General features: G+C 40.5%; 50 protein-coding genes (1 of these 50 cut by a window edge). 31 read left to right on the forward strand and 19 right to left on the reverse strand.

The features are described from left to right. From N523_RS19735 to adk, 21 genes are all read left to right on the forward strand, one after another. Positions 1-141: HvfA family oxazolone/thioamide-modified RiPP metallophore (locus N523_RS19735; RefSeq protein ID WP_442960092.1), on the forward strand; the 141-nt coding region annotated here is incomplete at its 5' end. A gap of 68 nt (positions 142-209) precedes the next feature. Further along, positions 210-1,067, forward strand: a complete 858-nt coding sequence (locus N523_RS0111105; RefSeq protein ID WP_028835058.1) for an HvfB family MNIO-type RiPP peptide maturase — start codon at positions 210-212, stop codon at positions 1,065-1,067. Positions 1,068-1,121: 54 nt separating this feature from the next. Beyond that, positions 1,122-1,874 carry an HvfC family RiPP maturation protein gene (locus tag N523_RS0111110; RefSeq protein ID WP_028835059.1) on the forward strand — a complete coding sequence of 251 codons (753 nt, stop codon included), beginning with the start codon at positions 1,122-1,124 and terminating at the stop codon, positions 1,872-1,874. Positions 1,875-1,946: 72 nt separating this feature from the next. Further along, entirely contained in the window at positions 1,947-2,069 is a 123-nt protein-coding gene (locus tag N523_RS19700) for a hypothetical protein (protein ID WP_255314607.1), read from the forward strand. Between the two features lie 161 nt (positions 2,070-2,230). Next, positions 2,231-2,776, forward strand: coding sequence for an adenine phosphoribosyltransferase (gene apt / locus N523_RS0111120; protein WP_013465193.1), 546 nt, complete (start codon positions 2,231-2,233; stop codon positions 2,774-2,776). A gap of 3 nt (positions 2,777-2,779) precedes the next feature. Continuing rightward, a complete protein-coding gene (gene dnaX, locus N523_RS0111125) occupies positions 2,780-5,113 on the forward strand; it encodes a DNA polymerase III subunit gamma/tau (protein ID WP_028835060.1) in 2,334 nt (777 codons plus the stop codon). A 60-nt stretch (positions 5,114-5,173) separates the two neighbouring features. After that, entirely contained in the window at positions 5,174-5,500 is a 327-nt protein-coding gene (locus N523_RS0111130) for a YbaB/EbfC family nucleoid-associated protein (protein WP_010388590.1), read from the forward strand. A 6-nt stretch (positions 5,501-5,506) separates the two neighbouring features. Next, positions 5,507-6,115 (forward strand): recombination mediator RecR, encoded by a 609-nt coding sequence (recR, locus tag N523_RS0111135; protein ID WP_028835061.1) that lies wholly within the window; start codon positions 5,507-5,509, stop codon positions 6,113-6,115. A gap of 290 nt (positions 6,116-6,405) precedes the next feature. Then, positions 6,406-6,540 (forward strand): hypothetical protein, encoded by a 135-nt coding sequence (locus N523_RS19705; RefSeq protein WP_268746942.1) that lies wholly within the window; start codon positions 6,406-6,408, stop codon positions 6,538-6,540. A gap of 355 nt (positions 6,541-6,895) precedes the next feature. Further along, complete coding sequence (hflK, locus tag N523_RS0111145; RefSeq protein WP_442960090.1) at positions 6,896-7,834, forward strand: FtsH protease activity modulator HflK; 939 nt, start codon at positions 6,896-6,898, stop codon at positions 7,832-7,834. Continuing rightward, positions 7,831-8,814 (forward strand): protease modulator HflC, encoded by a 984-nt coding sequence (hflC, locus tag N523_RS0111150; protein ID WP_028835063.1) that lies wholly within the window; start codon positions 7,831-7,833, stop codon positions 8,812-8,814. Before hflK ends, hflC begins: the two co-directional genes overlap by 4 nt. Positions 8,815-8,930: 116 nt before the next feature. Continuing rightward, positions 8,931-11,579 carry a cation-translocating P-type ATPase gene (locus N523_RS0111155; protein WP_081745124.1) on the forward strand — a complete coding sequence of 883 codons (2,649 nt, stop codon included), beginning with the start codon at positions 8,931-8,933 and terminating at the stop codon, positions 11,577-11,579. 102 nt (positions 11,580-11,681) lie between these two features. Continuing rightward, positions 11,682-11,885: a YgaP family membrane protein gene (locus N523_RS0111160; protein WP_028835065.1), complete on the forward strand. Its 204-nt coding sequence runs from the start codon at positions 11,682-11,684 to the stop codon at positions 11,883-11,885. A gap of 182 nt (positions 11,886-12,067) precedes the next feature. Continuing rightward, positions 12,068-14,506, forward strand: a complete 2,439-nt coding sequence (gene ppsA, locus N523_RS0111165) for a phosphoenolpyruvate synthase (protein WP_028835066.1) — start codon at positions 12,068-12,070, stop codon at positions 14,504-14,506. 248 nt (positions 14,507-14,754) lie between these two features. Next, entirely contained in the window at positions 14,755-15,150 is a 396-nt protein-coding gene (locus N523_RS19035; RefSeq protein WP_028835067.1) for a hypothetical protein, read from the forward strand. Between the two features lie 271 nt (positions 15,151-15,421). Next, positions 15,422-15,637, forward strand: coding sequence for a hypothetical protein (locus N523_RS19040; protein WP_051440323.1), 216 nt, complete (start codon positions 15,422-15,424; stop codon positions 15,635-15,637). A 66-nt stretch (positions 15,638-15,703) separates the two neighbouring features. Continuing rightward, positions 15,704-16,924: a magnesium/cobalt transporter CorA gene (gene corA / locus N523_RS0111180; RefSeq protein WP_231485819.1), complete on the forward strand. Its 1,221-nt coding sequence runs from the start codon at positions 15,704-15,706 to the stop codon at positions 16,922-16,924. A 91-nt stretch (positions 16,925-17,015) separates the two neighbouring features. Further along, the gene (locus tag N523_RS0111185; RefSeq protein WP_028835069.1) at positions 17,016-17,450 is read left to right on the forward strand and encodes a hypothetical protein; all 435 of its coding nucleotides are present in this window, start codon (positions 17,016-17,018) and stop codon (positions 17,448-17,450) included. 180 nt (positions 17,451-17,630) lie between these two features. Beyond that, positions 17,631-18,344: an RluA family pseudouridine synthase gene (locus tag N523_RS0111190; RefSeq protein WP_028835070.1), complete on the forward strand. Its 714-nt coding sequence runs from the start codon at positions 17,631-17,633 to the stop codon at positions 18,342-18,344. A gap of 130 nt (positions 18,345-18,474) precedes the next feature. After that, complete coding sequence (gene htpG / locus N523_RS0111195) at positions 18,475-20,388, forward strand: molecular chaperone HtpG (protein ID WP_028835071.1); 1,914 nt, start codon at positions 18,475-18,477, stop codon at positions 20,386-20,388. Between the two features lie 362 nt (positions 20,389-20,750). Further along, on the forward strand, positions 20,751-21,395 hold the full coding sequence (adk, locus tag N523_RS0111200) for an adenylate kinase (protein ID WP_013465187.1): 645 nt from the start codon (positions 20,751-20,753) through the stop codon (positions 21,393-21,395). A 72-nt stretch (positions 21,396-21,467) separates the two neighbouring features. Here adk and tpx read toward each other — a convergent pair whose 3' ends face one another. Continuing rightward, entirely contained in the window at positions 21,468-22,049 is a 582-nt protein-coding gene (gene tpx / locus N523_RS0111210) for a thiol peroxidase (protein ID WP_028835072.1), read from the reverse strand. 221 nt (positions 22,050-22,270) lie between these two features. Here tpx and N523_RS0111215 point away from each other — a divergent pair, with 221 nt between their 5' ends. Both N523_RS0111215 and N523_RS0111220 read left to right on the forward strand, forming a co-directional pair. Then, positions 22,271-23,275 carry a response regulator gene (locus N523_RS0111215; RefSeq protein WP_013465185.1) on the forward strand — a complete coding sequence of 335 codons (1,005 nt, stop codon included), beginning with the start codon at positions 22,271-22,273 and terminating at the stop codon, positions 23,273-23,275. A 6-nt stretch (positions 23,276-23,281) separates the two neighbouring features. Further along, the gene (locus tag N523_RS0111220; protein ID WP_013465184.1) at positions 23,282-24,253 is read left to right on the forward strand and encodes a sensor domain-containing diguanylate cyclase; all 972 of its coding nucleotides are present in this window, start codon (positions 23,282-23,284) and stop codon (positions 24,251-24,253) included. Positions 24,254-24,263: 10 nt separating this feature from the next. Here the strand turns inward: N523_RS0111220 and N523_RS0111225 are convergent, their stop codons facing one another. The 5 genes from N523_RS0111225 to N523_RS0111245 form a co-directional block, all read right to left on the reverse strand. After that, positions 24,264-25,145 carry a universal stress protein gene (locus N523_RS0111225; protein WP_028835073.1) on the reverse strand — a complete coding sequence of 294 codons (882 nt, stop codon included), beginning with the start codon at positions 25,143-25,145 and terminating at the stop codon, positions 24,264-24,266. Positions 25,146-25,150: 5 nt separating this feature from the next. Continuing rightward, complete coding sequence (locus tag N523_RS0111230) at positions 25,151-26,665, reverse strand: SpoVR family protein (RefSeq protein WP_028835074.1); 1,515 nt, start codon at positions 26,663-26,665, stop codon at positions 25,151-25,153. Positions 26,666-26,683: 18 nt separating this feature from the next. Next, entirely contained in the window at positions 26,684-27,967 is a 1,284-nt protein-coding gene (locus N523_RS0111235; protein WP_028835075.1) for a YeaH/YhbH family protein, read from the reverse strand. 31 nt (positions 27,968-27,998) lie between these two features. Further along, positions 27,999-29,921 carry a PrkA family serine protein kinase gene (locus N523_RS0111240; protein ID WP_013465180.1) on the reverse strand — a complete coding sequence of 641 codons (1,923 nt, stop codon included), beginning with the start codon at positions 29,919-29,921 and terminating at the stop codon, positions 27,999-28,001. Between the two features lie 209 nt (positions 29,922-30,130). Beyond that, entirely contained in the window at positions 30,131-30,712 is a 582-nt protein-coding gene (locus tag N523_RS0111245) for a superoxide dismutase (RefSeq protein WP_010388603.1), read from the reverse strand. A 264-nt stretch (positions 30,713-30,976) separates the two neighbouring features. On the opposite strand from N523_RS0111245, the gene N523_RS0111250 reads away from it, so the two are divergent. Beyond that, complete coding sequence (locus N523_RS0111250; protein WP_008113155.1) at positions 30,977-31,315, forward strand: Grx4 family monothiol glutaredoxin; 339 nt, start codon at positions 30,977-30,979, stop codon at positions 31,313-31,315. 202 nt (positions 31,316-31,517) lie between these two features. Here N523_RS0111250 and N523_RS0111255 read toward each other — a convergent pair whose 3' ends face one another. From N523_RS0111255 to N523_RS0111280, 6 genes are all read right to left on the reverse strand, one after another. Then, positions 31,518-32,822 (reverse strand): sensor histidine kinase, encoded by a 1,305-nt coding sequence (locus N523_RS0111255; RefSeq protein ID WP_028835076.1) that lies wholly within the window; start codon positions 32,820-32,822, stop codon positions 31,518-31,520. Next, on the reverse strand, positions 32,822-34,150 hold the full coding sequence (locus tag N523_RS0111260) for a sigma-54-dependent transcriptional regulator (protein ID WP_028835077.1): 1,329 nt from the start codon (positions 34,148-34,150) through the stop codon (positions 32,822-32,824). The genes N523_RS0111255 and N523_RS0111260 overlap by 1 nt, the downstream gene beginning before the upstream one ends. 85 nt (positions 34,151-34,235) lie before the next feature. Further along, a complete protein-coding gene (locus tag N523_RS0111265; RefSeq protein ID WP_028835078.1) occupies positions 34,236-35,441 on the reverse strand; it encodes an ABC transporter permease in 1,206 nt (401 codons plus the stop codon). Positions 35,442-35,455: 14 nt separating this feature from the next. Continuing rightward, positions 35,456-36,769 (reverse strand): ABC transporter permease, encoded by a 1,314-nt coding sequence (locus tag N523_RS0111270; protein WP_028835079.1) that lies wholly within the window; start codon positions 36,767-36,769, stop codon positions 35,456-35,458. A 3-nt stretch (positions 36,770-36,772) separates the two neighbouring features. Further along, a complete protein-coding gene (locus N523_RS0111275) occupies positions 36,773-37,483 on the reverse strand; it encodes an ABC transporter ATP-binding protein (protein WP_013465175.1) in 711 nt (236 codons plus the stop codon). A 35-nt stretch (positions 37,484-37,518) separates the two neighbouring features. After that, positions 37,519-38,775 carry an efflux RND transporter periplasmic adaptor subunit gene (locus tag N523_RS0111280; RefSeq protein WP_028835080.1) on the reverse strand — a complete coding sequence of 419 codons (1,257 nt, stop codon included), beginning with the start codon at positions 38,773-38,775 and terminating at the stop codon, positions 37,519-37,521. 726 nt (positions 38,776-39,501) lie between these two features. Between N523_RS0111280 and gltB the strand changes: the two genes are divergently transcribed. Both gltB and N523_RS0111295 read left to right on the forward strand, forming a co-directional pair. Continuing rightward, on the forward strand, positions 39,502-43,959 hold the full coding sequence (gene gltB, locus N523_RS0111290) for a glutamate synthase large subunit (protein ID WP_024602949.1): 4,458 nt from the start codon (positions 39,502-39,504) through the stop codon (positions 43,957-43,959). 9 nt (positions 43,960-43,968) lie between these two features. Continuing rightward, positions 43,969-45,384 carry an FAD-dependent oxidoreductase gene (locus N523_RS0111295; protein WP_013465171.1) on the forward strand — a complete coding sequence of 472 codons (1,416 nt, stop codon included), beginning with the start codon at positions 43,969-43,971 and terminating at the stop codon, positions 45,382-45,384. 222 nt (positions 45,385-45,606) lie between these two features. Here the strand turns inward: N523_RS0111295 and N523_RS0111300 are convergent, their stop codons facing one another. From N523_RS0111300 to nadK, 4 genes are all read right to left on the reverse strand, one after another. Then, the gene (locus N523_RS0111300; protein ID WP_013465170.1) at positions 45,607-45,924 is read right to left on the reverse strand and encodes a hypothetical protein; all 318 of its coding nucleotides are present in this window, start codon (positions 45,922-45,924) and stop codon (positions 45,607-45,609) included. 48 nt (positions 45,925-45,972) lie between these two features. Further along, on the reverse strand, positions 45,973-47,646 hold the full coding sequence (gene recN / locus N523_RS0111305; protein WP_028835081.1) for a DNA repair protein RecN: 1,674 nt from the start codon (positions 47,644-47,646) through the stop codon (positions 45,973-45,975). A gap of 75 nt (positions 47,647-47,721) precedes the next feature. Beyond that, complete coding sequence (locus N523_RS0111310; protein WP_013465168.1) at positions 47,722-48,279, reverse strand: hypothetical protein; 558 nt, start codon at positions 48,277-48,279, stop codon at positions 47,722-47,724. 279 nt (positions 48,280-48,558) lie between these two features. After that, positions 48,559-49,443: an NAD(+) kinase gene (gene nadK, locus N523_RS0111315; RefSeq protein ID WP_024602951.1), complete on the reverse strand. Its 885-nt coding sequence runs from the start codon at positions 49,441-49,443 to the stop codon at positions 48,559-48,561. A 338-nt stretch (positions 49,444-49,781) separates the two neighbouring features. On the opposite strand from nadK, the gene N523_RS0111320 reads away from it, so the two are divergent. Together N523_RS0111320 and grpE are read left to right on the forward strand one after the other, a co-directional pair. Continuing rightward, positions 49,782-50,747 (forward strand): HrcA family transcriptional regulator, encoded by a 966-nt coding sequence (locus N523_RS0111320; protein WP_028835082.1) that lies wholly within the window; start codon positions 49,782-49,784, stop codon positions 50,745-50,747. A gap of 58 nt (positions 50,748-50,805) precedes the next feature. After that, positions 50,806-51,417 carry a nucleotide exchange factor GrpE gene (gene grpE / locus N523_RS0111325; protein ID WP_013465165.1) on the forward strand — a complete coding sequence of 204 codons (612 nt, stop codon included), beginning with the start codon at positions 50,806-50,808 and terminating at the stop codon, positions 51,415-51,417. A 27-nt stretch (positions 51,418-51,444) separates the two neighbouring features. Here the strand turns inward: grpE and N523_RS0111330 are convergent, their stop codons facing one another. After that, a complete protein-coding gene (locus N523_RS0111330; protein ID WP_013465163.1) occupies positions 51,445-52,644 on the reverse strand; it encodes a Bcr/CflA family efflux MFS transporter in 1,200 nt (399 codons plus the stop codon). A gap of 170 nt (positions 52,645-52,814) precedes the next feature. Between N523_RS0111330 and N523_RS0111335 the strand changes: the two genes are divergently transcribed. Continuing rightward, complete coding sequence (locus N523_RS0111335; protein WP_028835083.1) at positions 52,815-53,612, forward strand: M48 family metallopeptidase; 798 nt, start codon at positions 52,815-52,817, stop codon at positions 53,610-53,612. 62 nt (positions 53,613-53,674) lie between these two features. On the opposite strand, the gene N523_RS0111340 is transcribed toward N523_RS0111335, so the two are convergent. Beyond that, positions 53,675-54,463 (reverse strand): nucleoside-binding outer membrane protein, encoded by a 789-nt coding sequence (locus tag N523_RS0111340; protein ID WP_024602952.1) that lies wholly within the window; start codon positions 54,461-54,463, stop codon positions 53,675-53,677. Between the two features lie 118 nt (positions 54,464-54,581). Next, complete coding sequence (locus N523_RS0111345) at positions 54,582-55,895, reverse strand: Na+/H+ antiporter NhaC family protein (RefSeq protein WP_013465160.1); 1,314 nt, start codon at positions 55,893-55,895, stop codon at positions 54,582-54,584. A gap of 571 nt (positions 55,896-56,466) precedes the next feature. Between N523_RS0111345 and dapB the strand changes: the two genes are divergently transcribed. Together dapB and carA are read left to right on the forward strand one after the other, a co-directional pair. Further along, complete coding sequence (gene dapB / locus N523_RS0111350) at positions 56,467-57,264, forward strand: 4-hydroxy-tetrahydrodipicolinate reductase (protein WP_008463955.1); 798 nt, start codon at positions 56,467-56,469, stop codon at positions 57,262-57,264. Positions 57,265-57,626: 362 nt separating this feature from the next. Further along, positions 57,627-57,671 carry the beginning of a glutamine-hydrolyzing carbamoyl-phosphate synthase small subunit gene (gene carA / locus N523_RS0111355; RefSeq protein ID WP_016900401.1) on the forward strand. The gene runs 1,092 nt beyond the window's last position, so 45 of the gene's 1,137 nt are visible here — the first part of the coding sequence; it begins with the start codon at positions 57,627-57,629; its stop codon lies off the right edge, out of view.

Below are 57,671 nucleotides of genomic sequence, written 5' to 3' on the forward strand. Positions count from 1 at the left end.
AAAAAAGAAGGCAAGTGCGGCGAAGGTAAATGCGGTGAAGCTAAGGCCAAAAAAGAAGGCAAGTGTGGCGAAGGTAAATGCGGTGAAGCTAAAACCAAAAAAGAAGGTAAATGTGGCGAAGGTAAATGCGGTGGTCACTAAACTTTTCTTTTAAATACGTTAAGCTATAGGGCCTATTAGGCCCTTTTTATTTAATATGAGGTTTTATTATGGCTCACATTCAAACGCCTAACTTTGGCATGGTTGGCTTAGGCCTACGCAGGGAAATGCTAGATGAGCTAGACGGTGCTGTACCAAAACAAATTGAGTTTATGGAAGTGGCCCCAGAAAACTGGTTAAAGTTAGGTGGACGCTTTGAAAAGCAGTTCAAACAGTTAACCAATACTAATTATTTTGTTTGCCATGGTTTGTCACTTTCCATTGGCTCGCCTGAGCCATTAGACCTTGAATTTGTAAAGTCGTTAAAACCGTTTTTTGATACTCATAATATTAAAGTATACAGCGAGCATTTAAGTTATTGTTCAGGAAAAGGACACATGTATGACTTAATGCCGATCCCTTTCACTGAGGAGGCGGTTAACCATGTTGTTTCTCGGGTTAAACAGGTACAAGATATATTAGAGCGACCACTTGTGCTCGAAAATGTGTCTTATTATGGCGCGCCTGGACAACAGTTAACTGAGCTTGAATTTACAAACGCTATTTTAGAACAGGCTGATTGCCAGTTACTACTAGATGTAAATAATATTTATGTTAATTCAGTTAATCATGGCTACGATGCACATGCCTTTTTAGCTGCATTGCCAACTAACCGAATTGCTTATGCCCATGTTGCAGGGCATTACAACGAAGCCGAGGACTTGATTATAGATACTCATGGCGCCGATGTTATTGATCCGGTATGGCAGTTGCTCGATAGCGCTTATGAAACACATGGTGTATTTCCGACGCTGTTAGAGCGGGACTTTAATATTCCACCTATTAACGTGTTAACCGAAGAGCTGGATATAATTCATCAATTACAAGCAAAGCACCTGCAGCTGTTATCCACTGAGCAAAGTGCTTAAACAGTCCTATGCAGCTAGTAATAACAACAGCATGGTTTTAAAAGAGTATTAACTATGAGTTTTATCGATATTCAAAATGAGTTTATGGCTCATATTCGCCAGCCCAACACGAACCCTTGCCCAGCAGATGTTGAAGACAGACGTATGGCTATTTATCGGGAGCTTTTTTTTAATAATATTAATGGCTTTGTTTCATCTGCATTTCCAGTTTTAAAAACACTCTATAGTGAGCAACAGTGGCTATTACTGGTTCGTGAATTTTTTAGTGAACATGATTGCCAGTCTCCTTACTTTTTAGATATTGCTGAAGAGTTTATAACGTATTTAATGACAAGTTATGTGCCCAAAGAGTGCGACCCTGTGTTTATGCTAGCGCTGGCGCATTATGAATGGATTGAGCTTGATGTATCGGTAACTCAGGCTGACTTGGATGAGAGCGAACTGGTAACGAATCAATTAACCCAAAGCCCTTTATATTTATCTAAAACGGCACGTAACTTAAGCTATGAATTCCCCGTACAACATATTAGCGAAGCGTTTCAACCGCAACAGCCCTCTGAGCAGCCACATTATTTTGTGGTGTACAGAGATAAAGACGATGAAGTACAATTTTTAGCAACTAATGCGATGACCGCCATGCTGTTGTCTATTATTGACAATAACGCAGGAAGCACATTTGCGCATGTTTGCCAGCAAGTCAGTGAAAATGCACCTCAATTTAGCCTTGAGCAAATAACTCAAGGCGCATTAAGTACCCTAACGGCTATGGCACAGCGTCAAATTATAGTGACAAAAAATCAAGATTAAGCTCTTTATAGATTATTTCACATCGTCTATTATAACGCCTTTATTTGTTGTGCTTAATAAAAGGTTGTACCGATGTCAGATGATAAAGAGTTTAAAGACCCGTTTAATGCGGCTTACTTTTTTGCATTTTTAGCCGTGTTTGCTGGAATAGGGTGTTTAAATGCTATTTTAGGTTGGATCACCAGCTTGACGTAATTTTTGCTTTATTTCATAAGGCTGTTGTTTTCATCAGCCTTATATTTTTTTATCTTGTTTACCCTTCCTGAATTTTTATAACTACCGCAAACTCGCAATTTACGCTCACTTAAGGTTATAATCACCTGCTTTGTAATATGAACCATTGAGCAGTTAAAATTATGACTCAAGTAACACCAGCAATTATCAAAAACAGCATTACTACAATTGCTGATTACCCTAAAGCGGGCATTATGTTTCGCGATGTAACAACCCTAATGGCAAACCCTGAAGCGTTTAAAGCAACCATAGATGCATTTATTAACGCCTATAAAGATCAAGGTTTTACTAAAATTATTGGCACAGAATCGCGTGGCTTTATTTTTGGTGCACCGCTATCTTATGCCTTGGGAATTCCTTTTATCCCTGTTCGCAAACCTGGTAAATTACCGCGCGAAGTTATTCGCCAAGATTACCAACTCGAATATGGTGAAGATACATTAGAGCTTCATACTGATGCGATTGTAGCCGGTGATAAAGTATTGCTAGTTGACGACTTGTTGGCGACCGGTGGTACAATTGAAGCAACAGCCAAGTTGGTTGCAAAATTAGGCGGCAACGCCACAGATGCAGCATTCGTCGTATCGTTACCTGAACTAGGTGGGGAGCAGCGTGTTGAAAAAATGGGTATTAAAATCCTAAAATTGGTTGAATTCGAAGGCGAATAATCGATGAGTTATCAGGTTCTAGCGAGAAAATGGCGTCCTCAAACCTTTCATGAATTGGTTGGGCAGTCTCATGTTAAACAAGCGCTGGTTAATGCGCTGAGTCAAAATAGACTGCATCACGCTTATTTATTCACTGGAACCCGTGGTGTTGGTAAAACGACCATTGCGCGTATTTTTGCTAAAAGCTTAAATTGTGATGAGGGCATTTCTGCCACACCATGTGGTCAATGTAGTAGCTGTGTTGATATAGAAGCAGGGCGCTACATTGATTTACTCGAAATAGATGCGGCCTCACGCACAAAAGTTGAAGATACTCGCGAAATACTCGATAACGTTCAATATGCGCCAACCCGCGGACGCTACAAAGTGTACTTAATTGATGAAGTACACATGTTGTCAAAGCACAGCTTTAATGCCTTATTAAAAACGCTCGAAGAACCACCTGAGCATGTAAAGTTTTTACTGGCGACCACCGATCCACAAAAATTACCGGTAACTATTTTATCGCGCTGTTTACAGTTTAATTTAAATGCCTTGTCGCAAGCTGAAATTAAGCAACAGCTTGAGCATGTTCTTACACAAGAACAGCTCAATTTTGATAATGATGCCCTAAGTATTATTGCTAAAGCAGCCGATGGCAGTATGCGAGATGCGCTGAGCCTGACCGATCAGGCTATTGCTCAAACAAATGGCGATATTAATAATCAAGCTGTTCAAGCCATGCTTGGTTTAATGGATACCCATTATAGTCAGAGTTTACTCGCTGCATTACTCGCGCAGGATGGCGCAGCCTTAATGGCTGAAGTTGCCCAAGTCGCGAGCAGAAATCCTAATTACATTGCACTACTTGATGACTTAATTGCACTTACGCATATTATTCAATTAAGCCAATTAGTGCCTGAAGCGGCAGCACTTGATAGCAATAATACTGACTACATTAAGCATGTTGCAGCGCACACTCATGCTCAGCAAATTCAAGTGTATTATCAGTTATTGCTGAATGGCAAAAAAGATTTACAGTGGGCGCCTGAGCCACGCTTAGGGTTTGAGATGATTATGCTACGATTGTTAGCATTTCAACCTGAGCACTCTCAAACGACGCATTCAGCACCTAGCTCGCAACCCGCGCCAGAGCAAAATGCCACAGGGCGTACCAATGCATTGCGTGATATTTTAAATAAAAATAAACCAGCGCAGAGCAATAGCACTGAAAGTCAGCCATCAATACATAATCCACAGCCAATAGAGGCTGCTGAGCCTGAGGTTTCGCGCTCTGATAATAGCCCGACTCACATTGAGCAAGAGTCAACACAAAGTCAGCCAAACATGTCTGATACAACGCCAATGAGCGATGAACAAGCGCAGCGTCAAAGCGAAGATGATGCCTACATGCAGCACAGCGATGTAGAACAAACCATTGCAGCGCAATACGATGATGTAATGAGTAGCGCGGTTGACCAAGGATTTAATCCTGAGCTATCAAACGTACCTAGTAGCACTGAGCATTCAGCGCCAACAATGGGCGAGCAAGAAGCACGTGCACAGTCTGCAATAGCGCGTATTTTACGTGACAGAAATATTTCCGGTGCGGGCAAACTGTCAAGCGCAGCAACCGAAAAACCTGTTGTGCCAAAATCGACCCCTGCTAGGCCCGTCGATAAACCTATTAGCAATACACCTCAAGCTGTAGCGCAGGAGCCGCCTCCATGGGATAGTGAGACGGGTGATGAGTTACCAAAAAAGCCAGCGCTCCCCATGTCAGGGAGCAAGCCACAGGTAAGCACTAAACCTGCAAATAAAGTTGAGTTTAAAGCGAAGCACCAAACAATTACCGAAAATCTTGCACCTGAGCTATTAGAGCAAATTAATCCGCAAAAACCGGCTCCTGTTGTTGAACAAGCACCAAGTATTCCGGTGCCGGATGATTTTCAAAGCCCCATCAGTGAAATTAGATTTGCCCATCAACAAGATGAATGGGCTTATTTAATTAAGCGAATGGGGCTTGGCGGGCGCATGCGCCAGTTTGCCTTGCATTCAATTTTTACCAAGCAAGACAATCATTTTCATATTGAAGTGGATGAATCGCAAAAGCATTTAGATACGCCTATGTTGCGCCAAAAGTTAAATGTGGCGTTATCGACTATTTATGGACATAACGTTGAGCTAAATATCGACTTTGCCAGTGGGGTGATTGACTCGCCTTATTTAATTCAACAAAAAATTGATGCAGGTCGTCATCAGCAAGCGATTGATGTGATCACAAGTGATGAAAATATAGTACAATTTCAACAGTTATTTAGCGCTGAAATTGACGAAAACAGTATTCAGGCATTGTAATTAACTATCAGTGCCCTTATTTATACTCCAGTTAATGTATTAAAAGAAAGAGAGACGATTATGTTTAAAGGTGGAATGGGTAACATGATGAAGCAAGCGCAGCAAATGCAAGAGCGCATGCAAAAAGCCCAAGAAGAAATCGCAACAATGGAAGTGGTTGGTGAAGCTGGTGCCGGTTTAGTTAAAGTAACCATGCTTGGTAACCACAACGTGCGCCGTGTTGAGCTTGATGAGAGCTTAATGGAAGACGACAAAGACATGATTGAAGATTTATTAGCAGCAGCGTGTAATGATGCTGTTCGCCGTGTTGCTGAAGAAACGCAAGAGCGTATGGGCAAAGTGACAGGCGGTATGCAATTACCACCTGGTATGAAAATGCCGTTCTAAGCAACTATGCAACTTTCAGATAGTTTAACATCGCTTATTGAAGCACTGCGTTGTCAGCCCGGCATCGGTCCGAAGTCTGCCCAGCGTATTGCGTTTCATTTGTTAGAGCGCGACCGTAAAGGCGGTGCTCAACTTGGTAATGCCTTGACTAAAGCAATGAGCGCTGTAGGTCATTGCCAATCGTGCCGCACATTTACCGAGCAGGCGCAGTGTGATATTTGCTTAAGCACTAAACGCCAAGACAGTGGTATTTTATGTGTTGTTGAATCGCCAACGGATGTACTCGCCATTGAGCAAACAGGTCAATACAAAGGGCTTTACTTTGTATTAATGGGGCATTTATCACCGATTGATGGCATAGGGCCTAAAGAAATTGGCCTTGATGTACTCGAGCAAAAGCTTGCGCAAGGCGGTATTAATGAAGTCATTTTAGCCACAAATCCTTCGGTTGAAGGCGAAACAACGGCGCATTATATTGCTCAGCTTTGCCACAAAAACAATGTGGGTGCATCGCGTATTGCTCATGGTATTCCTGTTGGTGGTGAGCTTGATTTAGTCGATGGAATGACGCTTATGCATGCATTTAGCGGTAGGCGATTAGTGGCTCAAGAATAAAGCTATTTGTTAGTTATTAAATAAACCTGCATTTACTTATGTTGTGCAGGTTTTTTTGTAGCTTAAAAAGCGCAAAGTCCCCGTTTTAAGCTGTTGAATATAAAATTAATACTCATTAAATTAGATGTAGCTACCACGCTACGCCTTCCTGATTTAAATTAAATAACCGCTTTATAAACTAAAAAAGTAGCCTTAAGTGCTGTAACGAACAGAGCCTATGCTTTTTTTACAGTAAGTTATAAGTCTCGGCTTTTTACATGCACGTAATTGGCGAGAACTCAGAGGTTATTATGCAAAATCCAACTCATGATAAAAACGCGGGCGATAAAAAGTCTGCTGAAACACTCAAAAAAGAAGCGGCAAATAAGCACCCGGCTCAAAAGTCTGATAAGCAAAAATCGACGATCAAACCAGAGAAAAAGTAATTGAGTCTGAACAATTTAATATTGAGCTAACACTGTCTTATTTTTCTTTGTGTGTTAAAAACGACAGTCATTATTGTCGCAAATTAAAGGAATATAAGGTTTAAACAAGGACGTCGGCGACAATAATACCTCATACTAATAGGGCCTGATGGTGTTTTGTTAGACCCTATTTCTCAATCATTATGAGAACGCTATGCCTCCTATCAGCGAAAATAACGACAAGCATCATGCCATCAAGCGCGGCCCCAGCGACTTTGCTAACGTAATAAATCGTTTTATAAATCAGTATCAACAGCTATTCGCTAACGCAAAATATAAAGCCATACTCAGCGTATTGCTTATATTATTTTTAATTATGAGTATATATACCGCTTTATTTACTGTGCCGAGTGACTCGGTTGCCGTGATACTCAGATTTGGTAAATTTTCTACTGTTTTACCATCAGGTTTACACTTCAAATTGCCCCTAGGGATTGACAAGGTAACTATCGTGCCCACTAAACGGCAGCTCAAACAGGAGTTTGGCTTTTCTACCCCAGGCGCCACCGATCCAAATCAAAATATGGCGATTGGTAACCAGAGTGGTTTTTTCCGTCAGCGTCAATCGGTAATACTACGAAACCAAATTGGGGAAACCCAAATGGTAACCGGTGACTTAAATACGGCGCTAGTTGAGTGGGTTATTCAGTACCGGATAGCCGATCCTAAAAAATATTTATTTGAAGTGCGCGATCCGGCGGGCACGTTACGTTATGTGTCGGAATCCGTAATGCGAGAAGTGGTGGGCGATCGCACTGTGGATGAAGTCATTACTATTGGTCGCCAAGAAATCGAAGTTGAAGCGCTTCGCAAAATGCAAGCACTGGCAAGTAAGTACGTTATGGGCATTAGTATTGACCAAGTACAATTAAAAAATATTAATCCGCCTAAAGCCGTTCAAGCGTCATTTAACGAAGTAAATCAGGCGCAACAAGAAAAAGAAAAACTGATCAACGAAGCGCGTCGTGACTATAACCGCATTATTCCTTTGGCTGAAGGAGAGCGAGATCAGCGAATACGCGAAGCCGATGGTTATCGAATTAAACGAATTAACGAGGCAAAAGGCGACACACTGCGTTTTAATGCATTATTTGCAGAGTTTATGCAGGCTCCCGAAGTGACTCGTCGGCGAATTTATCTAGAGGCTATGCAACACGTTCTGCCAACAGTTAATAATAAAATTATTATTGATAGTAATGCTATCGACGTATTACCGCTGTTAAACCTGACGCCATTAAAAGGTGAACAACCATGAGACATTTTTTATTGTTTATTCTTGGTATTGTAATCGCTTTTTTATTAGCGGCGTTAAATAATGCGTTATATACGGTGAATGAGGTTGAGCAAGTGATCATCACTCAGTTTGGTCGCCCTGTTGGCGAGCCGGTAACTGATGCGGGAATTAAAATTAAACTGCCTTTTATTCAGCAAGTTAATATTATTGATAAACGGGTATTAGAGTGGGAGGGAACACCCTCTGATATGCCTACCAAAGACAAGCTCTATATTTCAGTTAGCTTGTTTGCTCGTTGGCAGGTAACAGATGCACTGCAATATTTTTTGCGTTTGGGGGATGAGCGCAGTGCGCAATCGAGACTTGATGATATTTTTGGCAGTGAAACGCGTAATGCAGTTGCTAAGCATGAATTAATTGAGATTATTCGTACGACTAAAAATCGCCAACCGCTGCGAGATAAATTGCTAACAGAGGCTGAAAAAGCACAAAACATTGGCAGCTTAGTGCCTATAAAAATAGGCCGCTTGCTCATCGAAGAGGATATATTTAATGCAGCGGCTAAAAAGGTCAAAGTATTTGGCATTGCGCTTTTAGATATTCGTTTTAAACGAATTAATTACAATGAAAGTGTGAGGCCTAAAATTTATGAGCGGATGATCAGCGAACGTCGCCAAATAGCCGAACGCTTTTTGTCAGAAGGAAAAGGAGAAGCCGCGCGAATACGCGGCAACCGTGAGCGCGATTTAAATAAAATTCAATCAGAAGCATACCGTCAAGTTGAAGAAATTCGCGGGTTAGCTGATGGCAAAGCAGCTGCTATTTACGCATCGGCTTATAATCAAAGTGATCAAGCGGTGGCATTTTATGCATTTACTCGTTCGTTGCAGGCCTATGAGCTTGCTCTTAGCAAAAATACGACACTGGTTTTATCAAGCCAAAGCGAATTATTTAGGTATTTACAAAACACACAAGTAAGTGAAACACCCGTAAAAAAGTAAAAAATAAGGTTATTAAGCACTTTTAAGCTAATTTATATACTTAACCAGCGTTTTTGTTATTTACAATAAATAAAGTTGCAGTGAATGTATCGTCACTAGCAACAAGGCGACGGGCCATGAAGCAAGCAAAGCAAATACATTCAGCAACTAAAAATAAAGCATATGTCAGCACGCCACAAAATGACAAAACGTCACAGCAAGGTTTAACAGCGAAGCAAGCGGCTGAGCGTCTCGCAGCCAATGGCCCTAATGTATTACCTGGCAGTGAACCTGAATCTAGTTTGGCTATGATTGTTAAAATACTCACAGAGCCAATGTTTTTAATGCTGTTAATTGCAGGGGGCATTTACCTTACCCTTGGAGATAGAACCGAAGCTTTGTTATTACTGGGGTTTGTGTTTGTCATTATTGCCATCACATTAATAGAACAGCGTAAGACTCAGCGTGCACTTGAATCTTTAAAAGATTTATCAGCTCCGCGAGCACTGGTTATTCGTGATGGTCAACAGCACCGAATTGCTGCAAATGAGTTAGTGTGTGGCGATCTGATCATACTCAAAGAGGGTGATAGGATAGGGGCCGATGTCATGCTGGTTGAAGGGCGTTTAGCGGTTAATGAATCATTGCTCACTGGCGAAGCGGTACCAGTACAAAAAACGCCGCAAGCAAAAAGTAAGCACAGTGATGTGTGTCTCGAACCCAACAAAGACCACCCCAGCGCGCTATTTGCCAGTACCATAGTAACCAGCGGCATTGGGCAGGCTGAAGTAATAGCCACCGGTGCAAAAACTGCGGTGGGGCGCATTGGTAACGATTTAGCCGCAACCAAAGAGTCACCTTTTGCATTGCAACAAGCATCAAGTAAACTGGTGCGATGGTTAGGGGCTTTGGCCTTATTAATTGCATGTGGGCAAATATTTTTGCTTTGGTGGTGGAATAATCAACCTATTCTAACAAGTTTGTTATCTGGTGTGGCCTTGGCTATGGCAACCTTGCCAGAAGAAATACCGGTGATCTTAACGGTATTTTTGGCTATGGGCGCTTGGCGTATTGCACAGCAAAAAGTACTTACCCGAAAAGTGTCCGCCGTTGAATCCTTAGGGGCTATTACCGTTTTAGCCGTAGATAAAACAGGCACATTAACACTTAACCGTATGCAAGTTGTTGAGCTGGCGACCTCGTCTTTAAATGGTGATGGGGATGTTTTCAATCCCGAGGGAGCCGAGCAGCTTCCCGAGACTTTTCACCAGTTGAGTGAATTTGCCATGTTAGCAACACCAGGCGACCCCTTTGATCCAATGGAAGAAGCGATAAAAGAGTTTAGTCAACGCTGGTTAGCTGGCACTGAACATGAACGAGATGGACGCCAACCTGAATTTGAATACCCGCTCACCGCTGATATTTTAGCGATGACTAAAGTGTTTCAAAGTACACAAAAGCATTCGCATATATTAGCCACCAAGGGGGCGCCAGAAGCCATAGCTGATTCATGCCACTTAAACTCAGCGCAACGAGCCATAATTACACAGCAAATAAAAACCATGGCGAAACGTGGCTTACGGGTATTAGGAGTCGCGCGAGGAAATTGGCATTCAACCAATGATAATGAACCGAATTGGCCAAGCTCGCAGCATGATTTTAATTTTACTTTTTTAGGACTGGTTGCATTGGCGGATCCGCCGCGCCCCGAAGTTCCACATGCAATTGCACAGTGTCGACGTGCAGGTATTCGAGTCATGATGATGACTGGCGATCACTCAGATACGGCCAAAGCGATTGCTAAACAAGTTGGCCTATCAGCGCGGGCAGAGGTTATTAGTGGCAATGAAATGAATAGCTTAGATGATGCCGCTTTGCTGAAGCGATTAAACAACGTGGATATATGCGCGCGGTTACAGCCACAGCATAAATTGCGTTTAGTGAATATACTCAAAGCCCATGGTGACGTTGTGGCAATGACCGGCGATGGGGTCAATGATGGGCCTGCACTTAAAGCCGCCGATATTGGTATTGCCATGGGTGAACGTGGAACTGATGTGGCACGTGAAGCGGCTGCTTTAGTGTTACTTGATGACAGTTTTACTCGCATTGTGAGTGCGATAGGCCAAGGTCGTCGTATTTATGAAAATATTCGTAAAGCGATTCGGTTTACTTTTGCGGTGCATGTGCCGATTATAGCTTTAGCGTTGTTACCAGGGGTAATGCATTGGCCTGCACTTTTATTGCCCGTACATATTGTTTTACTTGAACTGATTATTAACCCTGCCTGCTCCATCATATTTGAGGCCGAGCCACAATCAAGTCGATTAATGGATTGCCCACCACGTAAAACGACAGACTCGCCTTTTGGTTTTAAACACCTACTAACCGCAATTGTGCAAGGGCTTGGTATCGCGGCTTTGTTACTAAGCGCGTATGTTTGGATGAATGCACAGAGCTGGGATACCAACCGTAGTGGCAGTCTTATTGTGATCATGCTGATCTTAAGTGTGTATTTATTGATTCTCGCTAACCGCGATTTAACTCGACCCGCCATTATGGGGCTGTTTAGTGCGAACCCTTGGGTTTTAAAAACAGCGGGCGCTATTATATTGTTGCTGTTAGCATTTTTGTTTATCCCCTGGTTACGCTCGTTAATGGGCTTAGTTTACCCTATTGCTGAAGACTATGTAGTAGCAGTGAGTGTATTGTTTTTAATGGCCTTATGGCTTGAAGCTGCTCGTCGTATTAGCCTGCTGTGGAATAAGGCACACATCATCGATTAACCTTATGTTAGTTAGCGCACGGAAGCTAATTGATAACTCTCCTACACTCATAGGGTATTGCATACTGGATAATGAAATTAGCTTATTAAGGAGATATTACTGATGAATATTGATCGCTGGGTACTGCGAATTGCCGGATTTGTCGTGTTACTAAGTTTATTGTTATCACTACTCAGTAGTGTTTATTGGTTATGGTTAACTGCATTTGTTGGCTTTAACCTGCTGCAGTCATCATTTACTGGTTTTTGTCCTTTGGCTATTGCCTTGAAAAAAATGGGAGGGCATGCCAAGCCCGCCTTTGAGTAATAATCTTACCATTCGTTTGTCATTTTTCTGGTTTAAACCCTTTTTATTGTTGCAATTTATAGCCGCCTATTTTTGCTCTGTTACCTCTTATTTAGCTATTAAAAAGAGAGTTTCGTATCGTTGAAAAAACATAGCTGTAGTTGCAAAAACGATGAAGTTAATTTTTTAATAGGGAATTCGTTATGAGTAATATCACGTCAAACAAATACATTCGCTGGTTTGAAGAAGTTGCTATGGGCGATGTTGCTCATGTGGGAGGTAAAAATGCGTCTCTTGGCGAAATGTATCAACAATTGACCGCTCAAGGGGTGAGAGTGCCTAACGGTTTTGCTGTAACTGCAGAGGCTTATCGCTATGTGCTTGACGATAACAACGCGTGGCAAGCTTTGCATAGCGCACTAGATGACCTTAAACCAGACGACGTTCAAGACCTGCAACAGCGCGGCGCAAAAGCTCGCGCTATCATTGCGGCGTGTAAATTACCCAATGATCTTAAATTAGAAATACTTGGTCACTATAAAAAACTTAAACAACAATATGGGGATGACCTATCACTTGCGGTGCGCTCATCGGCGACTGCAGAAGATTCTCCTGAGGCATCATTTGCAGGGCAAAATGATAGTTATTTAAATATCAGTGGTGAGCAGACCCTACTAGATGCTTATTTACGCTGCTTAGTCTCAAATTTTACAGATCGCTCAATTCACTATAAATATGATAATCAATTTGACTACTTTAAAGTCGACTTGTGTGTCGTAATAATGAAAATGGTGCGCAGTGATATGAGTGCCAGTGGGGTGATGTTTTCTCTTGATACAGAGACAGGCTTTAAGGATGTTGTATTTATTAATGCGGCACTCGGTTTAGGCGAAAATATAGTACAAGGCACCATTGATCCAGATAGTTTTTATGTCCACAAACCGACCTATAATAAAGGCTATAGGGCTGTTTTAAAGCGCCGATTAGGTAAAAAAGAGCAAAAAATGATTTTTACCGATACGCTCAATAAGGACAATATTGCCGTTGAATATACCAGCAACATTAATACCAATGAGAGTGAGCAACGCCATTTTTGTATAACGGATGACGATGTCATGATCCTTGCTGACTACGCTATTAAGGTAGAAAACCATTATTCCAAACAAAAAGGGCAGTACAAGCCTATGGATATGGAGTGGGCAAAAGATGGACTCGATGGTCATATTTATATGGTACAGGCAAGGCCTGAAACTGTTGAATCCCGCAAAACCGATCATGTTTTAAAAATATATCACCTTAAAAATCAATCCTCTATTATTACTAAAGGGCAGGCAGTGGGCACCCGCATTGGCGCAGGGACTGTGCGTATTATTAATGATGTTAAAAACTTAAGTGAATTTAAACCAGGAGAAATACTGGTTACCGAAACCACCACTCCCGACTGGGAGCCGGTAATGAAAACCGCTGCCGCTGTTGTTACTAACCATGGCGGGCGTACTTGTCATGCAGCTATTGTTTCTCGTGAACTGGGGATCCCTGCAATTGTGGGTACAGATAACGGTGCAGATGTACTCACCAATGGCCAAGCAATTACAGTAAGCTGTGCACAAGGTGAAATTGGCTACGTATACGAGGGTATTTTACAGTTTAACGTAGAGGAAACCGATCTGAGTCATTTAGCCTCACCTAAAACCAAAATAATGATGAACTTAGGTAATCCAGATCAGGCTTTTGCGCTCGCCTCTTTACCTGTCGCAGGGATAGGGTTAGCGCGGATGGAATTTATTATTACTGAATTTATAAAAGCGCACCCCATGGCGCTTATTCACCCACAAAAAGTAGATGAGCAGACTCGTCAAGCCATCAATACACTCAGTGGTGCCTTTAAAACCCCCGTTGATTTTTTCATTAAAACGCTTTCAGAGGGGGTTGCTACCCTTGCTGCATCGATGTATCCAAAGCCATGTGTGGTAAGAATGAGTGATTTTAAAACCAATGAGTACGCCACATTGTTAGGCGGCAAACCTTTCGAACCGGTCGAATCAAATCCGATGATAGGTTTTCGAGGAGCGTCTCGTTATAGTCATCCGGATTATGCAGAAGGTTTCGCTTTAGAATGCGCCGCAATGAAACGAGTGCGTGACGAAATGGGGTTCACTAATGTGATTTTAATGATCCCATTTTGTCGACGAATAGCAGAAGGGGAGAAGGTATTAGCGACAATGGCAAAACAAGGTCTTGTTCGTGGGGAAAATGATCTGGCCATTTATGTAATGTGCGAAATACCTAATAACGTCATTTTAATTGACGAGTTTGCCAAGTTATTTGACGGTTTCTCGATTGGCTCAAATGACTTAACGCAGCTTACTTTAGGGGTCGACAGAGATTCAGAAGTGGTTGCTTTTGATTTTGATGAACGCGACGCAGGTGTAAAGCAAATGATTAAGTTAGCCGTTGAAGGAGCAAAGCGTAATGGTAAACATTCAGGAATTTGTGGCCAAGCGCCATCTGACTTCCCTGAAATTACCGAGTTTTTAGTAACGTTAGGCATAGACTCAATTAGCCTTACTCCAGATAGTGTTCTTAGTACGATTGAGCGCGTACTAAAAATAGAGCAACAGATGAATAAAAGTAAAGCATAAGGCTTTTATTGCTGAGCTTTTGCGGGCGCAATTGCTTGCTGTTCTCAGCTTATAAACATGGCTCAGCTAAAAACGATAAATACAGTTAGCCAATATTCAAAATTAACAATAAATAATACCTCGTGAGCGTGTTAGCGCACCGACCAAGTAAATGAACGGCTGTAAGTTAAAGCATTGCCTTTTGAATATAACGTAATAACTAAGCGACTTATTTTAACTGATGAGCTTTAATCGACAGGGATTTTATCATGAACAGTGATATACCGTATTTGGCTTTACAGACCGTAAGCGTGTTTTTTAAAGCTTATTTAAAGCGTCGTATTTTAGCGTTTATCAAAATCATCGTTATGGCTAGTTCGTTATTGAGTATTAACAATGCATTTGCTGAAACAGCAAACGATATTAATAAAGATGCTAGCCAGGCATTAGCTAATTTATATAAATCCAACAAGGTTGCTGATGAGTTATCAAAAAGAGCGGTCGCGGTTTTAGTTTTTCCAAATATTATTAAAGCGGGTTTAATATTTGATGGTAGTTATGGGGAAGGAGTATTAGGGTCTGTTGATCTTTCAAGGTTGAATTTGCAGCAGTTTGTTTGGTATTTAGGCAAGGCAGAGCCTATGTGGTGTGGTTATTCCCCATAAATAGGCGATAACGTAGCATCAATGCCAAACAGGCGCTGCCCGAAGGGTTCTGCCTAAGGGCCATTTACTCTTTGTTGCTCGGTTTTGACTTAGCCCACTAGGTTACAAACCTCGCGCCGCGATTAAACAGCCCCTAGTTTGAACAAATTTTAATCCGAAAAGATCAACAGACCCTAATTAAAAAGGCGAATATATTGGTTATTACAACTCAGTAGGTGGGCCTTGGGGCCCCCAAGCCGGGGCACAATCATATAGCTATGCGATTTTATTAATGACAAATAAAGCGGCAAAGTACCTTGAGGACTCCCGAGGGTGGGAAATTGGGGTTGGGCCAACAATGGTTGTTATAAATGAAGGCGCTGCTAAAAACCTCTCTTCGTTTACGTTCAAAGATGATACTTATGCATACGCGTTCATTTTTGATCAACAAAGCTTCATGCTTGAAGTGAGTATTGAAGGCACTAAGATTTCGCAGATAAACCGCTAAATTAAGTGCTTAATAACTTAATTAAGGTGCGTATCGGCATCTAACAATGTAAAAACTGAGCTGATTATGAAAGTACTTAACGATGTTATGCAAGCCATAAAGCGTGTCAGGGTACTCAATGGTTCGGTATCAAAGCAAAGCGCTAAACACCAAAGAGCGACCACGGGTATATCTCATGTTACTGCATCAAAAAAGCATAAGCGCAAGGTTGTTCCCGGGCAATTAGCAGGCATTGAGCATATTGGCGATATTATGACACCGCCAGCAATAGGCAGTGTTGATATTACCTATACTGACTACAGTGAAGCCCAAATAAAAACCGGCGACATTAGTGATATTGAAGCATTTTTAAAAGTGCCTCAGCCTGACTGGGTTAAAGTAAGGTGGCTGAATGTAAGTAACACACATCCTTATGTTGTAAGGCTATTTCAGCAACACTTTGGTTTTCATACCCTAACAGCCGAAGACGTATTACACGTTCCTCAGCGTCCCCGCATTGAGTTTTTTGATGATCATTTATTTGTAGTGTTGCGGATGTTAACACTGGGAAATGACACAAAAGAAGATGATTTAATTAATCCTACTCTTAACATTGAGCAGGTGAGTTTGTTTTTATACGACGGCGTAGTGCTTACCTTTCAAGAAGAGCCAGGAGATGTATGGCAACCGATTCGAGAGCGTTTAAAAACACAAAGTCGGCGTATCCGAAAAAATAATACGGGGTACCTACTGTATGCGTTGCTTGATGCTGTTGTTGATCACTGCTTTCCGGTGTTGGAACAATATGGTGAGCGACTTGAAGACTTAGAGCTTGTCACGCTTGAAAAGCCCACACCGCAAGTGTTGCACCAAATTCATCGGATCAAACGTGAACTTGCCTTGTTACGACGTATTGTATGGCCGATGCGAGAAGTTATCGATCAATTATATCGTGAAGAGGGAGGCAGAATTGATGATGCTACACGTCCTTATTTAAGGGATGTGTATGAACATAATATTCAGATAGTTGAAATTATCGAGTCATATCGTGAAATGGCCAGTGGTTTAACAGACTTATACATGTCTGCAATGTCTAACCGAATGAATGAAATTATGAAGCTACTTACCATTATGTCATCGGTTTTTATTCCATTAACTTTTATTGCGGGTATTTACGGTATGAACTTTAAATATATGCCGGAGTTAACGTGGTATTGGGCTTATCCCGCTATTTGGGGGATTTTTGTTTTGTTAACTATCGTCATGGTGTTTTATTTTTGGCGAAAAGGATGGTTAAGCAAGGCGTAACTTAATAAATAACCTGAACAAATACACAGCGTTGGTAGAGCTAAAAATTACCAATAGCGCTACACCTTAAATATGTAAAGAGGAAATAATCATGAAAACGTATTTTGCACTAATACTTATAATTACCTTGAGTTCTTTTACGGTTATGGCACATGAAAATGAAAACCGAGAAAGTAATCGTCAGATGATGATGGGTGAGATGATGAAACACCGTGGCCACCTTAATATGGAGCCTAGAATGCAAGAAATGATGTTAGTGATGAAACAAATTGGCAGTGAAAATAATCAGCAATCACGTGATTTACTGATGCAAAAGCACATGAAATTAATGCGTGAAAATATGCAACTGATTAACGATACCAGCCAATACAGTGACGATATTGAAGATATGTCATCAGCCCAGATAAGTGAGCGCATGCAAATGATGGAAGAACGTACTAAGGTGATGCAGTTGATGATGGAGCAAATGCTACACCATAGTAATTACAGCAATGTGCGAGCTCAAACAACAGACAACCCGAAATGAACAGGTGCCTAGATAAGGTTATATTGCTGTGCTGAGCAACGTTGCCTTATATGGGCTAGAGAATTACCATGACGTATTCTTAAAAAATGATTAAAATGATCATCAGGCAAGGCTACAAAGTTTTTCCTAGTAAAAAAATGGTTAATTTAATCATTTTGAGTGTTTATCAAGGAATAGTGTATGTCTGATTTTAGCCCATCGGCTAATGCCATTATTGATGATTTTGTTGCGCCTGTTTGTCAGGGCGAAGTGGAAATAATCTATCAAGATGAGGCGCTTTTAGTGATCAATAAACCTAGCGGTTTATTGAGTTTGTCGGGTAAAAACCCACTAAATTGGGATTCCGTTCATTATAGGCTTGTTAATGGTCAACAGGGTAAAACAGCCGCCTTTGCAGAAGCAAAGTTACCTCATCGATTAGATTTTGGAACCTCAGGGATCATGCTGGTGGCACTCAATAGTGAGTCGGCAAAAAACCTCAATCAACAATTTCAAAGTCACACCATAAGCAAACGCTATGTCGCTATGTTGCAAGGAAAAGTGTGTGATAAACACGGACAAATAAATTACCCGATTGCTAAAGACAAACTCCATTTTCCTCGTGTTAAATTATGTAACACCACAGGCAAAGCGGCCTTAACACACTACACAGTACTTAAGCGTTTTATACAACCAATCAAGACGTTAGTGCAATTTACCCCCGTTACTGGTCGAACGCATCAATTACGTATTCATAGTCATGCAATTGGGCATCCTATTTTAGGCTGCGATTTGTATAAAAGTGAACAGAGTGAGCAGATGGCGTCGCGTTTGCAGTTACATGCCAGCGATATATACTTTCATCATCCAAGCACTCAAAAGCCGATGCATTTACACTGTGCTAGCCCATTTTGAACAGATATTGTTTTTTATAATAATGTTGTTTTTTGCGGGCAGCTTTTTTTACTTTTTTCCCTTGAAGTTCTCACACCTCCCCCCATATTAAGTGCATAACGCAGACACTTTGCAAATTGGAGATACATAAATGACTGCAGCACAAAAAGAAACATTAGGCTTTCAAACAGAAGTAAAACAATTACTAAACTTAATGATTCACTCGCTTTATTCTAATAAAGAAATATTTTTACGTGAGCTTGTATCAAACGCATCTGATGCAGCCGATAAATTACGCTTTTTAGCGTTATCAAACGGCGACTTATATCAAGGTGATGCTGATTTACGTGTACGTATTAGTGCTGATAAAGAAGCCAATACGATAACCATTTCTGATAATGGTATTGGTATGACACGTGATGAAGTGATCAGCTCTTTAGGTACAATTGCAAAGTCGGGTACCGCAGAGTTTTTCAAAAACTTAACGGGCGACCAAAGCAAAGACTCACAACTTATTGGTCAATTTGGTGTGGGCTTTTACTCAGCGTTTATTGTTGCTGATGAAGTGACAGTGCGTACCCGTAAAGCAGGCGAGACAACAGCTGTAGAGTGGCAATCAAAAGGTGAAGGTGAATACACGCTGCAAGAAATTGAAAAAGAAGGCCGTGGTACAGACATTATTCTACACCTACGTGAAGAAGAAAAAGAGTACGCAGACGAATGGCGCCTTCGTAGTATCGTGACTAAATACTCTGATCATATTTCTACACCAGTACAAATGTACAAAGCAGAAGTACCAGAGTCTGAAGGCGAAGACGGTGAGAAAATTCCAGCAGTTCCTGGTGAGTGGGAAAGCATTAACCGTGCTACGGCATTGTGGACGCGTGATAAGTCTGAAATCTCTGAAGATGAATACAAAGAATTTTACAAGCATGTAAGCCATGACTGGGAAGATCCACTTAGTTGGGGACATAACAAAGTTGAAGGTAAAACTGAATACACCAGTTTGTTATACATTCCGAAAAAAGCGCCGTTTGATTTATGGAACCGCGAGCGCCAAAGTGGCTTAAAATTATACGTGCAACGTGTATTCATTATGGATGATGCTGAGCAGTTTATGCCAAGCTACCTGCGTTTCGTTAAAGGTCTATTAGATTCAAATGATTTACCACTGAACGTATCGCGTGAAATACTTCAAGATAACAAAGTGACCCAAGCTATCCGTAAGGGGTGTACGTCGCGTATTATTAAAATGCTTGAGCGTATGGCGAAAAACAAAGCCGATGATTACCAAACGTTTTGGAATGAATTTGGTCAAGTAATGAAAGAAGGCCCAGCAGAAGATGCGGCTAACAAAGAGAGCATTGCTAAGCTATTACGTTTTGCTTCAACGCATACCGATTCAGACACTCAAGATGTCTCGCTTGAACAATACATTGAGCGTATGAAAGACAGCCAAGATAAAATTTACTATGTTGTTGCTGACTCATTTATTGCAGCTAAAAACTCACCGCATTTAGAAATTTTCCGCAAAAAAGGCATTGAAGTTTTACTACTAAGTGACCGTGTTGATGAGTGGATGATGAGCCACTTAACTGAATTTGCAGACAAGCAATTTCAATCAATTACTCGCGGTGATTTAGATTTAGGTGACTTAGACGACGAAGAAACTAAAAAAGCGCAAGAAGAGTCTGAAAAAGAAGTTGCAGGCCTTATTGAGCGTATTAAAACTGCATTAGGTGATGATGTTAAAGAAGTACGCTTTACACATCGTTTAACCGATTCGCCAGCCTGTGTGGTGAGCGACGACAACGACATGAGCTCGCAAATGCAAAAGCTGATGGAGTCAGTAGGTCAAGCAGTGCCAGAAGCTAAACCTGTGTTTGAGCTAAACCCTGAACACCAGATTGTTAAGCATTTAAATGATGAGCAAGACGAAGATAAATTTGCGCAGTGGTCACATGTATTGCTAGATCAAGCATTACTAGCTGAGCGCGGTACGCTTAAAGATCCAACTGGATTTGTCACTCGCTTAAATAAACTTATGCTTGATTTAAGCAAATAAGTATTAAAAATCAATGATTGAGTAAAAAGGGAACGTTCGTTCCCTTTTTTTATGCGCTGGAGCATAGAGTTTATTGATTTTTAAAGATTAAATTTGCTGCATAGACGCTGCCCGAAGGGGTCTGTCTGCCTACATGGATGGTGGCAAATGGCGTGAGCAGGACGCAGAAGCTTTGCTCGATTTTTACTCAGCCTACTAAGTTGCAAACCTTGCGCCGCGATTAAACTCCCCCTGGTTTGCACAAATATTAATCCGCAAAGGCCAACAGACTCTAGACAATTAGTATAAGTTACTTGAGTATCTGCGGCGCTTGTGGAAGAATTCAGACTTTAAAATAAACTCTCATATTAGGGGACAATGATATGCGCATTATTCTTTTGGGCGCGCCGGGTGCAGGTAAAGGTACTCAAGCTCAGTTTTTAATGGATAGATACGGTATTCCACAAATTTCTACCGGTGATATGCTACGAGCTGCAATTAAAGAGGGCACACCACTTGGCCTTGAAGCAAAAAAAGTAATGGACGCAGGTCAGTTAATTTCTGATGACATCATCATTGGCCTTGTTAAAGAGCGCATTGCAAAACCTGATTGTGAGAAAGGCTTTTTACTTGATGGCTTCCCACGTACCATTCCACAAGCTGATGCAATGAAAGACAATGGCGTCGTCGTTGATCACGTTATTGAATTTGATGTTGCTGATGAAGTGATTGTTGAGCGTATGGGCGGACGTCGTGTTCATCCTGGTTCTGGTCGTGTTTATCATGTTGTTTACAATCCACCAAAAGAGGAAGGTAAAGACAACGAAACAGGCGAAGAGCTTATTATCCGTGCGGATGACACAGAAGAGACAGTTCGTAAACGCTTAGGCATTTACCATGAGCAAACAATGCCATTGGTTGACTACTACCAAGCAGAAGCGCAAGCTGGTAATACGCAGTACCATAAATTAGACGGTACTCAAGCGGTTGAAGCAGTAAGCAAGCAACTAGCTGAGCTTTTAGGTTAATTTTTATCTAAAATTAAGAGCATAATCAAAAAAACCGCTTCATAGCGGTTTTTTTTATCTGAAATTCGACCTTTAAAGCGTTTTAAGCTTTTCAATAACGCTATCGTATTCAGGTTCGGTTGATAAGCTACTAACTAATTGCTTATATATAACTTTATGGCTTTTATCGATAATAAAAACAGCGCGAGTAAGTAACCCCATATCTTTAATTATTAACCCATACTTTTGGCCAAAATCACGCCATACAGAATCAGACAGTGTCGTAACTTTATCGATATTTTCTGCTTTGCAAAAACGTTTTTGTGCAAAAGGTAGGTCAGCACTAATCGTCAACATGGCTACGCCAGGAAACTGTTGCGCTACTTTTTCATTAAAATGTTTTGTTTGCAGGCTACAAATACCAGTATCTAAGCTTGGTACCACGCTTATCAATACAGCTTGCCCTTGGTAATTTTCTAATGTAATGGCAGTAAAGCTGTCGTCGACCACTTTAAAATTTGGCGCATCAGCACCGACTTTAAGGCCTTGGCCTAGTAACGTAACAGGTTTACCTTGCGCTGTTACTTTTCCTGCATCTAAGGTGTTTTCAGGTAACTCTGATGCAAAACTAGTGCAACAAAACAGGCTCAATGCAAAGGCTAATGAACGACGCATGGATTTTTTCCTTTTAAGAATTAACGTAATAGTGGTGAGTGTATTATACTGTGATGGAGTTACCAAGCAGAATAATTGACGCGTTTATTTTTCCCTAAAATTGTAAATAAGCAATACTTTGATTACTATGTATATATAAGAAATAGGTATTAATTAATAATATCCGTGCCTTTATTTTTTGCGGTGTCAGCGTACAACAAGTTTTAAAATAGAGAGATAATATGTCAACATCGGTTTTAATTTGTGATGATTCAAAACTAGCTAGACGTCAATTAGCTCGCTCTTTACCCGATGATTGGGATATTAAAGTTGAATTTGCATGTGACGGTGTAGACTGCATAAAACAAATAACTAAAGCCCAGCCTGAAATTCTTTTCCTTGATTTAAATATGCCAGAAATGGACGGTTATGGCGTGCTTGCTGCAATGAAAGAGCAAGGGCTCGACGTCCTCACTGTTGTGGTATCAGGCGATATTCAACCGAGTGCGCATCAACGTGTGCTTGAGCTTGGCGCCATAGATTTTATTCAAAAACCGTGTTCCCCCGAAAAGCTTGCTGCCATTATTGAACATCATGGTATTAGAGATAGAGCACTGCGTGAACGCATGTCTCACTCGTTAGGTGAACAAGTTGACCCTGATGTTCGTGATATATATCAAGAGCTGACTAATGTTGCCATGGGTCAAGCGGGAGATTTACTTGCAAGACTGCTTAATGTATTTGTTAAGTTACCCATTCCTAATGTTAATGTTTTAGAAGTCAGTGAGCTCAACATGGCGTTAAGCTCTGTTGATACCAATGATACTACATCGGGTATTTGCCAAGGCTTTATAGGTGGCGGGGTATCTGGCGAGGCATTATTACTTTTAAATGACTCTAGTTTTAAAGAAATAGCCTCACTGATGAATTACGAAGGTGAACTAAACGACAAGGTTGAGTTAGAGTTGCTAATGGATGTAAGTAACATTTTAATTGGCGCTATTTTAACCGGCTTGTCAAAACAGCTCGACATGACCTTTAGCCAAGGGCATCCAATAGTTTTGGGGCAGCATCGGGACGTTTCTGAGCTTGTTCAGTCGAATAAGTCGCGCTGGCAACGGACTCTAGCCATAGAAATAAGTTACGGTATTGAAAATCATGATATTAGTTGTGATTTAATGTTGCTCTTTACTGAAGATTCACTGAAAACTTTGAAATACAAAGTTGCTTATCTACTAGAAGATTAAATATTTATGCCAGCTGATTTAGATTTGAATGAAATCCATTGGTTAATGGATATGTTTAATACGGTTGATGTCGGTCTTGTTGTACTCGATCGAGAATACAAAGTGCATGTATGGAATGGTTTTATGGAAAATCATTCTGGTTTGTTACCGAGCGCTGTGAAAGACAAAGACTTATTTGATTTATTTCCGGCCATTGATGAAAAATGGTTTAGAAGTAAATCTGAGTCAGTGTTTGTATTAAAGAATCGTTCATTTACTATTTGGGAGCAGCAGCCGTATATTTTTCGTTTTAAAAACTACCGACCAATTACCGGTAAAGCGGACTATATGTATCAAAATGCCACGTTTATTCCACTTACCAATGTGCGAGGCGAAGTCGAGCATATTTGTATTATTATTTACGATGTGACAGATATTGCGGTTAACAAAAAAGAACTAGAAGAGTTAAATAAAAAACTAGAACAAGTAAGCCAAACAGATAGTTTAACCCAGCTTGCCAATAGAGGGCATTGGGAGCACTTACTGCACCAAGAATTTTTACGAACGAAGCGAAACGAAGGTTGTTGCTCGTTATTAATTTTTGATATTGACCACTTTAAAAAGGTAAATGATGATTTTGGACACAGTGCTGGAGATGAAGCACTTCGTCATATAGCGAGTTTACTGAAAACTGCATTGCGTGAAACAGACATTGCTGGGCGATACGGCGGTGAAGAGTTTGTTGTTACATTATTAGATACCGATAAACAAGGAGCGATTGTATTTGCTGAACGTTTACGCCAATTAATTGAAACCTCTCCGGCGAAATACAATGAGCACACGGTGCATATGGCCATTAGTGTGGGTATTGCGTGTTTTGATGATCAGTTTAAAGATCACGAACGCTGGATTGAAGCTGCCGATAAAGCGCTTTATCATTCAAAAGAAACGGGTCGAAATAAAGTGTCGGTATACGCTGATATAAAAAATGATGCTTAGGCATCATTTTTTAATTGGGGGGTAAAATAAGCAAGTCAGTTTTAAGTAAGCGCATTATTTTTTCTGCAGTATTACCAATGAGTTTTGCTTTAATTCCTACATTCCCAACAGATCCTATAATCACTAAATCAGCATTGAGCTTGGCCGCTAAGCTTGGGATCACCTGCTCAGGTAAACCCGCTTTAATATAAAGTTTGTCGCGTAAGTTATTATCAATAATGAGTTGTTGCTGTGATTGAGGTAATTTCTCAAAGGCATTGACTAGTTGCTCTTCTGAAAATACTAAGCCTAAATCTCTTAATATTGGAGAAATATACACTGTGTAGCCGGCATAAAATTCACAGTCTGTTCGCTGTGCGTATGCTAGGCCATATTTAATAATTGACTGATTAAGCTTATGTTTTGCGGTTTTTTCGCTGGCTAAATCAAGTGCGGCGAGTATGTTGGTATGCTTGCGCCACTTGTTATCTGCCGCTAAATACAAAGCGATGGGTGTAAAGCGGATAAGTTGCCAATCAAGTTCACTAAATTGGCTGTCGCTGTCGATATGGCGTGTTTTTATCACCATTTCGTAGTCATCAGTATTAATATCTTCGTTAAGCCACTGCTCGGGGGCTTCATGCCATGCGGTTTGAAAGGTATAACTGCAACCCTCCAGTTCAGCGCTAATCAGTGACTCCAACTGTGCCCTTAATGATGAAAGGCATTTATCTTGCAGCGCAAGTAGTTGTTCTGGCGACAGAGAAAATAAAATATTGCCGGTTTCTTCAAAGCTAAATGCAACAATATCAATATGTTTATTGCCTTGCAGCGCTTTTTGTTTAGCATGCTGCAATGACGTTTTTGCAAATTCAACCGAATCAATCAGTACAAGAAGCTTTTTTTTGTCCATTATTTTTACTCTGTTGTATGGCGTGAATCATCAATTGGACATTGACCAATGGTTGAAATCTCACCAGAATTTGACTCCTGTTCCAGTTTTACCTTAAAGCCCCATAGTCTGTAAAGGTGTTTTAATACCTCCCCATGGGAGTTAGCCAGTGGAACGGCATTATGGGGTACATATCGTAGGGTTAAAGAGCGGTCGCCGCGTAAGTCAACATCGTAAACTTGTATGTTAGGCTCATGATTACTAAGGTTATATTGTGCAGAAAGTGCTTCTCTAACCGCTTTGTAGCCATTATCGTCGTGAATAGCGCCTATTTCTAAATGTGGGTTACTAGCATGGTCGACTATGGTGAACAATTTAAAATCCCGAATCAGCTTAGGGGATAAAAATTGGCTAATAAAACTCTCATCTTTGAAATTTTGCATTGCAAAGTGCAGTGTCTCGAGCCAGTCACTGCCCGCATGCTCAGGAAACCAGCGTTTATCTTCTTCTGTTGGGTTTTCACAAATACGACGTATATCAACCATCATATTAAAGCCCAGTGCATAGGGGTTAATACCTGAGTAATAATCGCTATTGTATGGAGGTTGGTACACAACATTAGTATGGCTTTGTAAAAACTCCAACATAAATGAGTCGGTTAGTTTTCCCTCATCATATAAATGGTTCAAAATAGTGTAGTGCCAAAAAGTGGCCCAACCTTCATTCATTACTTGGGTTTGTTTTTGCGGGTAAAAGTATTGTGATATTTTTCGCACTATCCTGACGATTTCTCGCTGCCATGACTCGAGTAAAGGAGCATTTTTTTCAATAAAGTACAGAATATTTTCCTGTGGCTCTTGCGGGAAGTGGCGTTCGTGTTTTTTTGACTCTTGCTGTTGAGAAGGAATGGTACGCCATAATTCGTTAACTTGTGATTGCAAATACTCAGCCCGTTCTTGCTGACGCTTTTGCTCTTCAAATAACGAAATTCGTTGTGGACGTTTGTACCTATCAACACCGTAACTCATTAATGCATGACATGAGTCGAGTATGCTTTCTACTTCGGAAATACCGTATTTTTCTTCACAGCGGCTAATATAGTTTTTAGCAAACAATAAATAATCAATAATTGAGCCTGCATCAGTCCAAGTTTTAAATAAATAATTACCTTTAAAAAATGAGTTATGCCCATAGCAAGCATGTGCCATAACCAGTGCCTGCATCGGAAGGGTGTTTTCTTCCATTAGGTAAGCAATACAGGGGTTCGAATTAATCACAATTTCATACGCAAGTCCCATTTGGCCGCGTTTATAATTTTGCTCCGTTTGAATAAATTTTTTACCATACGACCAGTGAGTGTAGCCAATGGGCATGCCTACACTTGAGTAGGCATCCATCATTTGTTCTGCGGTGATCACTTCAATTTGATTAGGGTAGGTGTCTAGCTTATAGTGCTCAGCCACACGGGCTATTTCGTCTTGATATTGTTGCAATAGTTCAAAGGTCCAATCGGGCCCATCACTTATTCGATTATCTTTCATAATGCTACCTCGCTTTGGCTATGCAGCCCCTTGCTGTTGACGACCTTTTTTAAATAGCTCCCTAAATATAGGGTAAATATCTTCAACACCTTGGATATGCTGGATGGCAAAATTACTGTTCGTTTGACTAATGTTTTGATACTCGCGCCATAAACTTTGATGAGCACGTGTGGTAATTTCTATATAGGCAAAATAGCGAACAGCTTTAAGTATTTTATTACGTAAAATGTGTCCACATTGGGGCGTGTCATCGGCCCAATTATCACCATCAGAAGCTTGTGCTGCGTATATATTCCATTCATCAGCATTATAGCGCTCAGCTATTATTTCATTCATCAGTTTTAGTGCACTTGAAACAATGGTACCGCCTGTTTCTTGTGAATAAAAAAATTCTTGCTCATCAACTTCTTTGGCCTGGGTATGATGGCGAATATATACAACGTCGATGTCTTTGTAGCTGCGAGTTAAAAACTGATAAAGCAAAATGTAAAAGCGTTTTGCCATGTCTTTTGTTGCTTGATCCATTGAACCTGACACATCCATAATACAAAACATCACCGCTTTACTAGTTGGGTGTGGTTGTTTGTCGTAGTTACGAAAACGTAAGTCGTAATTATCGATAAAGGGCACGGTTTTTATTTGCTGTTTGAGTGTGTCGATTTCTTTTTGTAATAAGGCCACAGCGGCTTTATCACAGTGTGATTGTTCAAGCAGCAGTGCTAGTTGCCCCTCAAGCTCGCTAAGGCGGCGTTTTTTACCTGCGGTCATTGCAATACGACGAGCTAGAGAGCCTTGTAATGAGCGCACTACATCAATATTACTGGGCATACCATCACTGCAAAACCCAGCGCGATGGGTTTTCATTTGCACTAGCTTATCAAGCTGATTTTCTTGCAAATTAGGGAGTTCTAAATCCTCAAATAACAAATCAAGGTATTCATCTTTAGAGATAGAAAAAACAAATTCATCTTGGCCTTCGCCAGAGTCACTTGCTTCACCTTCGCCTGCGCCACCGCCTTTGCCTCCTTTAGGGCGTTCTATTTTGTCGCCAGTAGAGAACTGATCGTTCCCAGGGTGTATTTGCTCTCTATTACCGCCTCTACCTTGATGAAAAGTAGGTTCGCTAATATCACGCTGCGGAATAGAGATACTCTCTCCAGAGCTTGAATCAGTGACACTGCGTTTATTGATCGCATCAGACACCGCTTCTTTGATCTGCTTTTTATAACGCCTAATAAAACGCTGGCGGTTAACTGTGCTTTTGTTTTTGCCATTTAAACGCCTGTCGATAAAATGCGCCATAATGACCTCCTAAAAACTGCAATTATGAAGGTTATTGCGATTTTCTAACCCGTAAATACCACTCAGATAGCAAGCGCACTTGTTTTTGCGTGTAGCCTTTTTCAACCATACGATTAACAAAGTCCTCATGCTTTTGCTGATCTTCAGCTGATGTTTTTGCATTAAATGAAATAACAGGGAGTAAGTCTTCCGTGTTTGAGAACATTTTTTTCTCAATAACCGTGCGTAGTTTTTCATAACTTGTCCACAGCGGATTTTTGCCATTGTTATGAGCGCGAGCACGCAGTACAAAGTTAACAATTTCATTTCTAAAATCTTTAGGGTTTGAAATACCTGCAGGCTTTTCTATTTTTTCAAGCTCAGCGTTGAGTGCATCACGGTCAAATAATTGCCCTGTATCAGGGTCGCGGTATTCTTGATCTTGAATCCAAAAATCAGCATAAATAACGTAGCGGTCAAAAATATTTTGGCCATATTCTGAATATGACTCTAAGTACGCGGTTTGTAGCTCTTTACCTATAAACTCAACATATTGTGGAATTAAATAGCCTTTTAAAAAGCTTAAATAACGTTCTTCAACCTCGGCACTAAATTGTTCACGCTCAATTTGTTGCTCAAGCACATAAAACAAATGCACAGGGTTGGCGGCCACTTCGGTGGTGTCAAAGTTGAATACTCGCGATAAAATCTTAAACGCAAAACGGGTTGAAAGACCGGTCATGCCCTCATCAACACCAGCATAATCACGATACTCTTGATACGACTTCGCTTTTGGGTCGGTGTCTTTAAGGGTTTCACCATCGTAAACTCGCATCTTAGAGTAAATGCTTGAGTTTTCCGGTTCTTTTAAGCGCGAAAGAGTGGTAAATTGGGCTAAAATTTTAAGTGTACCTGGCGCACAGGGGGCGTTGTAAAGCTCACTGTGTTCAATAAGCTTATCGTAAATTTTAATTTCTTCGGTCACTCGTAAGCAATAAGGAACCTTAACAATATAAACACGGTCTAAAAAGGCTTCGTTGTTTTTATTGTTTTTAAAGGTTTGCCATTCTGATTCATTAGAGTGGGCGAGTATCATGCCGTTAAATGGCAGGGCGCTTATGCCTTCTGTGCCGTTATAGTTACCTTCCTGGGTAGCTGTTAAAAGCGGATGTAACACTTTTATGGGGGCTTTAAACATTTCCACAAATTCCATTAAGCCTTGGTTGGCTAAACATAATGCGCCTGAATAGGCATAAGCATCAGGATCATTTTGTGCAAAGTGTTCAAGTTGGCGAATATCGACCTTACCGACAAGAGCAGAAATATCTTGATTGTTTTCATCTCCGGGCTCTGTTTTAGCAATCGCAACTTGATTTAAAATTGATGGGAAGCGTTTAACCACTCTAAATTGACTAATATCACCATTAAATTCTTGTAAACGTTTTGCGGCCCATGGAGACATTACCGTTTTGAGGTAACGAGACTTAATTCCATATTCTTTTTCGAGTAGGCTAGCATCTTCAACGGGATCAAATAATGACAGCGGATGGTCATTAACCGGGGAGCCCTTAATTGCATAAATAGGCACTTGTTGCATTAAATACTTTAGCTTTTCAGCAATCGATGACTTACCGCCACCCACCGGACCAAGCAAGTAAAGCACTTGTTTACACTCTTCTAATCCTTGCGCGGCGTGTTTTAGATAAGAAACAATTTGCTCAATGGCGTCTTCCATACCATAAAAATCGGCAAATGCAGGGTAACGTGCAACAACACGGTTCGAAAATAAGCGACTTAAACGAGTATCGGTAGCGGTATCTACCATTTTAGGCTCGCCAATGGCCATCAGTAATCTTTCAGGAGCACTGGCATAAGCAGACTTATCGGTTTTACAAATTTCTAGAAACTCAGCAACACTGTACTCTTCTTCTTGTGTTGATTCATAACGTGCTTGGTAGTGATCAAAAATAGTCATAATGACCTCCGAAACCTACTTGGAAAATGTATTCACTATTTAAAGTCTAGTCACGAATTTAAATTTTTGTGCAATAAAATTAAAAATTTATATGAAAAATGATCATGATGCACTTTTAGAAAACAACCTACGTATAACCCTAATCAAATAAAGTAGCGGACATAAAAAAAGACGCCTAAGCGTCTTTTTAAAGATTAGTTTGAAACTAATTATGCGAAGTTAGCGTTCGCGAATTCCCAGTTAACGAGTGACCAGAAACCTTTAAGGTAATCTGGACGCACGTTACGGTAATCAATGTAGTATGCGTGCTCCCATAAATCCACTGTTAGGATTGGTGTAACACCTGCATCTGTTAATGGTGTTGCAGCGTTAGATGTATTAACGATGTCTAGTGAACCATCAGCTAGTTTAACTAACCACGTCCAGCTTGAACCAAAGTTATTTACTGCTTTGTCGTTTAACGCGTCTTTAAATGCGTCAAATGAGCCCCATTTAGCGTTAATTGCATCAGCAATTGCACCTGTTGGAGCGCCACCGCCATTTGGAGATAGGCTGTTCCAGTAGAAAGTGTGGTTCCAGATTTGAGCAGCGTTGTTAAATACACCGCCTTCTGAAGAACATACGATCTCTTCAAGTGATTTACCTTCAAACTCAGTGCCTGGGATTAAACCGTTAAGTTTAGTCACATAAGTGTTGTGGTGTTTACCATGGTGAAACTCTAACGTTTCTTGTGAAATATGTGGCTCAAGTGCATCAATTGCATACGGTAGTGACGGTAGTTCAAATGCCATTTTTTATCTCCATCTTCTTTTGGTTGATAGTCTATTTAGTAATACGTAATGCCTGCGCAAACAGGGCACTTATCTATACCAAACAGGAATATAGTGTTACTATAATTGTTGAGTATTTTACTCAAGTTTTAGCAAACAGCAATGCTCTTGCTAAAGCTATTTAAGATTGAGGCTTTAATTGCCTATGTTAATCTATATATCTGAGGCCACAGTGAAACTTTTTCAAGGCCTAATGTGTTCGCTATCGTCATTTTGAGGTTGTAAATGGAAACCATCGATAAAATTAAACAGCAAATTGCTGAAAACCCAATCATCTTATACATGAAAGGATCACCAAAACTGCCTAATTGTGGTTTTTCTTCACAAGCATCACAAGCATTAATGTCGTGCGGTGAACCGTTTGCATATGTGGATATTTTACTTAATCCAGACATTCGTGCAGAGCTTCCTGCTTACGCTAACTGGCCTACCTTCCCGCAACTTTGGGTTGAAGGCGAGTTAATTGGTGGCTGTGACATTATCATTGAAATGTTTCAACGTGGTGAATTACAACCACTGATCACTGAAACAGCTGCAAAGCATAAACCTGCAGACGCTGAATAAGCGTTTAGGTAAAAAAAAGCTGCAATTTGCAGCTTTTTTTATGTCTATAAAGTATGTACTCAAAGTTGCTTATACGATGACAGTACCGAATGAGTAGGCAGCTTTTCGCGGTTTTTACTTAGCTCACTAGGTCATAAACTTCAGAACGCGATTGTATCATTTCTAAATTGGATGAGTTTTCAGCCTTAAAGCTAAACAACTCTCAAGGTAAACTTACAAAAACACTGATCCCGCCGACGTCCCGATTGTGTAGGCTAATTTGCCCATGATGGGCTTCAACAATTTCTCGACACAGTGCCAAACCTAATCCACTTCCTGCCACCTTGGTAGAATAAAAAGGGATAAGCGCACTGGCCATAACTGTTTCACTCATACCTTTTCCTTTGTCGCTCACATTAATATGAGTGCCAAGGCTATCTTGTGTTACTTTTAAACTAATATGCTCTGCTAGCGACTCTGATTCATGTGCATTTTTCAACAGGTTAATCAGCAATTGTTCTATTTGGGTTTGATCGGCTTGTGTAGTGATGTCTTTTTGAAGGTCGAAATTAAATTGCCATTGGCTTTGTAATTGATCGAGTAATGAATGCCAGTCAACCGTTGTTATTTTAGGTGGTGGAAGTTTAGCAAACCTACCATAGCCTTGAACGAACTCGTTTAAATGCTTTATTCGCTCTTCAATGGTAGTGAAAACGCGCTTTAAACGAGGTTCATCCACTTTTTGCGTTAACAGTTGTGCACTATGTAACATGGATGACATAGGCCCTAGTGAGTTATTGAGTTCATGGCTAATGATCCTAATAACCTTTTTCCAAACTTCAACTTCTTGGCGGCTCAATTCGCGGGTCAATTGTTTAAAAACAAACAACCTATGGTGTTGGTTGTTAAGCAATAAGCGACCCATTGAAAGATGCCATGTTTGCGGTTCTTGTTCTGTTTTATCAAGAATAAATAAACCATCTACGCCTTTATTAACGGCATTAATTATTTGCTGTGGGGCTTTAGACAATAATGCTGAGATTTTTTCGCCTTCAAGGGCTGTACTTGCATTAAAAAAATCTCTCGCACTGTGGTTACTATAAACAATAAAATCATTATCATTAACCAATAATACAGCTTGAGGAGAGTTTTGTAATACCTTATCAAGCATTAACTCTCGTTGGTAAACCCATTGTTTTTCTTGTCTTAATTGCTTTGCAGTTTGGTTATAAAGCTGGCACAAATGACCTAATTCATCATTATGGTTATAGGCCAGTAAAGTCGATAGTTCCCCATCCTTAAAATTTAATAAGCCAGTTTCTAATGAAGTAATACCTTGAACCAGTTTACCACTGAGTCGATGAGCCAATAAACTACTTAGAATGGCTGTAAAAATGACACTTAGTGCTGTTTTTATAGCGTCAACACCCAGCAGCCAACAACAGATAAAAACAGGGATCACAGAGGAAAATACGCATACTAAAATCACTTTAGACGTTAAAGAGAAGCGGTATCCTGATTTAACCATTAGTAGGCAATCTCAAACTTATCAAGACGACGGTAGAGTGCTTGTCTGCTAAGGCCAAACTCACGTGCTACTTTGGCAATCACCCCTTTATGTAAACGCATAGCATCCTCAATTTGTTGTTTGTTAGGCTCTACTTTTTGAGTGTGTGTTTGAGACGTAACAGGAGTTAAACCAAAGTCGTCGATGCTTATCTCACCGCTGGGTTTGAGCACACTGACACGTTTACATGCATTTTCAAGTTCACGAACATTACCGGGCCATGAATGGGCTAAAAGTAGGTTTTCGCATTGTAAATCCAGCTCACGTTCTTCTAAAAAATGACGAATAAGAGGAAGTATGTCATCCGGTCGTTGGCTAAGACTTGGTAGGTTAAGTTCAATCACATTTAAGCGGTAGTATAAGTCTTCTCTAAACAGCCCTTTACTGATTGCATCTGTTAGGTTTTCATTGGTCGCTGATATTACACGGACATTAACTTTTCGAGTTTGGGTTGAACCTAAGCGCTCGAATTCTCCAGTTTGTAAAATCCGTAGGAGCTTCATTTGCCCTGATAAAGGGAGATTACCTATTTCATCTAAAAATAATGTGCCACCGTCAGCTGCTTCAAATCGACCAATCCTTTGTTTTGTGATCCCAGTAAAAGCGCCTGCTTCTGCACCAAATAATTCTGCTTCTATTAGTTGATGGGGAAGGGCACCTGCATTGACCGTAATAAACGCAGCATTTTGGCGAGGTGAGTTTGCTTGAATAATTTGTGCTATGCGCTCTTTACCACTGCCATTTGGGCCTGTTATTAATACTGAGACATCAGATTTGGCGACCTGTAATGCCATTTTAACTAATTGCTCCATGGCCGTACTGCGATAAATTAAACCTACTAAATTAGCATTTTCTAAAGATGCATCCCGTTCTTGCTGGTGGCGCAATAAGGTTTGATTTTGTTTTTTTGTCTTTCCTAGTTCAATTAGGTTTTTAACACAGGTAAGAAGCTTGGCATCATCCCATGGTTTTGGTAAATAATCAGCCGCACCGGCTTTGACAAGTTCAACGGCTGTTTCAAGCTCGGTCCATGCAGTGATCAGAATAATGGGCAGATGGGGATTTAGCTCTCTGAGTTGATAAAAGAGTAACTTTCCCTCTTCTCCTGAAGTTGTGTCGTTACTAAAGTTCATATCTTGAAGTACAAGTGCAATACGCTGGTATTGCACAATTTGAATAGCTTCAAATGGGCTATTTGCAGTAACCACTTTATAGTCGTGAATCTCTAGCAATAATGACAGAGCATCTAAAATTGCAGGATTGTCATCAACGATAAGTATTTTTTCCATGTTAATTTAATCGCTGTTTATTATTATTTAAATATTGAAAATGCTACACCGCGTTTAGCCAGTGTAGCATAGGTTGGGAGCTGTGCTATATGGTTCGGGTTGCGATACTCGGCGAAATATTTGCTGCGCGTTTAGCTGGGCCAAATACAGCCAAAAGACTCATTGTAAACACCATGATTGCCGTGACAGCAATATAACTTGATGGTAATGCCGCTATTGAAAAATGTTGCATTAATAACTGACCGAGTAAAAGTGCTGAAATAGCACCTAAAAATAAGCCAGCAATGCAAATCAGCGCATTTTCAACTAAAAAATAATTAACAATTGCAGATTTACGAGCGCCTAAAGCACGACGGGTTCCAATTTGCTTGGTACGTTTATTTATATTAAATAGCGTCAAACCAAAAATGCCCAGTGCGGTTACCAATACCAGTATGGTTATGAGCACAATTAACATACGCATCATCAATGTGTCTTCAGCCATGTATTGGGCTTTATCTTGGTCAAGGCCCCGAATTCGAATAATTACACGTTTGTTGTAATTTTCTAGCATCTCGTCTTCAATTCGTTTAGCAATATTTGCCCGCTCATTGGCTGCTGTGCGAACTAAAAAATTCCCCGAGATATTAGGATTTATATAAGGAATTAATGCGACATTATTTGGGCGGCTGTCTTTGAGCCATGGGCCTTTTGCATGCTTAATTACACCAATGACTTTCATTGGAATATCACCAAGGAATATTGTTTTTCCTAATCCATCTTCATCAGGAAATAGCTCATTTAATAATGCCTGTGTCACAATGGTAACATTGGCTCGCTGATCATTATCGTTAGTTACAACAACTTCGTCTTCTCTAAAATTGCGTCCAGCAATAAGTTCAACCCCAAGCGTGTTAATTGCATGATCATCTGTAAAAAAGTAAGCAGTTCTTGCAGAAAGCCCAGGCTCAGGGGCTGAATTTATACTGAAGTCAGAAGAGCTACCACTTCCCGATAAGGGGATGTTGTTTATATAGGCGGCGTCTTTCACTGCGGGTAAAGCTCTTAACATCGCTTCATCAAGTTCAAATTGTTGGTGGCTTTTGACATCTTTGCCAAAGTGCATGACATGAAAAGCAAGTATTTCATCTTCGGGGTATCCTGTATCCTGATTAAGATAAGTCATTCTATCTTGAATAATAAACGCTGCGTTACTGACAATAGCAGTAGTAATAGCTATTTGGATAAGTAACAGCAGCGCACCAACTTTAGATCGACACAGTGCATGGAAAATAGGTTTAATTTCTAACATCATAGTGTTCGTCCTTATTGGCTTTTTAGGTAAATTGCAGGATTGGTTTTACATACCAGCCAAGCAGGGTAAAGCCCAGCTATTATGCAGGTGCTAATTGCAATGAGTGGGGCGCTCAATAACATGGTTAAATCCATGGTCGCTAAGCTTTCGTAGTAGCTATAGCTTTGGCGAACACCCAATAAGCCAAACTGGGCAAGGACAATACCAAGTAGCCCACCTAATAGTCCTAGCATGGCGACTTCGATAATATGTTGCATAAAAATCTGTCGCTTACTGGCTCCAAGTGCACGGCGTACACCGACTTCTGGAGCTCGACGTAAAAATTTTGCAAGTAATAAGCCGAGAATATTCGCCAAACATACAGCCAAAAACATAAAACTAAGTGCGACTAAAATTTTGTTATCTTCACTGACCACATTGTTATAGGCCATCCACTGGTTAACATCTCGAATACTGTAAGCTAACTCTTTGCGATTAAAACGACCAAGCTTTTGTTGCTCTTGCATGTAGGCTAATAAATAATTTTCATAATCATTTTTTTGTTGTTCGTTAGTTAATTCAACCCAGAATTGAATCCACACCATTTCTGACTGTAACTTGGCACTAAAGCTTCTAACATCCTCATGTTTCCAACCATTGGTATTCCCCCAATTACCAAGCTGTTTTGCTTCAAGAAGACTAAATGGCATAAAAAGTTGTTCAGGGTCATTAAATGAACCATTATTTAAATCGTAGTATTTGATGGTTAATGGCCAGTTTCTAGTAACCCCAACCACTTCATAACTCGCATCATCAAGGTAAATAATTTTACCCACTGAATTTTCGCCAGCAAAAAGCTTATTATTTAACTCTTCACTGATTACAACAACAGGAGCCGCGTTTTCTTCTTGCTGCTGAGACCATTTTTCACCATAGAGAAACTTAAGATCAAACATATTAAAAAATTCTGGGGTTGTTAGTCTTGCACTTTGGCTAAATGGTTTTACTGTGTCAGAATCTATGTAAACAGAGAATCCACTGCGCACCATTTTTAAACGCTGGCCACCTATTTCTGATTTATATAGGTTAGCAGCATCTTGATAAGTTAGTTGTTGCGGGAGGTTATCAGACGTCCACCAAGTGTGGCCATCATCCATTATTTGCAGCTGCACAGCATAGAGCTGGCTACTTTTATGCGCAATGGGATCCGCCGACATCATGTGATAAACGCTTAAACTGATCATAGTGATGCCAATACCAATGGCAATCGCCAGTACCATTAAAAAGCTCACTAAAGGCGTGCGCTTGAAGCTGCGCCAACTTAAATCGAGGTAATGTAATAGCATGGCTTAGGCTCCAGCAACATTTTTAAGGTTTTGTGCACCTTGGTACAAGGTGAAATCGGCAAGTTGACCGTCGACAACTTGAATGTTCCGAGGGGCACGCCGAGCAAGCTCTGCATCATGGGTGACCATGACAATGGTTGCGCCATCACGATTTATTTGTTCAAGCAGCTCCATTACTTGACGAGCCATAAGGCTGTCGAGATTACCGGTTGGCTCATCGGCAAGTAAAAACCGTGGCTCGCCAGCAAGCGCGCGTGCTATGGCCACTCGTTGTTGCTGTCCGCCAGAGAGTTGCTGCGGCAAATGTTTTGCCCTAGAGGCAAGGCCAACTTGTTCTAAGCATTTTTCAATGCGACGTTTACGCTCTGCGGCTTTAATACCCCTATAACGTAGCGGTACTTCAATATTTTCATATAAGTTTAAGTCAGGTATTAAATTAAACCCTTGGAAGATAAAGCCTATTTTTTGATTTCGACAATCTGCACGTTGGTTATCGTTTAACTTACCGACATCAATTCCATCAAGTAAGTATTCACCTGCGGAGAAAGGCTCTAACATTCCAGCGATATTTAAAAAGGTCGTTTTTCCTGACCCGCTAGGGCCTGTTACAGCAATAAATTCGCCTTCATCAACGTGCAGATTAAAGTCACGTAATGCATGGGTTTGCACCATTTCAGTTTGATATACTTTACTTATATTATTCATCTTTAACATGCTTTTTCCTTTTATTATTTGGTTCTACGCGATTGTTAGCGAAGTAATAACGTGTGTGTGTGTTTGAAACTGTTATAGCTTGAGATAATCAATTCATCGCCAGCTTGAACCCCTGAAATTAACTCAACCGCATTAATGCTGGTTGCACCAATTGAAATATCAATGAGCTGAGCTGTATCACCGGTAATTTTATAAACCTGTGTGCCGCCTTGTTGTAAAAATGCCCCACGCTTAACCTGTAAAACATCGTCACGATTTTCTAATAAAATACGTGCGGTTAATCGTTGGTTTTGTCTGATGCCCGTCATGTCTTTGTTAAAGCGTACACGCGTTGTGACTTCTCTATTATTGACTTCTGGTGAAATGGCAGAAAGGGTACCCATTACTTTGCTAGCGCCCATTGTTATCTCTACGTCCATACCTAAACCAAGCTCATTTGCATAACTTTCAGGGACTTGTAGTTCTGCTTCAAAATTACTCAAATCAACTAAAGTCATTAATGGTTGGCTTTGTGTTACCACTTCTCTTTGTTGAACTAGTAAGTTACCTACAATCCCTGACACAGTGGCTTTAATTGTTAAGTTATTAACTTTGCGAAGTAGATCATCGACAATCAGTTGTTGACGAGTGACATCTCGTTTAGCGGCCTGTAGTTCAAAAGCAAGTGTATCTTTGGACAATTCAACTTCTTGCTCTGCATGTTTATAAGAAAGTTTTGCACGGGCAAGCTCATCAATGGCTTTTTCATGATCAATTTGACTGATCACATTTTTTTGCATTGACAAAGTCGCTCTGCGATTTTCTCTATCGGCAGCGTTTAATTCTACTTGTGCTAGATCAAGCGCTTTATTTAAGCTTAATGATTGGCGGCGTGCCTCAAGGTGTTTACGTTGTAGCTCGCCCTCAAGACGAGCTAAAACAGACTGTTGCTGCTTTAATTCGTTTGTGAGCTCGGGGCTCTCAACCATGGCTATTACATCATTCAGTTTGACTGAGTCACCAGCATTTACCTTCAATGAAACAAAGCCTCGTTCAGGGCTGTAAACTTTTGGTGCTCTGGCGGCTACAATTTTACCGCTGGCTGCAACATCACGTATTAGTGATTGGCGCACCACTGTGGCTATTTGTAGGCTTACTCTATCAACCGAGATAGTACCTTCTTGATCAGTATTTAATAATGCATATACACATAGAGCAACTAAGCCCACAGTAAATATAAACAGCCATATGTTTTTTTTAAAATTTATAGGTCGTGAGATTTGCGTGTCTTGCCCGCTAGTGTCTTTAATCATTATTTGTTCTCTTTGCTTAGTGTTTTTCAAACACAGTAATCATTAGCGAGGCAATAAACAGAATAATTGGTGAAATTAAAAATAAGCCAATAGTAAACATTCAAATGCCCTCAAAATTTATATAGTTATGGGATATTCGAATAGCGTGCCATTTTTTATCTTGTTGAATTTAATTACTTTTTATTTTTAAACTTTCTTTTTATGTGTCCGCGGACATAAAAAGTGTCCGCTGCGGGCACTTTTTTGATTTGGCTGTGGGGTGAGATTACCTCAACGTAAAGCAAAGAAAGTTGTTAATTAATGCATAGCATAAGACTAACGTGCAAATTCATTGAATAAACTATGTGCTAATAGAAGTCGATGTAATTAAATGTCATGTTTAGATGTATTACGAATAAAGCAAAAATGATGGAATGATATCTGGTGAATAGTTATTCATTTTAAGCCTCCTTTACGTTTACGTAAACTGCCTGTTGTGAGGAGGTTTTATTTACAAGTTCTTAAAAATAACACCGGTGTCATTAAAGTTTTCGATCCAATATCTACTCAAATGTTAATATTTAGCATTATTTTATGATTTTTAATGAAGTTGAAATATATTCAATATAATGAATATGTATTCAGAAAGATATTGACTCAGGTTAGGAATAACGCTAATTTTGATCGTCTGTTAGCAAATCGTCGAGCCGTTCATCCACGTTAACAGTGCAGCAAGGGGAGGGGTCCATGTTATATGACTCAAAACTAGAAAAAGATAATTGTGGCTTTGGCTTAATAGCCCAAGTTAATAACCAAGCGAGTCACCGACTCATCCGTACGGCGATCACCGGTTTAGATCGCATGCAGCACCGCGGCGGTATATCTGCTGATGGTAAAACGGGTGATGGTTGTGGCTTGTTACTTCAAAAACCAGACAGCTTCTTTCGTGCTATTGCTGCTGAAAATAATTGGCATTTAGGTAAAAATTACGCCGTTGGGATGATTTTCCTCAATGCTGATCCGGTATTAGCACAAGCAGCTAAAGATGTTTTAAGCGAAGAACTAGAAAAAGAAACGCTTAATATTTTAGGTTGGCGTGTTGTCCCTACCGATCCATCAATGTTAGGACCTATAGCCCTAAAGCAATTGCCTGGGTTTGAACAAATTTTTATTAGTGCGCCTGAAGGGTGGCGTTCTAAAGATTTAGAGCGACGTTTATATGTTGCACGTCGTCGTGCAGAAAAGCGCTTGATGGATGATGAATCATTTTATATTGCGAGCTTATCTGGGCTAGTTACCATCTATAAAGGCTTAATGATGCCTGCTGACTTGCCAAATTTTTATCTCGATCTTGCTGATATTCGCATGACCAGTGCTATTTGTGTTTTTCATCAACGCTTCTCTACAAACACACAGCCTCGCTGGCCTTTAGCGCAACCATTTCGTTATTTAGCGCACAATGGTGAAATTAATACTATTGAAGGTAACCGTCAGTGGGCTCGTGCACGCTCTTATAAATTTGCTTCGCCGCTTATTCCTGATTTACAAAGCGCAGCGCCGTTTGTTAATGAAACAGGGTCTGACTCATCTAGCCTCGATAATATGCTAGAGCTGTTTTTAGCTGGTGGTATGGATTTATTCCGTGCGATGCGTATGCTGGTACCGCCAGCATGGCAAAAAAACCGTGCTATGGATGACGACTTACGTGCATTCTATGATTTTAATTCTATGCATATGGAACCGTGGGATGGCCCTGCAGGGATTGTTATGTCGGATGGTCGTTTTGCTGCCTGTAACCTAGACCGAAATGGCCTGCGCCCTGCGCGTTATATCATTACTCAAGATGGATTTATTACTTTAGCCTCTGAAGTGGGTATATGGGATTACACTGCTGACGAAGTGGTCGAAAAAGGACGTGTAGGCCCGGGCGAACTCCTCGTTATTGATACTAAATTGGGTAAAATTTGGCATTCAGATGAAATTGACCAAGATTTAAAATCACGCCACCCTTATAAGTCGTGGTTAGAAGAAAACGTTAAACGATTAACGCCTTTTGAAGCACTTACCGAGCAAGATGCGGGCAATCGCTCATTTGATGATGAAACCCTTGTCAAATACCAAAAGATGTTTGGCTATACTAACGAAGAGCTAGACAGCGTCATTCGTGTCATGGGTGAAAATGGGCAAGAAGCCACTGGCTCAATGGGTGACGATACGCCGTTTGCCGTACTGAGTGAAGGGCACCGTTCACTTTATGATTATTTCCGTCAAAAGTTTGCTCAGGTTACTAATCCGCCAATTGATCCGTTACGTGAAAACCATGTAATGTCGCTTGCAACGTGTATTGGCAGTGAGCAAAACGTATTTAATGAAACAACAGGGCACGCTAAACGCCTGCAATTTGATACGCCTATTTTAATGTACGCTGATATGCAGCAGCTACTTAACGCCGATGAAGCGCACTACAGCTATTGTAAGATTGATATTACTTACACCGTAGAAGAAGGCCTTGAGAATGCGGTTAAGCGCATCTGTGATGAAGCACAAGCAAAAGCCGCATCTGGCTGCATTATGCTGGTATTAACGGATCGTAACTTTGATGACAATCAATTACCTATCCCTGCTGCTATGGCGGTGGGTGCGGTACAAAAACGCTTGGTAGATAATAACTTACGCTGTGAGTCAAATATTATTATTGAAACTGGCAGCGTTCGCGATGCGCATCAATTTGCGGTACTACTTGGATTTGGTGCAACCGCAATTTACCCGTATTTAGCGTACGAGTCACTTGTGGCTATGAGCGATACCAAGGTAATTAATAAGTCATACTGTGAAGTTACACTGGCTTATCGTCAAGCAATTAATAAAGGCTTGTACAAAATCATGTCTAAAATGGGCATTAGTACCGTGGCTTCATATCGTTGTTCAATGCTGTTTGAAGCCGTTGGTCTATCGGACGCTATTGTTGAGATGTGTTTTAAAGGCGTGGCGAGTCGTATTAAAGGGGCGTGTTTTAGCGACTTTGATGACGATCAGCAAAGCTTGCATAAACTGGCGTTTAGTAAACGTAAATTATTAAGCCATGGTGGTTTATTTAAGTACGTACACGGCGGCGAGTACCATGCTTACAACCCTGATGTGATTCAAACGTTACAAAAAGCAGTACGTAGCGGCGAGTACAGTGATTACAGCGAATACGCAAAGCTAGTAAATCACCGTCCAGTCGCGACTCTGCGCGATATGTTGGCTTTAAAACTGCCAGAAAAGGGTATAAGCATTGATGAGGTAGAGCCTGCCACTGAGCTTTATAAACGGTTTGACTCAGCCGCCATGAGTATTGGTGCATTATCACCAGAGGCGCATGAAGCACTTGCAATTGCCATGAATCGTTTAGGTGGCTGCTCAAACTCTGGTGAAGGTGGCGAAGACAAACTTCGTTACGGTACAGAAAAAAATTCACGTATTAAACAAGTAGCTTCGGGTCGATTTGGTGTCACCCCACATTACTTACGTAGCGCTGATGTTATTCAAATAAAAGTGGCACAAGGCGCTAAACCTGGGGAAGGCGGACAATTACCGGGTGAAAAAGTCACTCCCTATATTGCCAAGCTTCGTTACTCGGTACCGGGTGTGACTCTTATTTCACCTCCGCCGCATCACGATATTTATTCTATCGAAGATTTAGCCCAGCTGATTTTTGACTTAAAACAAGTAAACCCGAATGCATTGATTTCAGTAAAACTGGTATCTGAACCGGGTGTTGGCACAATTGCAACCGGTGTAGCAAAAGCGTATGCCGACTTAATTACTATTTCAGGCTATGATGGTGGCACAGGTGCAAGTCCATTAACCTCAGTTAAATACGCTGGCAGCCCATGGGAGTTGGGACTTGCTGAAACACAACAAGCATTGGTAGAAAATGGCCTTCGCCATCGTATTCGCCTGCAAACAGATGGCGGTTTAAAAACCGGCCTTGATATCATCAAAGCGGCCATTTTAGGCGCCGAAAGTTTTGGCTTTGGCACAGGGCCTATGGTTGCATTAGGCTGTAAATACTTACGAATCTGTCACTTAAATAACTGTGCGACAGGTGTGGCAACACAAGACGAAACATTACGTCAAAAGCATTATCATGGTCTGCCAGAAATGGCGATGAATTACTTTAAGTTCATTGCTCAAGAAGCGCGCGAAATTATGGCAAGTTTAGGGGTTGCAAACCTAACCGATTTAATTGGTCGCTTAGACTTACTCGAAGCCATTGAAGGCAAAACAGCGAAGCAGCAAAAAATAGATTTATCAGCGGTTATCGCTCAGCCAAATAATCCAACGGGTGAAACTTTGTTTTGCAGTGCACCAAATAGCTCGCATTATTTAGGTGAGTTAAATGAGAACTTACTTGGTAAGGCACAAGAGGCAATAGATAACTCAAGCGGCATTTCATTAGTAAGTCGTATTTGTAATACCGACAGATCAGTAGGTGCCATGCTTTCTGGATATATTGCTGATAAACACGGTAATCAAGGCATGGCCGCAGATCCTGTGGTTATTGAATTACATGGTACAGCTGGTCAGTCATTCGGTGTATGGAATGCCGGTGGCCTTGAAATGACTTTGGTTGGCGATGCTAACGATTACGTTGGTAAAGGCATGGCTGGCGGTAAGCTAGTTATTCGCCCACCATTGGGTTCGTCATTTGAAAGTCATAAAGCAACAATTATTGGCAATACCTGTTTATATGGTGCAACCGGCGGTAAATTGTTTGCAGCAGGATGTGCAGGCGAGCGTTTTGCTGTACGTAACTCAGGCGTGCAAGCTGTTGTTGAGGGCGTAGGTGATAACGGTTGTGAATACATGACCGGTGGCGTTGTGTGTGTACTTGGTAATGTAGGAGTGAACTTTGGTGCAGGTATGACCGGTGGTTTCGCTTACATTTTAGATGAACGAGGTGATTTTGAGAAACGCATTAACCCAGAGTTGGTTGAAGTGGTTACTTTAGATGACTTAAGTTCACATCAAGAGCATTTACGCGGCTTAATTGCTGATCATTTAGAGCTAACAGGCTCATGCAGAGCAGAAACTATTTTAGCTAACTTTGAACTTTATTTACCGATGTTCAAATTAGTAAAACCTAAATCAAGTGACGTAAAAAGTTTACTCGGGCACCGCGCTCGCAGTAGCGCCGAACTACGTGTTCAGGCGCAATAAGGGGGCAGTATGAGCGAAAATGTATATCAATTTATAGACGTGCAGCGTGTAGATCCACGCAAAAAACCAATCTCGTCGCGTAAAAAATCGTTCGTAGAAATTTATGAACCCTTTTCAGAAAATCAGGTTAATTCACAAGCGGATCGTTGCCTTGATTGTGGTAACCCTTATTGTGAGTGGAAATGTCCAGTACATAATTATATTCCACAATGGTTAAAACTGATCCGTACAGGGCGTATTTTAGAGGCCGCTGAGCTATCTCACCGTACTAACAGTTTGCCTGAAGTGTGTGGGCGAGTATGCCCGCAAGACCGCTTGTGCGAAGGCTCATGTACATTAGATGAAGAGTTTGGTGCAGTAACAATCGGTAATATTGAAAAATACATCACCGACACCGCGTTTAAAATGGGCTGGAAACCAGACATGTCCTATGTGACATGGACTGATAAAAAAGTTGCCATTATTGGCGCAGGGCCTGCGGGCCTGGGCTGTGCAGATATCTTAGTGCGTAATGGCGTAAAGCCTGTGGTATTTGACCGTCACCCTGAAATTGGTGGGCTGTTAACCTTTGGTATTCCTTCTTTTAAATTAGAAAAAGAAGTCATGCAAAAACGTCGCGAAATATTTACCGAAATGGGTGTTGAATTCAAGCTTAATGTCGAAGTAGGTAAAGACATTAGCATGGATGAAATACTTAATGAGTATGACGCTGTATTTTTGGGCGTGGGGACTTATCAGAGTATGCGAGCGGGGCTTGAGAACGAAGATGCACCGGGAGTGCATGATGCCCTGCCATTTTTAATTGGTAACACTAATCGTGTTATGGGTTACGATGAGTCTAAACAAGCTTGCATTGATATGGCAAACCAAAAAGTAGTGGTGTTAGGTGGTGGTGATACAGCAATGGACTGTGTGCGTACCTCTATTCGTCATAACGCGTTAAAAGTAACGTGTGCTTATCGTCGTGATGAAGAGAACATGCCAGGTTCAAAACGCGAAGTAAAAAATGCCAAAGAAGAGGGCGTAATTTTTACTTATAACGTTCAGCCTAAAGGGATTGTACTTGATGACAAAGGTGCTGTAGCCGGTGTTAAAATGGTAAAAACTCAGCTTGGCGAGGCAGATGAAAACGGCCGCCGTCGCGCTGAGGAAGTACCGGGTTCAGAGCATATTATTGAAGCCACACAAGTGATTATGGCATTTGGTTTTAAGCCACATAAAATGGATTGGTTAGAGCAGTACGACGTAGAAATTAACCACTGGGGTGGTATTAATGCACCCGAGCAAGGTGAATTTACACATCAAACCACTAATCCTAAAATATTTGCTGGTGGCGATATTGTTCGTGGTTCAGACTTAGTGGTCACCGCTATATTTGAGGGGCGTAACGCTGCAGAAGGCATTATGGATTATTTAAAAGTGTAAATAATGCTTTTGTTAGAATGGAGTCAAAAGCAAACCTTCGGGTTTGCTTTTTTTATTTCTTCAGTTTTACAAACAAAGGTAAATATTTATGGTTCCATAGTCGGTGTTTAAGGTCTACAAAAAGGGACGTAGGTTTTGACCTAGCTATTTACAATTATAAGATTTTACAAATAAAAAAGCCCGCAATACATAGATTGTGGGCTTTTTTAAACGCGCTGTTAGTTAATCCATCGAGAAGTGATCTAGGCTCGGTTTCACTCTGGCTTGTCGGCGTTTCACACTTTTATAGCAAATAACGTTACAAACAAGCTGTAGGCCAATAACTAACCAACTTAGTGTTATTAAGCCACTAATAGCAGTGCTGCTAAAAACTAACATAACAGCAATAACAATATGTACAATTAATGCCACATTTAAAAAACGATATAAGCTCTGCTTAAATTGTGTATGTTTAAACTTACTAAAAACAGCCAAAAGTATACTGACAATCAGTAGCAGCCAGTTAATTGCTAAGCCAAAATAAATGACCGTCGTTTGCATTAATGTATCCTCACCGTATCAAGGTAACGCACTATAAAGCGATTCACTTTATCCGTGCGCTTTTATAAGCTCTTTTGCATTTGCTTTAGCTGTTTTGCTAATGTTATCACCACCCAGTAATCGAGCAATCTCATTTACTCGACCATCTTTATTCAATGCCAGCATATGCGTAAATGTTTCACCGTCTGCAATTTCTTTGGCAACAAAAAACTGCTGATGAGCGCTACTGGCCACTTGCGGTAAATGGGTCACACAAATTACTTGCGTAGACTTACCTAGTTGGCGCAGTAGTTTACCAACAGCAGCAGCTGTTGGGCCAGAAATACCAACATCCACTTCATCAAATATAAGCGTAGGGGTCGTGACTTTTTGCGCAATAATAACCTGAATAGCCAAACTAATGCGTGATAGCTCACCACCAGAGGCTACTTTTGCTAAAGGTTGCAATGGTTGCCCTGGGTTTGTTGATACTAAAAACGAAACATTATCAAAGCCTAAGCTATTTGGAGCGCGATCGTTTTGTGCAGTCAATGCTATTTCAAATACGCCATTTTCCATAGATAGATTAGCCATGCTTTCGCTGATCAATCCATTTAATGTATTCGCATACTGGTGGCGACTTGCACTTAATTGTTCACTGGCGTTTTGATAATCCTCAAGGGCATGTTCAATTTCACCTTCAAGTTGCTCAAGACGTGAGCTGTTATTACTTATCGACTCAAGCTCTTGTGCAATAGTTTGATGAAATCCAACGAGCTCTTGGGGTTTTATATGGTGTTTTCTGGCCAAGTCCATTGCACCACTGAGTCTGTTTTCTACTTCAGTTAATCGCTGAGGATCCAAGTCGGCTTGTTCAGTGTAATTACGTACTTCTCGGCTTGCTTCTTCAACTTGAACAGCGGCTTCTGATAATAATGTTGCCACACTGGCTAAGCTTTCATCATACTGTGCAAGTTCAGTAAATTGTTGGGCGCTGTGCTGTAAAATGGAACACGCATTTTGTTCATCATTTTCATATAAATGCTGCAACTCGCGCTGGCAGACTTGCAATATAGTTTGGCTATTGCTGAGTTTATAATGTTCGGCTTCTATTTGCTCAAATTCATCTGCCTGCAATGCAAATTCATCAAGCTCTGCGACTTGATACTCCAATAGTTGCTTTTGTGCGGCTTGTTGCTGCTGCTGTTGTTCTAGCTGTTTAAATTCTTTTTGTAAGTCAGCAAATTGTTTATAACGCTGGCTTACAGCATTAACAAGATTATGATGGCCTGCATATGCATCGAGTAATTGTAGCTGATGCTCTGCCTTTAATAGGTGCTGGTGCGCATGTTGACCATGAATAGAAATTAAATATTGGCCTAGCTCTTTTAGTTGTGCAGCGGTAACTGGGCTGCCATTAATGTAGCTTTTACTGCGACCATTTTTACAAACAACTCGACGAAGTAAACATTCGTTGTCGTCGTTATTAAGCATGTTCTCTTCTAAAAAAGCATGAGCGAGTGGTAAATTGCTTAAATCAAATTGTGCACTTACCTCTGCTTTATCAGTACCTGGGCGCACAGCAGACGCTTCTGCTCGCTCTCCAAGACACAATGATAATGCATCAATGGCTATCGATTTACCTGCTCCCGTTTCACCGGTGATAGCGGTCATACCCGAATGCCATTCTGTGCTTAAATTACTTACGATTGCAAAATTTTTAATTTCTAAACCAATTAACATACTGTTCATCCATCCAGTGAATTAACTGTTAATTTATACAGTGTTTTGTTTTTTTGCAAATTAAATTTCTATATTTTAAGCAAGGCTGGACTCAATTAATGTTTTTTTTTCTTCATCAATAGGGAGGTTTTCATCGTTAAGGTCAATACTATCAACTGGTTGCGCTATGTCTTCAGTTTTTAACTTTAAAATTAGCGTAGGAAGGACTTCTTGATAAAAGTTTTTATTATATAAAATACCTTGAGCTGGTAACTCTGCTATAAAATATTGAGTGGTATCGGAAAAAGCTTGGCTGTTATTATTTTTATAGGTTTTTATTAGTTCTTCGTTAAGTATATTAATAAGTAAATCGCATAGCGACTCTAGCTTGTTTAAATTTTCATCAGTGTGTGGCTGTACCACAAAGAAATTACTGACAACGGCTTGAATTCGAGGAAGGTGTTTAGCACTAATGACTTTTGCATCAAGTAACTCGTTAAGTTTTATTTTTAAACGTGATTGAGTACTTGCAACGCGCTCGTTAAACAGCTTTTTCTTTGCTTCAATAGTCTTTTTACGATTACTTTCAATGAGTAAGTAACTACCAAGTAAAGTAATTAACAATAATAAAGCAAGAAATACTACATAAGTCATTGCTACAATTTCCTGATGGTGATGATTAATAATCTAGCCCGATATTTTGCTCTAAAGTTGCATGTTTGGCAATAACTGAGAGATTGTTTATCTATTGGGGTGAAACAAACATGCGCACTCAAAGAGACTCAGCCTTACCTACCTGTTTAGAGGCAAGGGATATGAGCATGCTCAGTAGTTTTAATCGCTTTTTACTTTGCCCACTCGATTAACTATCTCTTGCTGCGATTACATCGCCCCTCAATTAAACAACTCTCAGTCCTAAAAGCTCAACCGTTTTTAGTATAAACGGCTACCCCAGTTTAACTTCTTACGAAGCACATTATAATAAGAGTAATTTTTTGGGTGAATTAATCGTAATTTTCTATCTGCTTTGCGGATAACGACCTCATCACCGGGTAATACGGCAAGTACAACATGGCTGTCGCAACTTACCTGTAAGCTATCGGTATTTTCTAAACTAAGCTTTAAACGTACTTCGTTATCGGCATCTACCACTAAAGGGCGGCTTGATAAAGTATGCGGGAACATAGGAACCAATGACATGGCGTTGAGTTCTGGGGTTAAAATAGGGCCGCCGCCCGATAAAGAGTAGGCTGTTGAACCTGTTGGAGTAGATACAATTAACCCATCAGAGCGTTGTGAGAATACAAAATCATCGTTAATAAATGCTTCAAACTCAATCATGTGTGCTACTTTATCAGCATGTAACACCGCTTCGTTTACTGCCGAATTAGCGCTTTTAAGTTCGTTATGACGGTACACTTCTACTTCTAATAAAAAACGTTTTTCTTCAATGTAATCGCCACTGAGTACTTGTTCTAAACTGCCTTCAAATCCTTCTGGATTTAAATCGGTTAAAAAACCTAAATTGCCTCTGTTTACACCGATTACCGCAATATCAAAACGAGCGAGTACTCTTGCAGCGCCAAGCATATTGCCATCACCACCAACCACAATGGCTAAATCGGCGCGCGCTCCCAAGTCAACGAGTTTTACGAGCTTGTCCTCAGGTACATCACTAAGTTGACCTCCCGTGCGTTTTTCAACAATCACCTCAAAGCCTAAAGCTAATAAAAACGTATGTAATCGTTGTAACGTAGCGGCTGCATTAGGATGATTTGGCTTACCAATCAAGCCAATAGTGTTAAAGGGAGAGTCCATAATATATACACTGAAAGTTTCGGTATTGGTAGAGTAACCTAAAACAGAAGTGTTTGAAAACACAGATCTTAGGCTCTGTTGACCTTTCAATGCGAAACAGGCGTTGCCCTAAGGGTTTGACTAGAGGCGATTAACTTTTTGTTATTCGGTTTTCACTTAGGCAACTAGGTTACAAAGCTCGCATCGCGATTAAATCGCCCCTAGTTTGAACAAATTTTAATCCGCAAAAATAACAGACCTTAATAATGACTAATTAATTTAATTAATTCACTGTAAAATTTAGATTTATAAAATTTCTTATACTTGAAATAATAATACCTAGCCCCGATATAACAGTCATGCGTAAAGATGTAGATAACATGAAACTAAATCCTCGAGACCAGCAAATTTTTGCCGCTGTTATGAGCCTGTACTGTAATGGTGATGGCTTACCTGTGCCTTCAACAAAAATTGCAAAACAAAAAGGTATGGCGGTGTGTTCTGCCACTGTTCGCAACGCGATGGCACGCCTTGAAAAAATAGGCTTATTGTATTCACCACATACATCTGCAGGACGAGTCCCTACCAATGATGGGTTTGAGTATTGGTTTGATGAGTTCTTTACTTTGGATGCTATTGCTAATTATTGGCAGCCTGAGCAGGCTGAGTTAGTCGAATTGGCACATGGTTTGAGTCAACGTTATCAAGTATGCTGTTGTGTGGGGCTACCTCAAGTTAGAACTCAGCAGGTATTTAGAGTAGAAGTGCTAGACTTTGACGCTAATAACTGGCTTATTTTACTTTTAGACAGAGCAGGGCAAAGCCATAATATTTGCATTAACAAGCCTGATGATCCTAGTGACGGCCAACGCTACGAGTTTGCCACTTGGCTTAACACTGTATTTAGCCAGCAAACGCTCATTGAAGGGCTATACAGAATGCAGGCAATGGCAAATACGGCACCGCGTAATTGTCATGACTCTTTAACTCAATGGACGCGTGAACTAAGCCAAAAATTAGGCTCAGATAACAGTATTGTGGTGGGCGAAAACTACCTTTATAAAAAAATAGATTGTGAGCAAAGTCTTAATATTGGTGTTTCATTTTTAAATTTTGTGGAAGATAAGCTCGCATTTAAAAATGGGGTCTCTATTCTTAGTGCTGAAAACTTACCTTTTAGCACCTGTGATGATCTCATTGTGATCACTGTGCCGTACTTTCAAAATCAGGAATATCAAAGTCGTTTTTGTGTTATTTGTCCGAAATCAGCGCAATTAGAGAAAATAATCCAAGAATTTAAATTATTAGAGCCATCGGGCTCTTGAATCTTTTTATTCAATCCCCATAATTACCGCAGTTGTAAAGAATTGGAGCGTATATTTTATGTCTGAGCAGACACAAAACCCAGAGCAAGAAGTAGAATTGAACGAAGAAGTGGCGCAAATGGAAGCCGACGTTGAGGCTGCAGTAGAAGCAGCAGAACAACACGCCGAGCAAGAGCAAAGCCCTGAAGCAGAAATTGCAATGTTATATGCTGAGTTAGAAGCGGCAAAACAAACTATTGCAGATCAAAAAGATAGCGTCGTTCGCGCTGCTGCTGACGTTGACAATATGCGTCGTCGTGCTGCACAAGATGTTGAGAAAGCACACAAATTTGCACTTGAAAAATTTGCTAATGAATTACTCCCTGTTATAGATAACTTAGAGCGTGCTATTGAGTTCTCTGATAAAGAAAATGAAACGCTTAAGCCTTTGTTAGAAGGTATTGATATGACAGTAAAAAGCTTTAACGATGCAGTGGCTAAATTTGGCGTTGAAATTGTAAACCCACAAGGTGAGCAGTTTAACCCAGATTTTCATCAAGCAATGTCGATTCAGCCAAGTAATGATGTGACGCCTAATACTGTGTTAGCAGTAATGCAAAAAGGTTACACATTAAACGGTCGTTTATTACGTCCTGCAATGGTTATGGTATCTAAAGCAGCTGATGCTTAATTAAGTATACAATTAAAAAATGCCTCATTATGAGGCATTTTTTTTGTCTTTAAAATAATGAACTAACTGCACTAGGATAGTGAGTACAACTGCGCTGAACATTAAACTTGAAAATGGAACTGCACTTTGTGCATGCATTACCGCTAATATAGGGCCTACTAATGCGCCACTACCAAAACGTAAGGTGCCAATAACCGCCGTTGCAGTCCCTGTATTTTGCTCAAATTTCATCAAAATCAATGAATCTGCGTTACTTGCTATTATACCTAGGCTCATCATCAACGGAGCAATAGCCGCAACAATAAAGTAAAGTGACAAGTTTAATACGCTAAAGCTAAGTAATGCTGCGCCAGAGATAAAGCCACACATTAAGCCATAATAAAGCATTTTGCGTGAGCCAATACGTGGCACTACGCGAGTATTTAAAAAATTACCAAACATCAACGCCATTACATTAAAAGCGAATAACAGGCCAAACAATTGTTCTGATACTTTAAATAGGTCGAGGTAAATATAAGGGACGGACGTTAAAAAGCAAAAAAAGCCAAACGACACAAACATCGAGCTTAAAATATCGGCGCGGGCGTGCGTATTACTTAATACCACTTTATAACTTGAGAAGAATAATGCTAATCCTTTTCGCTCATTTTTAAATATTGGAATATCGATTAAATAACGTTGCACAAAGAGTAAAATAACAAAGCTATAGGTCGCTAAAACAATAAAAATAGTCGACCATACCGAAAAGCCTAAAATAACCGAGCCGATAGAGGGGGCAAGTAAAGGCGCTATCATCATAATCATAGACACGTAAGACATACCTTTAGCAGTATTTTTTTGATATATATGCCTAATGATCCCAGGGACGACAACCGTAGCGGCCGCGCCTGTAAATGCCTGTACAGCTCTTAACAGCCAAAAAGTATGCACTTCAGTGGTAAATGCTAACGCCAGTGAACTTAAGCCAAATAAACTGAGACCTATCCGTGCCAGTTTACGCCTGCCAATTTGATCGGCTATGGGGCCAAAAAATAACATGCCCAATGCATAACCCGCTAAGTATATACTCAACGATATTTGAACATTTGGCATGCTGGTATTGAGATCATTGGCAATCACCAGCATCGCCGGTAAATACATATCAATGGCTAAAGGCGTGATCGCGACAATACTGGCTAATAAAGGCAATAAAATACGGGTATTAAAAGAAGAAGCCGAAGCACTCATTTAAAAACTCAAAACAACGAATATAGGCCCAGCATTATAGCAGGGCAATAGCCTTGGATAAACTTAGTTTGCCTGCTAACTTAATTGTTTAATTGCAAAAAGCAAAGATTTTAAACTAACACCGCGTTTGCTATTCTATACTTAGTAACAAACTTTTTTAGGGTAACACAATGAAAAAATTGGTTTTGATAGTTCTAGCCAGTGCAGTATTAGCAGGTTGTAAAACATCACCAACTGGGCGCACGCAAATTGCGCTTTACTCAGATCAGCAAATGACTCAAATGGGTACTGCCAGTTTTGCAGAGATGAAAAAAACGCAGCCGATAAATAAAGATCCAAAAGTAAACAGTTACGTCAATTGCATTGCTGAAAAAGTAGTGGCCGTGCTTCCTACAGAATATGCATCTCAAAATTGGGAAGTGGTGGTATTTGAAGATGAATCTGCAAACGCCTTTGCATTGCCTGGCGGTTATATTGGTGTACATACGGGGCTCTTAAAAATAGCCACAAATCAAGATCAGGTTGCCACTGTTTTAGGCCATGAAGTTGGACACGTGATTGCTGAGCATTCAAATGAACGGGTCTCACAAAGTTCTATTTTACAAACGGGTATGCAGCTGGGCAATGCGGCGCTTGAAATGGGTAACGTGCAATACCGTAATGAAATTATGCAAGGCCTTGGTTTAGGCGCTCAATATGGTGTGGTTTTACCCTTTAGTCGCTCACATGAGTCAGAGGCGGATACAATTGGTTTAGATCTTATGGCGCAAGCAGGGTTTAATCCCAAAGAGTCTGTAACGCTTTGGCAAAATATGAGCCAAGCGGGCAGTGGGGTTACGCCAGAGTTTTTATCAACTCACCCAGCACCAACGAGCCGTATTGCAAATTTACAATCGCAAATGAGTAAAGCGCTTAGCGAGCAAAAAACAGCTAAAGCACAAGGTAAAAATCCGCAGTGTAAGTTGTGATCAGCCATAAAAAAACCTGTCTAATGACAGGTTTTTTTATAATTAAAACATTCAATTATATATTAGAAAGTCCACTCTAAATGAACTTGCGGTACTGATTCACTAACATCAGTACCAAATTTATTGTGCCAGTATTGCCATTCCATACCTAACAGTAAGGTATTTTCTTTCATTTCTAGCGCATGTCCCATATCCCATACAATAATAGGTTGGGCTAAAAACCAAGCACGCACATCGTTACCAAACTCATCTTTTCGTTCAGCAATGTACTCTGCATGTCCTTTTACGTTAAACTTTTGCGAGCCAATCATGAACGGGTAATCAAAGGCTACATCAAACATCCAGCTGTTAGTTTCAATGGGTGCACCGCCTTTTGCAACGCCTTCGCTATCATCAATGTATGCACTGATAAGGGTTGAAAAGAAATTAAAACCAGGCACATCCCAGCTTAATTTTACGCCTGGTAAATATTTAACTACTTTGGCATCGCCTGCAGCATTAATACCCATGGTTAGGCCAACATCAACAAGCGCCCCTGACGCTACTTTTTCGTCCATTACCGCAGATAAACTAAGGGTAGAGTAACCTTCAAAGTAAAAGTCTTGATCTTGAAAGCCATCATCGTTGCTGTCGGTACTGTAATCAATAAAGAAAAAGTTATCGCCATAATCATGCCCAGAAGCATGCTCAATTGAGTACACCGTGGTATTAGATTTTTGTTCAGTAAATGGGTTTTTGTGGTTGCCGTTATTAATATGAAGCGCCGTATTGCTCCAATTAGCAGCGGTAGCTGTTGAACTTAAGGCACACGCACTTAGTGCAACGAGAGGAAGTAAGTTTTTAATTTTCATAACCATATTTTATGTGACACGCTGAATATCACATTATAGCAAACACGGTTAATTTGTTAATTATTTATTGTGATAAACAGTGCATTAGCACGCAGCTAATACACTGTAAAAAGGGAGATTATGCTTTATTGCGGCGCAAACAAATAACAGCAATAGCAGTAAAGGCTAAAATAAAGCAGTAGTAAGATGAGGTTGAAACATCCCACGGGCTAATTTTAAATGTAGCACCGAGTAATAATGCTTGCGCGCCATAAGGCAAAGACCCTTGGGTTACACAGGCAAAAATATCTAATAAACTGGCAGAACGTTTACCACTAATTTCGCCATCATCAGCCAGTTTTTTAGCAATAGGGCCTGTCACAATAATAGACACAGTATTATTGGCAATACACATATTACTGGTGACAACTAATGCCGCGATCCCTAACTGATCGGCTACTTTACGGTGCCATTTGGCAATGACTTTAGTAATAGCTTGAATCTTTTGAGCGATGTAGTCGAGGCCGCCATTAATACGAATAAACTCAGAGAGGCCACCAATAAACATAGACAGTAAAAATATTTCCTGCATTTCACTAAAGCCTTTGTAAATATCTTTTACAAAGCTTGCACCTTCATAGCTGCCGGTAAAGCCCATTAATGCGGCAAACACAATACCGCTTAACAGCACGACAAACACATTAAAGCCCATTACCGCCAGGACTAAAATAAAGGCATAAGGAAGTACTAATAAAATATCGTAGTCTTTGGTATCAACTACTTGTGCTGCAGGCGTTAAAAATAATAGCAATGCAATAGTGAGTATGGCGGCCGGAACAGCAATTTTAAGGTTTTCTTTAAACTTATCTTTCATTTCACAGCCTTGCGTACGCGTAGCAGCAATCGTGGTGTCAGAAATTATTGATAAGTTATCACCAAACATAGCACCAGATACAATGGTACCGGCCATTAAAGCAGGATCAATTCCTGTTTTAATAGATACTGCATAGGCAATTGGGCCAATAGCACCAATAGTTCCCATTGATGTGCCCATAGCAGTAGAAATAACCGCCGCTATTAAAAACAAACCAGGTAGTAGTAACGAAGGGGGAATAAGTGAAAGTCCGGCATTAACAACCGCATCCACACCGCCGGTAGCACCAGCAACCGCCGAAAAAGCACCCGCTAGTAAGTAAATAAGACACATGGTAATAATATTGTTATTACCTACGCCCTTTATAAAGGTTTCTACGCTTTGGTTGATGCTGGTTTTATTTAAAATAAAGGCTAAAACAATCGCGGGTAAAATAGCGACTGGTGCTGGGAGTTGATAAAACGCGTAATCAACCCCTTGAGATTGTAAATATAAGCCTGAGCCTAAAAAAATAGCAACAAAGGTGAGTAGGGGAAGCAAAGAAAATCTTGCTTTATTTTTATCAAATGATGGCTGCATCATAATCCTCGTTAATTATTCATAGCAATCGAAGTCGATTGATATATTAAACAGCCAAAGCATCCCTCTTTTAGCTGAATTTAGTTGTTTGTTTTACTATCTAACCAGATAAGTAATCCAACAGCGCCCGCAAGCCAAAGACCAAATCGGCGCAAAAAAAGAAGTTTAAATGTATAGATGGCTAAATGCAAAGACTATCTGTTATTATTATGAGGGTCTGTTGATCTTTCAAGGTTAAATTTGCAGCAGTCTGTTTGGTATTTAGGCAAGGCAGAGCCTATGTGGTGTGGTTGTTCCCCATAAATAGGCGATAACTCAGCATCAATGCCAAACAGGCGCTGCCCGAAGGGTTCTGCCTAGGGGCGATTTACTCTTTGTTGCTCGGTTTTTACTTAGCCCACTAGGTTACAAACCTCGCGCCACGATTAAATCGCTCCTAGTTTGAACAAATTTTAATCCGCAAAGGTCAACAGACCCTAAAATAATCGAAGCTTTTTTATAAGCTTTCCTGACTATTACATGAGTTTTAGATAAAATCTAGCTAACTAAAAAATACATAGGTTGTAAAAAGATGAATCGAGTAGGTGTGTTTGGTGCGAATGGCCGTATGGGACTGGCACTTGTAGAAGCAGCAACAATCAATAAAAATTCACAATTAGCGGCGGCCTATGTGCGCAGTCAGTCACCATTATTAGACTTGCCAGTTAATCAGCTTAATAGCGCAGCGGCAAAAGAGATTAAGTTTAGCAGTGAACAGCAGGTTGAAAATGTAGATGTGCTTATAGACTTTACTTTGCCTGAAGGCATGAGAAATCATTTAAAAACAGCCGTTGAGCAAAAAACACCTATGGTAATTGGCACCACTGGCTTAACTCATGACGATATGGCGCTATTAACGGATGCCGCTAAACATATCCCTATTGTATTTGCGCGTAATTATAGCGTGGGCGTAAATTTACTGCTTAACTTAGTGCAAACGGCAGCGACAAAACTAGGCGATGATTTAGATATAGAAATTTTTGAAGCACATCATCGTCATAAAATTGATGCGCCATCGGGCACTGCACTTGCCATTGGCGAGTCGATTGCTCAGGCAAAAGGGTGGGATCATGATGAGGTTGCCGTTTATGATCGCAACAACATAGAGCAGGCCAAATCACAAAATGAAATTGGTTATTCGGTGCTAAGGGGCGGTGATATAGTAGGTGAACACACGGCCTACTTCGCTACAATGGGCGAAAGACTTGAATTAACCCATAAAGCAAGTTCGCGAATGACCTTCGCGCTAGGTGCTATAAGAGCTGCGCAGTGGTTGAAAAATAAACCTGCAGGACTTTATGACATGCAAGATGTGCTAGATTTAAAGTAGTTAAGTTCCTTTTTTAACGCTTTGAGGTGGTTTTTTGCTATAACCACTTATTTATTGCAATTTACTAATTAGCGTTAGACCTAAAAGCCAACTTCATGTAGAATGCAGCCAATTTGCCAAAAATTACTAAATGCGTGTTTCCAATTATACTCATATGGTTAGCAAAACCGGGGTTTGTGTGGGAATGAAAAGAGTTTTAGGCAAGAAAAATGAATGAAGGTTTAGTGGTTTACATCGGCATCATTTAAGACTGCGTAAAACAATTTAAGCTCACAGAAATCAGGTTTTGACCAATTATCTGAGTATTGGCGGGGTGTTAAGCAATTTGCTTACTCCCGTTTTTTACTGTTAGGAGGTTTAACTTGACTAAATCCGCTCTGTTAGTCCTAGAAGACGGCACAGTGTTT

Origin of the sequence: Pseudoalteromonas sp. 23_GOM-1509m (genome assembly GCF_000518425.1) — a bacterium.
Taxonomy (GTDB): domain Bacteria; phylum Pseudomonadota; class Gammaproteobacteria; order Enterobacterales; family Alteromonadaceae; genus Pseudoalteromonas; species Pseudoalteromonas tetraodonis.

Coding starts and splice junctions, on each gene's coding strand:
- N523_RS0111110 (WP_028835059.1), top strand. CDS start 1,122: ATGAGTTTTATCGATATTCAAAATGAGTTTATGGCTCATATTCGCCAG.
- N523_RS0111265 (WP_028835078.1), bottom strand. CDS start 35,441: ATGTTAGAAATTAAACCTATTTTCCATGCACTGTGTCGATCTAAAGTT.
- N523_RS0111220 (WP_013465184.1), top strand. CDS start 23,282: ATGCCAGCTGATTTAGATTTGAATGAAATCCATTGGTTAATGGATATG.
- N523_RS19700 (WP_255314607.1), top strand. CDS start 1,947: ATGTCAGATGATAAAGAGTTTAAAGACCCGTTTAATGCGGCTTACTTT.
- N523_RS0111260 (WP_028835077.1), bottom strand. CDS start 34,150: ATGGAAAAAATACTTATCGTTGATGACAATCCTGCAATTTTAGATGCT.
- hflK (WP_442960090.1), top strand. CDS start 6,896: ATGAGTATATATACCGCTTTATTTACTGTGCCGAGTGACTCGGTTGCC.
- nadK (WP_024602951.1), bottom strand. CDS start 49,443: ATGGACTCTCCCTTTAACACTATTGGCTTGATTGGTAAGCCAAATCAT.
- N523_RS0111340 (WP_024602952.1), bottom strand. CDS start 54,463: ATGAAAATTAAAAACTTACTTCCTCTCGTTGCACTAAGTGCGTGTGCC.
- N523_RS0111310 (WP_013465168.1), bottom strand. CDS start 48,279: ATGACTTATGTAGTATTTCTTGCTTTATTATTGTTAATTACTTTACTT.
- gltB (WP_024602949.1), top strand. CDS start 39,502: ATGTTATATGACTCAAAACTAGAAAAAGATAATTGTGGCTTTGGCTTA.
- recN (WP_028835081.1), bottom strand. CDS start 47,646: ATGTTAATTGGTTTAGAAATTAAAAATTTTGCAATCGTAAGTAATTTA.
- hflC (WP_028835063.1), top strand. CDS start 7,831: ATGAGACATTTTTTATTGTTTATTCTTGGTATTGTAATCGCTTTTTTA.
- N523_RS0111345 (WP_013465160.1), bottom strand. CDS start 55,895: ATGCAGCCATCATTTGATAAAAATAAAGCAAGATTTTCTTTGCTTCCC.
- corA (WP_231485819.1), top strand. CDS start 15,704: ATGAAAGTACTTAACGATGTTATGCAAGCCATAAAGCGTGTCAGGGTA.
- N523_RS0111230 (WP_028835074.1), bottom strand. CDS start 26,665: ATGAAAGATAATCGAATAAGTGATGGGCCCGATTGGACCTTTGAACTA.
- grpE (WP_013465165.1), top strand. CDS start 50,806: ATGTCTGAGCAGACACAAAACCCAGAGCAAGAAGTAGAATTGAACGAA.
- dnaX (WP_028835060.1), top strand. CDS start 2,780: ATGAGTTATCAGGTTCTAGCGAGAAAATGGCGTCCTCAAACCTTTCAT.
- N523_RS0111225 (WP_028835073.1), bottom strand. CDS start 25,145: ATGGACAAAAAAAAGCTTCTTGTACTGATTGATTCGGTTGAATTTGCA.
- N523_RS0111335 (WP_028835083.1), top strand. CDS start 52,815: ATGAAAAAATTGGTTTTGATAGTTCTAGCCAGTGCAGTATTAGCAGGT.
- tpx (WP_028835072.1), bottom strand. CDS start 22,049: ATGCGTCGTTCATTAGCCTTTGCATTGAGCCTGTTTTGTTGCACTAGT.
- N523_RS0111155 (WP_081745124.1), top strand. CDS start 8,931: ATGAAGCAAGCAAAGCAAATACATTCAGCAACTAAAAATAAAGCATAT.
- N523_RS0111245 (WP_010388603.1), bottom strand. CDS start 30,712: ATGGCATTTGAACTACCGTCACTACCGTATGCAATTGATGCACTTGAG.
- N523_RS0111105 (WP_028835058.1), top strand. CDS start 210: ATGGCTCACATTCAAACGCCTAACTTTGGCATGGTTGGCTTAGGCCTA.
- N523_RS0111330 (WP_013465163.1), bottom strand. CDS start 52,644: ATGAGTGCTTCGGCTTCTTCTTTTAATACCCGTATTTTATTGCCTTTA.
- apt (WP_013465193.1), top strand. CDS start 2,231: ATGACTCAAGTAACACCAGCAATTATCAAAAACAGCATTACTACAATT.
- N523_RS0111300 (WP_013465170.1), bottom strand. CDS start 45,924: ATGCAAACGACGGTCATTTATTTTGGCTTAGCAATTAACTGGCTGCTA.
- dapB (WP_008463955.1), top strand. CDS start 56,467: ATGAATCGAGTAGGTGTGTTTGGTGCGAATGGCCGTATGGGACTGGCA.
- htpG (WP_028835071.1), top strand. CDS start 18,475: ATGACTGCAGCACAAAAAGAAACATTAGGCTTTCAAACAGAAGTAAAA.
- recR (WP_028835061.1), top strand. CDS start 5,507: ATGCAACTTTCAGATAGTTTAACATCGCTTATTGAAGCACTGCGTTGT.
- N523_RS0111270 (WP_028835079.1), bottom strand. CDS start 36,769: ATGCTATTACATTACCTCGATTTAAGTTGGCGCAGCTTCAAGCGCACG.
- N523_RS0111160 (WP_028835065.1), top strand. CDS start 11,682: ATGAATATTGATCGCTGGGTACTGCGAATTGCCGGATTTGTCGTGTTA.
- N523_RS0111295 (WP_013465171.1), top strand. CDS start 43,969: ATGAGCGAAAATGTATATCAATTTATAGACGTGCAGCGTGTAGATCCA.
- N523_RS0111320 (WP_028835082.1), top strand. CDS start 49,782: ATGCGTAAAGATGTAGATAACATGAAACTAAATCCTCGAGACCAGCAA.
- N523_RS0111275 (WP_013465175.1), bottom strand. CDS start 37,483: ATGTTAAAGATGAATAATATAAGTAAAGTATATCAAACTGAAATGGTG.
- N523_RS0111130 (WP_010388590.1), top strand. CDS start 5,174: ATGTTTAAAGGTGGAATGGGTAACATGATGAAGCAAGCGCAGCAAATG.
- N523_RS0111185 (WP_028835069.1), top strand. CDS start 17,016: ATGAAAACGTATTTTGCACTAATACTTATAATTACCTTGAGTTCTTTT.
- N523_RS19035 (WP_028835067.1), top strand. CDS start 14,755: ATGAACAGTGATATACCGTATTTGGCTTTACAGACCGTAAGCGTGTTT.
- ppsA (WP_028835066.1), top strand. CDS start 12,068: ATGAGTAATATCACGTCAAACAAATACATTCGCTGGTTTGAAGAAGTT.
- N523_RS0111190 (WP_028835070.1), top strand. CDS start 17,631: ATGTCTGATTTTAGCCCATCGGCTAATGCCATTATTGATGATTTTGTT.
- N523_RS0111235 (WP_028835075.1), bottom strand. CDS start 27,967: ATGGCGCATTTTATCGACAGGCGTTTAAATGGCAAAAACAAAAGCACA.
- N523_RS19040 (WP_051440323.1), top strand. CDS start 15,422: ATGACAAATAAAGCGGCAAAGTACCTTGAGGACTCCCGAGGGTGGGAA.
- N523_RS0111255 (WP_028835076.1), bottom strand. CDS start 32,822: ATGGTTAAATCAGGATACCGCTTCTCTTTAACGTCTAAAGTGATTTTA.
- N523_RS19705 (WP_268746942.1), top strand. CDS start 6,406: ATGCAAAATCCAACTCATGATAAAAACGCGGGCGATAAAAAGTCTGCT.
- N523_RS0111215 (WP_013465185.1), top strand. CDS start 22,271: ATGTCAACATCGGTTTTAATTTGTGATGATTCAAAACTAGCTAGACGT.
- N523_RS0111280 (WP_028835080.1), bottom strand. CDS start 38,775: ATGATTAAAGACACTAGCGGGCAAGACACGCAAATCTCACGACCTATA.
- adk (WP_013465187.1), top strand. CDS start 20,751: ATGCGCATTATTCTTTTGGGCGCGCCGGGTGCAGGTAAAGGTACTCAA.
- N523_RS0111240 (WP_013465180.1), bottom strand. CDS start 29,921: ATGACTATTTTTGATCACTACCAAGCACGTTATGAATCAACACAAGAA.
- N523_RS0111250 (WP_008113155.1), top strand. CDS start 30,977: ATGGAAACCATCGATAAAATTAAACAGCAAATTGCTGAAAACCCAATC.